The sequence below is a fragment of the bacterium genome (genome assembly GCA_039961635.1).
Taxonomy (GTDB): domain Bacteria; phylum 4484-113; class 4484-113; order JAGGVC01; family JAGGVC01; genus JABRWB01.
Window position 1 is genome coordinate 1 of the sequence record JABRWB010000027.1, and the last position, 45,000, is coordinate 45,000.

At 55.9% G+C, this 45,000-nt stretch carries 36 protein-coding genes, 2 tRNA genes and 1 rRNA gene (1 of these 39 only partly in view); 24 read left to right on the forward strand and 15 right to left on the reverse strand.

The features are described 5' to 3' along the window. Positions 1-138: 138 nt before the first annotated feature. Positions 139-1,533 carry a dihydroorotase gene (locus HRF49_04010; protein MEP0813816.1) on the reverse strand — a complete coding sequence of 465 codons (1,395 nt, stop codon included), beginning with the start codon at positions 1,531-1,533 and terminating at the stop codon, positions 139-141. A gap of 6 nt (positions 1,534-1,539) precedes the next feature. After that, positions 1,540-2,382: a hypothetical protein gene (locus HRF49_04015; protein ID MEP0813817.1), complete on the reverse strand. Its 843-nt coding sequence runs from the start codon at positions 2,380-2,382 to the stop codon at positions 1,540-1,542. Between the two features lie 38 nt (positions 2,383-2,420). On the opposite strand from HRF49_04015, the gene HRF49_04020 reads away from it, so the two are divergent. Then, on the forward strand, positions 2,421-4,280 hold the full coding sequence (locus HRF49_04020) for an NAD(P)H-hydrate dehydratase (protein MEP0813818.1): 1,860 nt from the start codon (positions 2,421-2,423) through the stop codon (positions 4,278-4,280). Continuing rightward, positions 4,277-5,401, forward strand: coding sequence for an alanine racemase (gene alr, locus HRF49_04025; protein MEP0813819.1), 1,125 nt, complete (start codon positions 4,277-4,279; stop codon positions 5,399-5,401). Before HRF49_04020 ends, alr begins: the two co-directional genes overlap by 4 nt. A 21-nt stretch (positions 5,402-5,422) precedes the next feature. Here the strand turns inward: alr and HRF49_04030 are convergent, their stop codons facing one another. From HRF49_04030 to HRF49_04040, 3 genes are all read right to left on the reverse strand, one after another. Next, entirely contained in the window at positions 5,423-6,052 is a 630-nt protein-coding gene (locus HRF49_04030) for a TlpA family protein disulfide reductase (protein ID MEP0813820.1), read from the reverse strand. A gap of 80 nt (positions 6,053-6,132) precedes the next feature. Beyond that, a complete protein-coding gene (locus HRF49_04035) occupies positions 6,133-7,056 on the reverse strand; it encodes a hypothetical protein (protein ID MEP0813821.1) in 924 nt (307 codons plus the stop codon). Positions 7,057-7,122: 66 nt separating this feature from the next. Then, positions 7,123-8,370, reverse strand: coding sequence for a hypothetical protein (locus HRF49_04040; protein ID MEP0813822.1), 1,248 nt, complete (start codon positions 8,368-8,370; stop codon positions 7,123-7,125). A 423-nt stretch (positions 8,371-8,793) separates the two neighbouring features. On the opposite strand from HRF49_04040, the gene HRF49_04045 reads away from it, so the two are divergent. The 13 genes from HRF49_04045 (at position 8,794) to HRF49_04105 (ending at position 23,489) form a co-directional block, all read left to right on the forward strand. After that, positions 8,794-9,405: a 4Fe-4S dicluster domain-containing protein gene (locus tag HRF49_04045; protein ID MEP0813823.1), complete on the forward strand. Its 612-nt coding sequence runs from the start codon at positions 8,794-8,796 to the stop codon at positions 9,403-9,405. Further along, positions 9,405-10,340: a CoB--CoM heterodisulfide reductase iron-sulfur subunit B family protein gene (locus tag HRF49_04050; protein MEP0813824.1), complete on the forward strand. Its 936-nt coding sequence runs from the start codon at positions 9,405-9,407 to the stop codon at positions 10,338-10,340. The genes HRF49_04045 and HRF49_04050 overlap by 1 nt, the downstream gene beginning before the upstream one ends. Beyond that, positions 10,337-11,263: an FAD-dependent oxidoreductase gene (locus HRF49_04055; GenBank protein ID MEP0813825.1), complete on the forward strand. Its 927-nt coding sequence runs from the start codon at positions 10,337-10,339 to the stop codon at positions 11,261-11,263. The genes HRF49_04050 and HRF49_04055 overlap by 4 nt, the downstream gene beginning before the upstream one ends. Further along, positions 11,256-11,771, forward strand: a complete 516-nt coding sequence (locus HRF49_04060; GenBank protein MEP0813826.1) for an NAD(P)H-dependent oxidoreductase subunit E — start codon at positions 11,256-11,258, stop codon at positions 11,769-11,771. The genes HRF49_04055 and HRF49_04060 overlap by 8 nt, the downstream gene beginning before the upstream one ends. Beyond that, positions 11,758-13,602: a 4Fe-4S binding protein gene (locus HRF49_04065; GenBank protein ID MEP0813827.1), complete on the forward strand. Its 1,845-nt coding sequence runs from the start codon at positions 11,758-11,760 to the stop codon at positions 13,600-13,602. The genes HRF49_04060 and HRF49_04065 overlap by 14 nt, the downstream gene beginning before the upstream one ends. 2 nt (positions 13,603-13,604) lie before the next feature. Then, positions 13,605-15,410 carry a 4Fe-4S binding protein gene (locus tag HRF49_04070; protein MEP0813828.1) on the forward strand — a complete coding sequence of 602 codons (1,806 nt, stop codon included), beginning with the start codon at positions 13,605-13,607 and terminating at the stop codon, positions 15,408-15,410. 36 nt (positions 15,411-15,446) lie between these two features. Continuing rightward, positions 15,447-15,905 (forward strand): hydrogenase iron-sulfur subunit, encoded by a 459-nt coding sequence (locus HRF49_04075; GenBank protein MEP0813829.1) that lies wholly within the window; start codon positions 15,447-15,449, stop codon positions 15,903-15,905. 9 nt (positions 15,906-15,914) lie between these two features. Next, positions 15,915-16,913, forward strand: a complete 999-nt coding sequence (locus tag HRF49_04080; GenBank protein MEP0813830.1) for an oxidoreductase — start codon at positions 15,915-15,917, stop codon at positions 16,911-16,913. Then, positions 16,910-18,391, forward strand: coding sequence for a Ni/Fe hydrogenase subunit alpha (locus HRF49_04085; GenBank protein MEP0813831.1), 1,482 nt, complete (start codon positions 16,910-16,912; stop codon positions 18,389-18,391). The genes HRF49_04080 and HRF49_04085 overlap by 4 nt, the downstream gene beginning before the upstream one ends. A gap of 25 nt (positions 18,392-18,416) precedes the next feature. After that, positions 18,417-18,902 (forward strand): hydrogenase maturation protease, encoded by a 486-nt coding sequence (locus HRF49_04090; protein MEP0813832.1) that lies wholly within the window; start codon positions 18,417-18,419, stop codon positions 18,900-18,902. A 72-nt stretch (positions 18,903-18,974) separates the two neighbouring features. Further along, a tRNA-Met gene (locus HRF49_04095) sits at positions 18,975-19,046 on the forward strand. A 40-nt stretch (positions 19,047-19,086) separates the two neighbouring features. Beyond that, positions 19,087-20,889 (forward strand): tRNA lysidine(34) synthetase TilS, encoded by a 1,803-nt coding sequence (tilS, locus tag HRF49_04100; protein MEP0813833.1) that lies wholly within the window; start codon positions 19,087-19,089, stop codon positions 20,887-20,889. 32 nt (positions 20,890-20,921) lie between these two features. Then, the gene (locus HRF49_04105; protein MEP0813834.1) at positions 20,922-23,489 is read left to right on the forward strand and encodes a prolyl oligopeptidase family serine peptidase; all 2,568 of its coding nucleotides are present in this window, start codon (positions 20,922-20,924) and stop codon (positions 23,487-23,489) included. On the opposite strand, the gene HRF49_04110 is transcribed toward HRF49_04105, so the two are convergent. From HRF49_04110 to HRF49_04125, 4 genes are all read right to left on the reverse strand, one after another. After that, positions 23,438-24,748 (reverse strand): glycosyltransferase family 4 protein, encoded by a 1,311-nt coding sequence (locus HRF49_04110; GenBank protein ID MEP0813835.1) that lies wholly within the window; start codon positions 24,746-24,748, stop codon positions 23,438-23,440. The genes HRF49_04105 and HRF49_04110 overlap by 52 nt on opposite strands. Further along, entirely contained in the window at positions 24,745-26,067 is a 1,323-nt protein-coding gene (locus HRF49_04115; protein ID MEP0813836.1) for an FAD-dependent oxidoreductase, read from the reverse strand. The genes HRF49_04110 and HRF49_04115 overlap by 4 nt, the downstream gene beginning before the upstream one ends. After that, complete coding sequence (locus tag HRF49_04120; protein ID MEP0813837.1) at positions 26,064-27,164, reverse strand: undecaprenyl/decaprenyl-phosphate alpha-N-acetylglucosaminyl 1-phosphate transferase; 1,101 nt, start codon at positions 27,162-27,164, stop codon at positions 26,064-26,066. The genes HRF49_04115 and HRF49_04120 overlap by 4 nt, the downstream gene beginning before the upstream one ends. Positions 27,165-27,329: 165 nt before the next feature. Next, the gene (locus HRF49_04125; protein MEP0813838.1) at positions 27,330-29,192 is read right to left on the reverse strand and encodes an MBL fold metallo-hydrolase; all 1,863 of its coding nucleotides are present in this window, start codon (positions 29,190-29,192) and stop codon (positions 27,330-27,332) included. 153 nt (positions 29,193-29,345) lie between these two features. Here HRF49_04125 and HRF49_04130 point away from each other — a divergent pair, with 153 nt between their 5' ends. From HRF49_04130 to HRF49_04145, 4 genes are read left to right on the forward strand one after another with little or no spacing between them, the layout of a single operon-like run. Then, entirely contained in the window at positions 29,346-29,600 is a 255-nt protein-coding gene (locus HRF49_04130; protein MEP0813839.1) for a hypothetical protein, read from the forward strand. Between the two features lie 23 nt (positions 29,601-29,623). After that, positions 29,624-30,283 carry a class I SAM-dependent methyltransferase gene (locus tag HRF49_04135; GenBank protein ID MEP0813840.1) on the forward strand — a complete coding sequence of 220 codons (660 nt, stop codon included), beginning with the start codon at positions 29,624-29,626 and terminating at the stop codon, positions 30,281-30,283. 41 nt (positions 30,284-30,324) lie between these two features. Then, positions 30,325-31,092 carry a ParA family protein gene (locus tag HRF49_04140; protein MEP0813841.1) on the forward strand — a complete coding sequence of 256 codons (768 nt, stop codon included), beginning with the start codon at positions 30,325-30,327 and terminating at the stop codon, positions 31,090-31,092. Then, positions 31,089-32,054 (forward strand): ParB/RepB/Spo0J family partition protein, encoded by a 966-nt coding sequence (locus tag HRF49_04145; GenBank protein ID MEP0813842.1) that lies wholly within the window; start codon positions 31,089-31,091, stop codon positions 32,052-32,054. Before HRF49_04140 ends, HRF49_04145 begins: the two co-directional genes overlap by 4 nt. 9 nt (positions 32,055-32,063) lie before the next feature. On the opposite strand, the gene HRF49_04150 is transcribed toward HRF49_04145, so the two are convergent. From HRF49_04150 to mutL, 3 genes are read right to left on the reverse strand one after another with little or no spacing between them, the layout of a single operon-like run. Next, positions 32,064-32,762, reverse strand: coding sequence for a redox-sensing transcriptional repressor Rex (locus HRF49_04150; GenBank protein ID MEP0813843.1), 699 nt, complete (start codon positions 32,760-32,762; stop codon positions 32,064-32,066). Between the two features lie 8 nt (positions 32,763-32,770). Further along, positions 32,771-33,526 (reverse strand): ubiquinone/menaquinone biosynthesis methyltransferase, encoded by a 756-nt coding sequence (locus tag HRF49_04155; protein MEP0813844.1) that lies wholly within the window; start codon positions 33,524-33,526, stop codon positions 32,771-32,773. Beyond that, entirely contained in the window at positions 33,526-35,487 is a 1,962-nt protein-coding gene (gene mutL, locus HRF49_04160) for a DNA mismatch repair endonuclease MutL (protein MEP0813845.1), read from the reverse strand. The genes HRF49_04155 and mutL overlap by 1 nt, the downstream gene beginning before the upstream one ends. A 90-nt stretch (positions 35,488-35,577) precedes the next feature. On the opposite strand from mutL, the gene HRF49_04165 reads away from it, so the two are divergent. Then, positions 35,578-36,126, forward strand: a complete 549-nt coding sequence (locus tag HRF49_04165) for a hypothetical protein (protein ID MEP0813846.1) — start codon at positions 35,578-35,580, stop codon at positions 36,124-36,126. A 27-nt stretch (positions 36,127-36,153) separates the two neighbouring features. Then, positions 36,154-36,555 (forward strand): OsmC family protein, encoded by a 402-nt coding sequence (locus HRF49_04170; protein MEP0813847.1) that lies wholly within the window; start codon positions 36,154-36,156, stop codon positions 36,553-36,555. Between the two features lie 57 nt (positions 36,556-36,612). Here the strand turns inward: HRF49_04170 and HRF49_04175 are convergent. After that, positions 36,613-36,687, reverse strand: a tRNA-Pro gene (locus HRF49_04175). A 389-nt stretch (positions 36,688-37,076) separates the two neighbouring features. Between HRF49_04175 and HRF49_04180 the strand changes: the two genes are divergently transcribed. Beyond that, positions 37,077-38,285 (forward strand): cyclic nucleotide-binding domain-containing protein, encoded by a 1,209-nt coding sequence (locus HRF49_04180; protein MEP0813848.1) that lies wholly within the window; start codon positions 37,077-37,079, stop codon positions 38,283-38,285. On the opposite strand, the gene HRF49_04185 is transcribed toward HRF49_04180, so the two are convergent. Beyond that, entirely contained in the window at positions 38,282-39,028 is a 747-nt protein-coding gene (locus HRF49_04185) for an SDR family oxidoreductase (protein MEP0813849.1), read from the reverse strand. The two genes, HRF49_04180 and HRF49_04185, sit on opposite strands and share 4 nt — an antisense overlap. 74 nt (positions 39,029-39,102) lie before the next feature. On the opposite strand from HRF49_04185, the gene HRF49_04190 reads away from it, so the two are divergent. Beyond that, entirely contained in the window at positions 39,103-41,154 is a 2,052-nt protein-coding gene (locus HRF49_04190; GenBank protein MEP0813850.1) for a thioredoxin domain-containing protein, read from the forward strand. Between the two features lie 125 nt (positions 41,155-41,279). Further along, positions 41,280-41,957 (forward strand): peroxiredoxin, encoded by a 678-nt coding sequence (locus tag HRF49_04195; protein ID MEP0813851.1) that lies wholly within the window; start codon positions 41,280-41,282, stop codon positions 41,955-41,957. A gap of 365 nt (positions 41,958-42,322) precedes the next feature. On the opposite strand, the gene HRF49_04200 is transcribed toward HRF49_04195, so the two are convergent. Beyond that, positions 42,323-45,000, reverse strand: a 23S ribosomal RNA gene (locus HRF49_04200) (it continues 276 nt past the right edge of the window).

A 45,000-nucleotide genomic window follows, 5' to 3' on the forward strand; every position in this document is an offset into this window, starting at 1 on the left:
TGATACAATATTCACAAGGCCGGCACTTCAATGGACTTGCGGCCTGAAGGCCGCTGCCTTTGTTGAGTTGCCGGACGGCCCGCGGCGTGAACGCCGCGCTCTTTGTTTGAAATAAATCCGCTTGCGGAAATGGTTGCGCTAGGCCAGGTGCCGGACTTCGCCCGCGACTATCGTCAGCGCCGCCCTGCCCTTCGCCTTCCATCCTGCGAACGGCGAAAACTTGCACTTGGACTCGAATTTATCCGGCCTGACCGTCCAATTCGGCCGCGGGTCGAAAACGGTAACGTCCGCCGGTGCGCCGTACGCAAGCGTTCCCCATCCGCTTTTTACGCAATCCCAAAACTTTTTGCCGCGCGCGGTCAGTCCCGGAACCGCGAGCTCCGGCTTTTTCCGGCTCGCGCGCGACGCGTCCGCGCGCAATATCCGGTACGGCGCCGCGGCAAGCGCGTCGAAAAACCTGGCTTCGCTTATCTCGCCCGTTTGAACTAGATGCTTCCACAAAAGCCCCGCGCAGGTTTCGAGCCCGACGATGCCGAAAGGCGCCAGCTCCATCACCTGCTCTTTCTCGTCGCGCGTGTGCGGCGCGTGGTCGGTCGCGATGCAGTCGATCGTTCCGTCGGCAAGCGCGGCTACGAGCGCGCGCCTGTCGCGCTCGCTCCGCAGCGGCGGATTTACCTTGGCGACGCTTCCCCACTCCGCGACCGCTTCTTCGGTCAATAACAGGTGCTGGGGCGTCACCTCGCAAGTCACGGGGAAGCCTTGCTTTTTGGCCCAGGCCACGATTTCCACGCTCCGCTTCGAGGAAAGGTGGCAGATGTGCACCGGCACTTTCGCGTGTTTTGCGAGCAAAATCGCCCTCGCGACGGCGACGGTTTCGGAAACCGCAGGGATTCCCAGATGGCCCAGCCGCGCCGCGACCGCGCCGTCGTGCATCACTCCGCCCGCGGAAAGAGTGCGGTCCTCCGCGTGGATGCACGCGGTCGCGGGATACGCGCGCAGCGACTGCAGCGCGGCAAGCATCACCCCGGAATCCGCCACGTCGCTTCCGTCGTCGCTGAAAAGCGTCACGCCGCGCGCGGCGAGCGCGGAAAACGCGGCGGGCTCGCGCCCTTCGCGGCCCGCGGTCAGCGCGGCGACGGGCATCACGCGGCAGCTTCCGGCCTCGTCCGCGCGCTCCTGAATGTAGCTCACAACCGACTTGTCCGCGATCGGCGGATTCGTGTTTGGCATGCAGCAAACGGTCGTGAATCCGCCCGCGGCCGCGGCGCGCGTGCCCGATTCGATGTCTTCTTTCGATTCCTGTCCCGGCTCGCGAAGATGCACGTGCAAATCCACCCATCCGGGAGTGACTATGCAGCCCGCGCAGTTGAAAGTCTTGACATCGCCCGAAGACCTACCGCGTCCGGATTTAATGGGAAGCGCGTCCCCTCCCGCGGATACGATGACGCCGTCCGCAATCAACACATCACCAGTTTCGTCCAGGCCGCGCGCAAAATCCAGAATCCGGCCGCCCTTCAGCAGGATTGCAGTCATATCTTTTCAGCCCACCGGCGCGCCGGCAGCGCTCATTGCGTCTTCAAGCGACATCTTGCCCTGCAAATCGGCCTGCGTGCCTGTGCTCGGCAAATCGAGATCGATGAATAGGTATCCGCCTCCGTCGAATTTGGCAATGCGGCTGCGGCCGTTCCAGATCGTCATCCAAACGTACTGGTCGCCGACGTCGCTCCTCATGGAAAGTTTTCTGCAGCGCCAGATGCGCTCCTTGTAACTAATCGTTTCCGGGCCTAGATCCTCAACCGTCACCCAGGACGTTGTTCTGCGAGACGCGATGAAAATGTAAAAATATACACTCGTCCTGCCGCTCCACTGGATCTGGGGCAGAATCGGCAGCAGCTGCTCGAAGTCGAATAGATTTGCGCTTGTGTCCGCAGGTATCGTCTCTTCCGAAATCGCACCGTTGTCACGGCGCTTCGAAACCTTGACGAAACCGGGACCGTAGCTCACGTTCGTGAAATAGTCCGAGCCTCCCTGCGAAAGCTTTCTGCTGCTCCTTACCGGGAGAAGGGATTTCTTGTCCACGATGCAGGTGGAAGCCTCCGCCATGTCCGCGCTTTTGGCGTTGTAACGGATCGTGTAATTCGTCGGCCCGGCCTCCGGATCCAAAACGACCTTGTAGGCGGCGGTTCCAATGCGGTTTAGAGCCTTGTCGTAGATGCCGAAGTTCCATACCGTGCCGTCTTCCCAGTTGGGCGGCTTGAACTCCGCGGGAACCATTTTGGGTTTGGACTGCGCGTAAACCGCGGTCGCGGCCGCCAACAGAAGTGATGCAAGGCCGGCAAGAACAGCCGGGATGCTTCCCCATTTGATGGAACGGCGCTTCATCGGTCGAGGCATTATAGCGCAGGACGCGCGATGCTAAAATGTCCACGATGAAGCCGCTTTTGACCTCGGAAGAGATGCGCGCTGTGGATGCGCGCGCGATTAACGTGCTGGGTATTCCCGCCGATCAACTGATGAACAACGCGGCTCTGCGCGTTTTCGACGCAATCAAAATCAGATTCCCGGAAATGCCTCCGGCGATGATCGTTTGCGGCCCGGGAAACAACGGCGGCGACGGAATCGCGCTCGCGACCTACATGCATCGCGCCGGATGGCCGGTGATCTGCAGGCTTTTCGCAAGAGAAAACCCAAAGCCGCCCTGCGATGTGTTCTGGGCACTGGCGGGAAGGCTGGGGGTTGATGCAAAGAGGATTGAGCCTAAGCCCGGTGTGGCGCTTAGAAAGGCCGCAATCCAAATCGCAAACTGGCGCGGAGGATTGATCGTCGACGCGCTTTTCGGAACCGGCCTTGCTCGCAAGCTTTCACCGGAGTACGCGATGTTGATCGAAGCGATCAATTTGCGCAAACGAGATGGTGATACGTGCGTGGTCGCGATTGATGCGCCGAGCGGACTGTGCACCACGACGGGCCATCTGATGGGTAACTCGGATTTGGACGATTCGACGTGCGCTTTCGGCCATTCCAGACCCAGCGCTACCGAATCGCGAGAAATACATTCGCTTCAAGGGGCTGTGGCCGCGTCGCTTACCTGCACAATCGGGCATCTTAAGCAGGGCTTTTTCAATTGGAACACCGCCGAGCTGTGCGGCGAACTCGAAGTTCTGGATATCGGATTTCCATTCGATTCGGCAAACGCAGCGCGCAGCTGGCTGCTGGAAATAGAAGACGTGCGGGAACTTCTTCCGAAACGCGGAACCGGCTCGCACAAAGGGGCATTCGGAAAAATCCTGGTGGTGGCCGGCGGCAAAGGGATGGCCGGCGCGGCGGCGCTCGCGGCAAAAGGCGCGCTGCGCGCGGGCGCGGGAATGGTCAAGCTCGCGGTGCCGGCGCAAATCGCGCGAAGTATCAAGCCCGGCCCGGAAGTTATGATGGAGGAAATTGAAGAATCAAAGGGAGGGTTCTTCACCGCGGATTGCACGGCGCGCGTGCTCAAGCTGTCAAAATGGGCAGATGTGATAGCAATCGGATGCGGCGTGGGCCGCGCACCGGACACGATGGAATTTGTCAGGCGCGTTGTGTTCGAATCCGGCAAGCCGGCAGTCGTCGACGCGGACGGAATTTACGCATTCGCGGATGCAAGAAAGTGCTCCAGGGTATGCGCAGCTGCGATCACGCCCCATCCGGGCGAATTCGCGGCCGTAAGCGGCTTAACACGGGAGGAAATCGAAACCGATCCATTTACCGCTGTGCGCGCGTTCGCGCGCGAGCGCGGCTTCGCGGTCGCGTTCAAGTGCGGAAGAAGCTTCGCCTGCCATCCTGACGGTACGATTTTCGTTTCTCCGACGGGCAATCCCGGAATGGCCACCGCGGGAAGCGGCGACGTGCTTACGGGAATAATCGCGGGGACGCTCGGCCCGATGGCGGTCGCTGCAAAAGACGCGCCCGCAAAGGAAATTACGGGGGCGGTATTTATGGCTTCCGCGATCGGTCAGTTCATACACGGAATGGCGGGCGACCTTGCTGCGCTGGGATACGGTGAAGATTCTCTTGTCGCCGACGACATAATCGAATTTCTTCCGGACGCGCTTTTGGAAATCCGCGCGGGCAGCGACTTTTCGCTCGGCGCGCGGTTGATTCGCGATTATAAAAGGGAGGATGAAAAACGAATGCGCAAAGCGATAGATGCAGCCAGGAAGGAAGGCAGACGATACGCCGAGCGCAGGCGCAAAAATCCGGAGATGCAGAAAATGTCGGAAAAGAACGAAGGAGCTGCGATTTGACATTCAATCCCGAGCACGCTACGACGACCGCGTACATAGATCTTACGCAGTTCGCTCACAACATACGAACGATCCTGGATTTTCTTGGAAGCACAAGGTTGCTTGCCGTAGTCAAAGCCAACGGGTACGGCCATGGAATAAACGGACTTATTCCTGTTTTCGCGCGCTTCCCCAAAGTTTGGCTGGGTGTGCCGACGTTGGACGAGGCGCTGGAACTTAGAAGCGGTGGCGCGCCGAATCCGATATTGATACTTTCGCATATAAGTCCCGTCCGCCTTCCGTTGGCTGCGGCCAATTCCTGCCGCCTTACGGTACATAATTTGGAACATATCAACTGGTACAAGCGCGCCGCACAGGCGCTTCCGGAGCCGGTTCGTCTGCACTTAAAGGTGGATACGGGAATGTCCAGGCTCGGTATAAAGCCCGACGAACTGGACAGGGCAATTGATGCAATCGCATCGGAGCCCATGTTCCAATTGGAAGGCTTTTGGAGCCACTTGGTCGAATCCAGCATTCCGGGGGACAAGCACAACGAACTTCAACAAAGCCGGTTTGAAGAACTGCTTGCCAAGGTAAAAAACAAATTTCCCTCGCTTTCTTGCGTGCATCTTGCCAACAGCGGCGGTACGCTGAACTTTCGCGATATGCATTACGACATGGTGCGCGCAGGAATCCTTTGCTACGGGCTGTATCCACCCGGATACCGCGGGCCGAAATTGGACATCGCGCCGATTTTGTCGCTCAAAGCGCAAATACACGACATCCGCGTAATTCCGCGCGGGATGGGCGTCTCGTACGGCCATGTCTGGCTAGCTCCGCGCGAAACAACCGTTATAACGGTTCCGATCGGATACGCCGACGGATGGCACCGCTCGATGACCGGAAGGGCGGAGCTGCTTTACAAGGGCACGCGCTGTCCGGTAATCGGCGCCATCACGATGGACTATTTGATGGCGGACGTCACCGGCTTGGAGCCGCCGTCGTTGGGCGAGGAAGTTACTTTAATCGGGCGCGACGGCGGCGAGGAGATAACCGCCGACGAGGTGGCTCAATGGGCGGGTACGATCGTGTACGAAATAACCTGCGGCTTGGGTAGGCGAATCAAGCGGGTTTATCAATAGGCCTTTGTGAATCCGGCCAAATCAAATCCCCATCGCTTTTTTGACCGCTTTGATTAAGCCTTCGCCTCGGAGGTTTTTCATAACAATCCGGCCCTCGGGATTAATCAGGAACGTGTAAGGTATCGCTTCCACTCCGTATATCTCTGTAATTCCCTGGGCCTGGTCATGGTCTATTATCAGCGTGTAGTCTATGCCGTTGTTCTGGGCGAATCGCTTTACCATTTCAGCGCTGCCGGGGCTGTCCCAGCTGATTCCGATGATGTTTAGTTCCGGTATTTCCTTGTGCATCTCCAGAACGTTGGGTAATTCGCCGATGCAGGGCCCGCACCAAGTGGCCCAGAAATCCACGTAGACCCATTTTCCTCGATAGTCCGCAAGATTCACCGGTTTTCCGTTCACGTCTATCGCTTCAAAATCGAACGCGTAAACGGTTTCCTCAACCTCGCTGTTGTGACTGACATTCAAATCGGCAAAACCCTTCGGAAGCGGATCCTTATGCAACTTGATGTCATCGCCAGCCGGTATTGCAGGCGGCGCGGAGGAGGTCGTTCCGGCTTGTGCTCCTTCGTCTTCGGCATCCTTCGAAGGATTGCAGGAAGTAAGAGAATGTAACGCGAAAACGAGCAAGGCAACCATACAAAAAGCTTTCACCATAAACCTCCTTAGGCCGAATGAACCGGCCGGTCAATTTCCGGACAAATACAGAACGAATGTGTTTAACAAACGTTCGGTCAGGATTTCTTCTTGGCCACCCGGACGGTTGCGCCTTCCCTTAGTGTACCTTTCTTTATCGAAACCTTGCATGTCGTTTCGTCTATCACTTTGGATACGACGCAAGAGCCGGTTTCCTTCCACTCGTAAATCACTTTCACGCCGAGATCGGTCTCCAAATATTCGCCCATTACCAAAATGTCTCCGACTTTAAGCCCCTGCGCGCTTCCCAAGTCAACGTAAGCCTCTTTCCCGTTGGCCTCTACTTTGAGTATTGTGCCTTCTATCGGAAACTTCTCGATGACGATGTCCACTATCGCGTTGGCAGCGTCTTCTAGCGCAAATCCGACGTCGCCCGCGCGCTCGCCCTGGCTTCCCGTCGCGCTCGCGCCCTCCTCGGTGGCGACAATCCATGTCTCGCGCTTTTTCTCGCCGTTGACCTGCTCGGAGAAAATTGTCTCGCCCGTCTCTTGATCGCGCATGTTGACCAGAACCTGGACGCTGACGATATCCGTGCCCTTGCCAACTCCGAGGGCCGCGGACAGTCCGCCGCCGCCCTTGGATATGACCGCCACGTTGGCTATCGTCCCCTCGATCACGTACTTTTGTATCTGCAGCCCGCTTTGGTCAAGCGCAGCACCCGGATTGACCTGCGCTGCGATCTGGTTCAACCTTTCGGTTTCTTCCGCCGTTTTCTCGAAATCAAACACGCGGAACTGACCGGTTTTAAGCAACCTGTTTTTAATGTAACTGCGGAAAACCTCTCCCACGTCCTGGATGCCCGCGTTGTACCACCACGAACGGCCGGTCTCGCCGGATGCATCCTCGAACTTGGCAACAAATATGACCTTCTTGCCTTCGTCACCTTCTTTGGTCCAGCCGCAAAACGCATACGCGGTGAGGACCATAGCCGCAAACGTAATGATGAAAACAACTCGCTTCATACCCTTACCTCCACAGTTGAAAAACCAAGAGCCGCAGAAATGCACGGCGCCGCCAAAACTCCAAGGTCAGACCACCCTGCGCATATTGATGGATTGGTTGTCCATCGAGATGAACTCAAGCTTCTGCGTGCCCAGCAAGGCGTTCTTGACATCCTGCATCGAACCCGAATATTCGAATGCAAACGTGCTTACGTTCGCCGAGAAATAATCCGCTTTGAATGCTGAAATGCCGAGAGCCTTGGAAAGCGCGCCCTTGATTGACAAATGATCTTGCTTGCTTGTTCCGGAAATCTTAACAGTCACCACTCGCGTGCCGGCCGAGCCGAAATCGCCGACGATTTTGTACAAATCCTTCGACACAAACAGGTCGTACGTTTTGGCCACGGCTTGGCTTATTGCTTGAGCATCCGAATAGCCCTTCCCGAAATCGCCGGTTTCGGTCACTCCATGCACAACTGCGCCGCCAAGCATCGGGAAATACGCTGCCCAGTACATTCTGGCCTTATATGCAATCCAACCGCCAGACTCCGGACCTTTAATCGGCTGAAAATTCACCAGCAAAAGGGGATTGTTCATGCCGGATGAATAACTCTTTATCCCGCTTTCTATCGCCAAATCGTCCTTGAATACCTGGGAGATCGATCCGGCCATCTGCTGGCCCGAAATATCGCGGCTCGCTACCGGCAATCCTGTAGCCTGTTCAATTCGTGACTTTAAATCCGCACGCGGATCCGATAAAAGTTCGCCGCCCGTCCACTCCACATTCATGACGAGTTCAAGCTTTCCGAACAATGCGTCGGGCGAGAGGCTTTTGCCCGCAATCCTGCCGGCGAACCGGTTGCTGGCGGACAGTATGCCGGCGAAATACTCGTCGCTGGGAGCGGTCGCGGTCGCGGTATCCTCGATTGAACCTGTCGTCACGCTGACGAGATTGATCGTCAGAACAAATACGTTTGAATCCCTGCTGAAACTCCCCGTCACGATATGGGTCGCGCCCACCAACTGCCCCACCTGGCAGAGCGAACCCAATTCGCTGCCGGACAGCGAATTCATATCCACGAATCCGCTGATGTTCAGACGTTGCTCTTTAAGCACATCGCCCAAATGCTGCCGGTCAACCACTGTTACTCCGGGAACGCTGGCAAGCGCACCCTGGATTATCTGCGACACCATCCGACCTGCTTCCTGGTCCGAGCCCGCGAACTCCGTGATGGCGACGTTGACGTTCTCGGCGTGCGCTGCACGGGCAAACTGCCCGCAAAATGCGATTGCGGCAGCTATACCAACCACCAAGAAAAGAAATCTGCGATTCATGGCTCCTCCGAACCCCGAAATTGAATTATAGCAGAATCCGTATATTGGCGCCGCTGTGGTTACAAAACGAATCTTTGCTCAGCATTTTCGTCCAGCGGCATGGAAAATCGCGTAGCGGCATGAAATATCGTTGCTGTTATACGATTGCACAAGCCAAGTAATCAATTTCACAAACAATCTTGAGTTGAATTCAACTTCCTGTAGAACTAACATCTTAATTGAACCACCTGCGGTTTCCCGAACCGATGATTCGCCCGACTTTACAGATTGAGCTTTCGGCCATTCTGCAAAAGGAGAGAGCGTTTTCAAATGCGCATTTCGGATATCCAATATATGAATACCTAAATATAGGATGCGCATATGTGATTCAATTCACAAATAAGCATCGATTCGGTCCTTCCAAAGGTTGTTCCGGAGGCAAAAATGAAGCGTAGTGAGTTGGCTGACGATCGGAGGCTTTCAACCGAAGATCAAAAGCGTCTTTCAAGGGAATTCCTTGAACACATTTACAGGCTGCCTGACGGCGAGCGAATCAAGCTATGCATCCAGTGCGGCACCTGCTCGGGTTCATGTCCGACCGCCGGAAGCATGGAGTTTTCTCCCAGGGAGATCATTGCCGCGTTGCGCGCGGGGATGCTCGACAGGGTGCTTCGCACGAACACCGTCTGGTACTGCACCAGCTGTTATTACTGCACGGTGCGTTGCCCGCAGAAGATCAAGTTCACCGACGTGATGTACGAGCTGAAGCGGCTGGGAATAATGTACGGGCTGTACCCCAAGGACTCCGGGGCGCCGATCTTGTCCCGGACGTTTGCAGAGCTAGTGGACCTTTACGGCCGCAATCCGGAAACGCTTTTGATGCAGAAATATTACTTCCGGGTTGGATTGCTTAAGGCGTTGGATAACGTTTCGATGGCGAAGGACTTGTACTGGAAGGGCAGGCTTGGACTGGCGCCGAAAAAGATCAAGGGAACGGCTCAAATCCAGAAAATTCTCGCCCACGTCCTTTCTTACGAGGCGGAAGGAGATGCGTGATGCGCGATAAAGGGAATGGCAAAATCCGGTTTCCGCGAAGCGAATACCTTTATTATCCCGGTTGCTCGCTTGAACACACCGGCCTGATGTACGACACGTCGGCGCGTGCCGTAATGAAAGCACTTGGCAGCAGCCTGAAGGAGCTGGATGACTGGAATTGTTGCGGCGCGACAAGCTATATGTCAATCCGCGAGCTCCGCGCCTTCGCCGTTTCGTCCAGGAACCTTGCCTTGGCCGAAATGTCCGGCGCGGACCAGCTTGTCACGGTTTGCAGCGCTTGCTTCACAACGCTGGGCAAGACGAACCGTTATTTCCGCGAGGACGCGACGCTTCGGGCGAGGATCAAGGATGCGCTTGCCGCAGCGGACCTCAAATACGACGGCAGCTTGGAAGTGCGGCACCTGCTTGACGTGATCGTCAACGACTTCGGCGTCGAAGAAGTCAAGAAGCGTGCAAAGCGCGGGCTGTCAGGAATGAAGGTCGCTCCGTACTACGGATGCCAGATATCGCGCCCTCACGGTACTTTCGATGATCCCGAAAACCCGTCCAGCTTCGATCCGATACTCTCCGCGCTGGGCGCGGACGTGCTGAGATTTCCGCTTCGCGCCAGGTGCTGCGGCGGCATGCAGATGATCACTTCTTCCGAAGCTGCCATTCCGCTCGTTCGAGATTTGCTTAAATGCGCCAAGGACGAAGGAGCGGAGTGCATAGTCTGCTTTTGCCCGCTCTGCCACGTCAACCTGGACTGCTACACCGGCGCGGTCGAAAGAAAGTTCGGTGAAAAATACGCAATACCGATCATCTACTTCACGCAGGTGCTGGGGCTCGCGCTGGGGCTGTCCGCGAAGCAGCTCGACATAGGGAGGGAGCTTGTGGACACCAGCGCCTTCGTCGAAAAATACGCGGCCGAGGCCGCGGCGGGAGCAAGCGCATGAGCGACGAAAAGTACAAGGGAAACGGAAGGAAGGGAAATGGAAAGGCTCTTCCCCGCGTTGGCGTTTTCGTCTGTCATTGCGGAACGAACATCGCGGGAACGGTGGACGTAGCGAAGGTCGTCGCTTACGCCGCCACTTTGCCCGGCGTCGTCGTGGCGAAAGAGCACAAGTACATGTGCAGCGATCCCGGCCAAAGCATGATCCAGCAGGATATCGAAGAGCACAAGCTTGATCGCGTGGTAGTCAGCTCCTGCTCGCCGCTGATGCATGAATCCACGTTCAGAGGCACGGTGGCGGATGCGGGGCTGAACCAGTTTCTGTTCCAAATGGCGAACATTCGCGAGCAATGCTCCTGGGTGCACGAAGACCGCCAGCTGGCCACGCAAAAAGCGATGAAGCTCGTGCGAGCGGCGGTCGCAAGGGTGATTCACCACACGCCGCTTGAAATCAAGACCGTTCCGGTCAATCCCGCAACGCTGATCGTCGGCGGAGGAATCGCAGGAATCGAAGCTGCGCTCGCGCTAGGCAAGGCCGGACACCCAGTTTATCTTGTCGAGCGGGAGGCAAGCATCGGCGGCAAAATGGCCCAGTTTGACAAAACGTTTCCAACACTCGACTGCTCGGCCTGCATTCTAACGCCAAAAATGGTTTCAACCGCGAAAAACAAAAATGTGACTTTGTTTACTTTCAGCGAGGTCGAGGAAGTATCCGGCTATGTGGGCAACTTCAAGGTGAAGATACGCAAGAAGCCGCGAATGGTGGACGTGGACGCGTGCATCAACTGCGGAAGCTGCTGGCAGAATTGCCCGGCAAGCATCGCGCCGACCTCGCGCAGGATAAAAATCGGCGACCGCGTGATTAAAGAAAGAGTCGGGCACATGCCCGTCACTCCGATTGCGGCAGGAGGCGGAAAGGATGGCTAGAGCGACTTACAATCCCGCAACGGTCAAGGACGAACTAGAGGAATTGTTGCGCGGTTACGAAGGCGACCAGTCCGAAGTGATTATGGTTCTTCAGGATATTCAGGACAAGTACAACTGGCTGCCCCGCGAAGCGCTTTCGTACGTCGCCCGCAAATGGGAAATACCGATGACCGAGCTTTTCCACATTGCGACGTTTTACAAGGCATTCAGCCTGAAACCGCGCGGCAAGCACATCTTGTACTTGTGCATGGGAACCGCCTGCCATGTAAGGGAAGCTCCGTTCATCCTTGATGCGCTGGAGCGCGACTTCGGAATCAGAAACCGCGAAACCACGCCGGACGGCTTGATCACGCTCGAAACCGTCAATTGCGTCGGAGCGTGCGCGCTGGGACCCATTCTCGTCGTCGACGGCGAGATGAAGGGAAACATGACCCAAGCGAAGGCGGGCGGAATAATCAAGAGGCTACGCAAGCAAAGCGCGGAGGAGGCCCAGGATGCCACGGCTTAACTCGATCGCGGAACTCGAAATCCATCGGGCGCAGGTAATCGAGCGGCAAAAGAAGCAGCACAAGGTAATCTCGCTATGCGCGGGAACCGGCTGCGAGGCCTGCGGATGCAAGGATGTACACATCAAGTTCGTGCAGGAATTGAACGCGCGCAATCTGAGCATCCCGGTCAAGCTAACCGGCTGCCACGGATTTTGCGAGCGCGGGCCGATAGTGATCATCCGACCGGCGAACACGATTTACTTCAAAGTTCGCCCACGCGACTGCGCGGAAATCATCGAAACCTCAATCGTCGGCAGCGGCGTAGTAGACAGACTTTGCTACACCGACGAAAACGGCAAGCCGCTTCCCGACGAGCACGATGTACCGTTTTACAAAGACCAGATGCGGATCGTGTTCGGTTTGAACGGTCTCGTCGACCCGATGGAGATAGACGATTACATCGCGCAGGGCGGATACTCCGCGCTCGCAAAAGTTCTTTCAGGAATGGCACCCAAAGAAGTAATCGAGGAAATCAAAACGAGCGGGCTGCGCGGACGCGGCGGCGGCGGTTTCCCCACCGGACGCAAGTGGGAAACGTGCGCAAACGCCAAGGGCGAAAAGCGTTTTGTAATCTGCAACGCGGACGAAGGCGATCCTGGTGCGTTCATGGACCGCTCGATATTGGAAGGCAATCCCCACAGCGTCCTTGAAGGGATGCTGATCGCGGCGTACGCGATCGGCAGCAGGGACGGATTCATTTACGTCCGGCACGAATACCCGAAGGCAGTTCGCACATTCGCCAATGCTTTGGCGCAGGCGGGAAAGTACGGACTTCTTGGAAACAACATCCTCGGCACCGACCTTTCGTTCGAAGTCGGAATCAACCGTGGGGGCGGAGCGTTCGTATGCGGTGAATCAACTGCGCTTATGGCCAGTCTTGAGGGCCGTGTCGGCGAGCCGCGGGCGAAGTACATACACACCGTTGAGCACGGGCTGTACAACCTTCCATCCAATTTGAACAACGTCGAAACATACGCGACGGTGCCGCACATAATCAACAACGGCGCCGATTGGTTTACGAAACTCGGTACGAAAGGCAGCCCGGGAACAAAGGTGTTTTCGCTTGTCGGCAAGGTCAACAACACCGGGCTGATCGAAGTGCCGATGGGAATCACGCTTCGGGAAATCATTTACGGAATCGGCGGCGGAATCCAGAAAAACAAGGCTTTCAAGGCGGTGCAGACGGGCGGGCCATCCGGCGGCCTGCTGCCGGAAGGAATGCTCGACCTGCCCGTGGATTTCGACAAGCTGTGGGATGCCGGCTCGATGATGGGTTCCGGCGGAATGATCGTCATCGACGAAAACAGCTGCGTAGTGAACATCGCGCGGTTTTTCCTTAACTTCCTTAAGGACGAAAGCTGCGGAAAGTGCATCCCGTGCCGCGAGGGCATCCGATACATGATGGATATTCTGGAGCGGATCGAGCGCGGCGAAGGAAAGATGGAAGATATCGACACGCTTGAGGAAATGGCGCATACCGTGGCCGACACTTCGCTGTGCGGCCTCGGAAGCAGCGCACCAAACCCCGTTCTCTCGTCGCTGACCTATTTCAAGGACGAGTATATTGCCCACATACAGGACAAAAAATGCCCTGCTGGTATCTGTAAGGAGCTGATCCAGTACCTGATCATCCCGGAATTGTGCAATGGGTGCGACGTTTGCGCTAAGCTTTGTCCCACAAAGGCGATCACGGGAAAGAAGGATGAAGTGCACGTTATCGACACCAAACTTTGCGAGAAGTGCGGTGCGTGTCTTGAATCCTGCCCCAGCGAAGCGATCGTGAGGAGATAACGATGAACGACACTCCAAACAACAAGAACGGCAAAGAAGAAAAACTGGTCACTTTCAGGATTGACGGGAAGGAGGTGACCGCGCCGGAGCGCAGCTTCCTTTTGAAGGCCGCCCGCGCGAACGGGATAGACATCCCGACGCTTTGCTATTACGAACACATCGAACCGTACAGCGTGTGCAGGATGTGCGTGGTGCAAGTCACGCGCAACGGCCGCCAGCGCATCGTGACCGCGTGCAATTTCCCGGTCCAGGAAGGAATTGTGGTCGAAACGCGCAACGAGAAAATTATCCAGCACCGCAAGTTGCTGATCGAAATGATGCTGGCGCGGCACAGCGAAGTGGAGGTCATAAAGAAGCTCGCGAAGGAATATGGAGTAACAAAAACGCGGTTCAAGTTGCAGCCGTCGGAGGAATGCATCCTTTGCGGGCTGTGCGTACGCGTTTGCAACGATCTCGTACAAGCTCACGCACTCTGCTTCGCGCAACGCGGCCCGGAGCGCTACGTGACGACGCCTTACGACGACTACGCGGACAATTGCATCGCTTGCGGCGCCTGCGTGCATGTATGCCCGACGAACCACATGAAACTGGAGCAGACGGATGGCATAGAAATCCTGTATCCCGAAGTCACGCTCGGCCCGAACAATCCGATACACATCGATTTCATGCAAGCCGTGCCCGCCTCGCCCTGGATAGACACGGCAAGCTGTATTCACTTTCAGACCGACGGTTGCGGCGTATGCAGCGAAGTATGCCCGACGGATTGCATCCACTACGACATGCAGGACACCATCGAAGAAGTGGAAGTGGGCAACATCGTGGTCGCGTCCGGATTCAAGGGATTCGACCCGAAGCAGATGTACCAGTTCGGCTACGGGAAGCTTCCCCAAGTAATGACGTCGCTCGAATTCGAGCGCGTTTCCAACGCGGGCGGCTCGACGGGAGGAAGGATTCTCACGCCGGACGGACGAAATCCGGAATCCGTTGCGATTTTGCACTGCATCGGAAGCCGCGACAAGCATTACAACGAGTATTGCAGCCGCATCTGCTGCATGCAGTCGCTCAAGTTCGCGCATCTGATTCGCGAAAAGACCGGCGCCGAGGTTTACCAGTGCTACATCGACATGCGCTGCTTCGGAAAGGGATACGAAGAATTCTACAACCGGCTGCTTCACGAGGATGTTCACTTTATCCGCGGCAAGGCCGTGGAAGTAACCGATTATTCTCCGGACGGCCTGCCGCCCGGAAAGGTAATGGTGCGCGTCGAGGACACGCTCCTTGGAATCGTGCGCAAAATCCCGGTGGATATCGTAATTTTGTCCATCGGCCTGGAGCCCGCGGTCGGCGTGGATGTTTTGAAGCAAACGCTTAGAATTTCGCGCAGCCCTGACGGGTTCTATCTGGAGCGTCATCCCAAGCTCGCGCCGGTCTCGACCGCGACGGACGGAATCTATATCGCCGGATGCGCGCAGGGGCCGAAGGACATCCCCGACACCGTCGCGCAGGCGAACGCGGCGGCCGCGGCGGTGCTTCAGGTCATTTCTCAAGGCCAAGTGACGCTCGAACCGACGACCGCGGAAGTGATGGAAGAACTTTGCACGGGATGCCAAACCTGCTTGAGCGTATGTCCATACGATGCGATCCGCCGTGACGAGCAAAAAGAAAAAGCGGTCATCAATGACGCTCTTTGCAAGGGATGCGGAACGTGCGTCGCCGCCTGCCCGAGCGGCGCGATCAAGCAGTGGGGATTCGACCGCGAACAGATAATGGCCGAAATCGACGCCGTGCTTGCCGAAGTGGCCGTGTAGCGAAAGGAGATATGAAAAATGCCGACTCTTGAAGTGATGAATGCCGAGCCGAAAAACGCAAGCGACATTACGGGCCGGTTCGAGCCGAAAATAGTCGCGTTTCTCTGTCTTTGGTGCAGCTACACTGGCGCGGATCTGGCCGGCACCGCGCGCATGAAGTACCCGCCCAACGTTGTGCCGATTCGCGTGATGTGCAGCGGGCGGATCGATCCGGAGTTCATCTTTAAGGCGTTCGCCGAAGGCGCGGACGGCGTTGCCGTGTGCGGATGCCATCCCGGCGACTGCCACTATATCGAAGGCAATTTCAAAACCATGGCGCGCATGCCCATAGTAAGCAAGTATCTGCAGCAGATGGGCATCGAACCGGAGCGCTTCCGCCTTGAATGGATCAGCGCCGCCGAAGGCGAGAAGTTCATGAATTTCGCAACCGAAATGACGGATGAGGTGCGCAGGCTGGGGCCGCTCAACTGGAAGGCCACGGTAAACGCGAAGTAGGAGATCGATATGGCAAAGCTCAAACTTGGACTTTACTGGGCTGCAAGCTGCGGAGGATGCGAAATCGCGGTTCTTGAAATCGGCGATCGGATACTCACCCTTTTGGAGCATGCGGACGTCGTTTTCTGGCCGTGCGTGGCGGATTTCAAGTACAAGGACGTACAGGCCTACGACGACGGATACATGGACGTCTGCCTGTTCAACGGAGCCATTAGGAACTCCGAAGGAGAAGAAGTCGCGCAACTGCTGCGCAAAAAATCCAAGGTGCTTGTCGCATTCGGAAGCTGCGCCACGAAAGGGTGCATCCCGGCGCTTGCCAATCTTTATGGCAGGCAGGAGCTTTTGGACCGCGCATATCTGGAGTGCGAAAGCGTGGATAATCCCCAGAAGATTTTTCCCCAGACCGAAACCGCGGTTGCTGAAGGTAAATTGCACTTGCCCGAGTTCTACACGACGGTGCGGACGTTGGCCGACGTCGTGCCGGTTGATTATTTCCTTCCTGGTTGCCCGCCGGTCGCCGACAGAATCTGGGACGTCGTGCTGGCGATCGTCGGGGGCAATCTCCCTTCAGCCGGCAGCGTTGTAGGCGTAGGGGACAAGGCGGTGTGCGACGAGTGCAAGCGGGAAAAACGCCAAGTCAAGATTACCAAATTTCACCGCCCGCACGAAATAATACCCGAGCCGGACTGGTGTTTGCTTGAGCAAGGCATTTTGTGCATGGGGCCGGCGACGCGCAGCGGATGCGGGGCATTGTGCCTGAACGCCGACATGCCCTGCCGCGGCTGTTACGGCCCGACAGCGAACGAAGAAGATCAAGGCGCGGCGATGATGGGAGCCATCGGTTCGATTATCGACGCGAAGGATGACGACGCGGCGAAAGCGATAATCGACGGCCTGCCCGATCCCGCGGGATACTTTTACAGGTTCGGCATGTCCAAAAGTACGCTGCTACGCAGAAAATTGCGCAACAACGGCAAGCGGGAGGTTAAGATCGAGGTGCTAAAGTGAAAAAAGTCAGCATCGATCCCGTGACCAGGCTTGAAGGCCACGGCAAAATAGAGATTTTCCTCAACGACGACGGCAGCGTTGCGAACGCGTACCTGCAAATTCCGGAGTTGCGCGGCTTCGAGAAATTCGCCGAGGGCAGGCCGGTCGAGGAACTTCCCCGCATCACTCCGCGTATTTGCGGCGTATGCCCGGAAGCGCATATGATGGCTTCCGCGAAGGCGTGCGACGCGGTGTATCACGTCGAGCTGCCGTCCACCGCAAAGAAGCTGCGCGAGCTTCAATATTCCGCTTTTTATATTGGCGATCACACAACGCACTTTTACGCGCTGGGAGGCCCGGACTTCGTAATGGGGCCGGATGCGGACCCTGCCGTGCGGAACATCATCGGCGTCATCGGCAAGGTCGGAGTCGAAATCGGCAAGCAGGTCATCCAATGCCGAATCTGGTGCCACGAAGTTGCAAAAATCCTGGGCGGCAAGCCGGTCACTCCGATAAACGCAATCCCCGGCGGAATGAGCAAGGGGTTGAACGCGGAAGAAGCCGCGCGCGTCCGCGAAATCGCGGACTTTTGCGTGGGTTTCGCGGAATTCACGCTCAAGATCGTCCACGACGTCGTCCTTGCGAATAAAGCGTATGTGGATTTGATTCTATCCGATCCTTACACGCACGCAACGTACAACATGGGTCTGGTGGACGAAAACAACCACACGAATTTCTACGACGGCAAGGTGCGCGTAGTCGGGCCGGACGGCAAGGAGCACTGCAAATACGAGCCGAAGGATTACCTCAATTGGGTGGCGGAGCACGTCGAGCCGTGGAGCTATCTAAAGTTTCCGTTCCTCAAACAGATCGGCTGGAAGGGATTCACGGACGGGCTTGACAGCGGAGTATACAAGGCGACACCGCTTTCGCGAATCAACACGAGCGACGGGATGGCCACGCCCAAAGCGCAGGAGGCGTACGAGGAGTTTTACGATGTACTTACGGGCGACCGGTCCGGCAAGAAAAAGGTCAACCAGACGCTTGCAACCCACTGGGCGCGCGTCGTCGAGATAATGTACGCTGCGGAAAGGTTCCGAGAGCTCGCATACGACGAGGAGATTACTGGCCCGAATTTCCGCGTCATTCCCACCGAGAAACCTGACGAAGGCGTCGGCATAGTCGAGGCGCCGCGCGGCACCCTGACTCACCACTATTGGACGGACGAGCGCGGCATCGTGAAAAAAGCCAACCTGATCGTGGGTACGACGAACAACAACGCACCCATTGCGATGAGCATCAAGAAGGCCGCGCAAGGTTTGATTCGGGCGGGCAGGGAAATAACCGAGCCGATGCTGAATATGATCGAAATGGCTTTCCGTGCGTATGATCCCTGCTTCGGGTGCGCTACTCACAGCCTGCCGGGGAAAATGCCGCTTGTGGTAACGCTGCGCGACCAGTCCACGGGCGAAGTAATCCGGCGGATCGAGAGGCTATAGCAGCGCGTCGTGATAACCTGAGCTGATGGCGCGCACAATAATCGTCGGACTCGGCAACGACATTCTCTCGGACGATGCTGCGGGCATCCACGTCGCGCGAAGGCTCGCGCCATTACTTAAGGAAACGCGTGGTGTAGCGGTCGTCGAAGCTACGGTCGGCGGAATCAGGCTGATCGAGCTTCTTTCGGGATTCGACCATGCGGTCATCGTGGACGCCATTGTCCGTGAAAACGAGGCGCCGGGAACGATCCTGCGGTTTACCATGTGCGATTTTTCGCCGACTACGCGAACCGGCGCGTTGCACGACATTGACCTGCCTACCGCACTGGAGATGGCAATGCGCATCGGCATGTCAATTCCTCACGAAATTGAGTTGATCGCGATTGTTGCGTCGGACGTTTTGACAGTCAGCGAGGAAATGTGCCCCGAGGTCGAGGCCGCGGTAAATAAGGTTGTATCGGGATTGGCGGACAGATTCGCCTCCTGGTCGGCTGGTAACCGGCTGAAGTAAATTTCCGCACTATCCCCAGCCAGGCACCGGATATTGCCGCAACAGCCGCGAACGAGTAAAATCTTTGTCCCCGGCGGGATAGCTCAGTGGTAGAGCAAACGGCTCATAATCGTTAGGTCACGGGTTCGAATCCCGTTCCCGCTAGTTTTTGCCCATCCAATTAATTTGAATGTAAAATTGCCGCGTGCCAAAACCCACTATCGATTTTGAGTTTCTTGCCAGATTAGTATTCGACTCGCTTCCAAATAACCCGCCTGGATTGATAATCATCGGCTATAGCGGCGGCCCGGATTCAACAGCTTTGCTGTACGCCTGCGCACGACTGCGTGACAAATGGGAAAAATTCACCGACCGAGGAATGCCCAAGCCCGATTTCGTCGCGGCGCATCTAGACCACGGATTGAGACCTGAATCAGGTGCGGATGCACAGCACTGCAAAAAAGCGGCGGAAGCGCTCGGATTCGAATTCGAACTGGGAAAAACCGACTTGAAGCTTTACCACCGGCCGTCGAAAGGCGGCAAGGAAACGGACGCAAGAAACGCGAGGCGTGTCTTTTGGCTGGATGTAATTCGGCGGCGAACCGCCGTCGCAGAAGGAGGGTTTCATCTCGATACCGACGAAAACGAATTAAAAGAACTCCTTGAAGATTTCGACGAGGACGAAATAGGCGGCGAAGGCTGCGTCGCAGTTCTGCTTGCGCATACCTTAAACGATCAGGCCGAAACGGTTTTAATGAACATTGCGCGCGGCGCGGGATACAGGGGCGCTTCGGGAATGCGCAAATGCAGTTTCCTAGCGCAATTCACTAAATCAGCCGGCTGCCACGCGGTGGATACGGTTACGGCGCATATCGTGCGCCCGTTTCTGGAATTGCGGCGCGAGCAAATCGAATCCCTGCTACGCAACGACGGAATTGAATATTTGGTAGATAGCACAAATGACGATCCGGAATACGGCCCGCGGAACAAAATCAGGCTGAATGTTCTCCCCGCGCTTGAATCCGCTTATCCGCAAATTTACGAATCGCTGGGCGGATTTGCCGAATCCATGCGCGAAAAACTTGAGGAAATCGAAGAGCGGGCGGCGGATTTCGTGGAGCGACACGCAAAGGAGTTTATGTATTATTACCCGGAGTTTTTCATACCGGGAAAGAGGTTCATTAAAGGCAAATTAATTGAAAAGGAGTTCTTGAAAAGCCTTCCCGCTCCGGTCAGGGCGGAGGTTTTTTATCGAATTTTCAAATCGGAAAAACTGAAATTCGGATACCGGAAAATGGCGGAAATAAACGCGTTGCTGTCCGCGCCCGCGGGTCGATTTGGCCCGGAGCGGATTGAATCCACAAAATCGCATTTATTTATCCCTTTCCTCGGCGCCGAGTTGGATTGGATTGAAATCCGCAATCCGAGGGACAGCTTCTTTTTCAACGGCGGGGATGTTTTTTCACTGCTCAAACCCGGGAAGCCGAAATTGCTTGAATCCGCTTCGGGCACTGTTCTGGCAGATATAATCCGGAAAAATAAAAGCGACCACTTTCAAGCACCGAATTACAAATTCATTCACGGCAAGTCCGGAAATGAAGAAGGGCCGATGGGGGTTGTCAGGACTTATGAGGGGGACGACTACAAACGGAAAATCAGGGCGCTGTTTGAATTCGAAAAGTTCAATCGCAACCCCGTACTCGTCGCTCCCGTCGGGGAGGCCGTTCCGCCCTTAAGATTCGTACCCGTAGGCGGACTTACAATTCCATTGCAGGGAAAAGGGCGCGGACACAAGGATCTCCGCCAACATTACATCGAGGCAGGTGTTCCACCGAGCGTGATTGACGAGATAAGAGTTCTCGCCGATTCACAGGGGCAGCTTTTGTGGTGTCCGGCGGCGGGTTCGTACCGAAAAAGCGTTGACTGGAGATGCGCGGCGAACGCCTCCAAGCTCGTGCTGCTTTTGGTGTTCCTTGATCAGAGATTCCCAAAGCCAGACAGCCTCTAGAGCTATAATCACTCCCCCTTCACGGAGGCATTATGAAACGTCGTCTGCGCTTCGCCTTGATTCATTTCCGCCGCCCATCGGCCGCCGTAATGCGGCTTGTGGTTATTTCGTTTGCGGCATGCTTTCTGGCCGCCTTGCCCGCTTACGCCGATCCCGCGCCTTCAGCCGAGCACAAGCGCCCGTTGACGCTGGATGCCGCGTTCGGCAAGCCGTACATCAACGGGCAGCTTCCCGGCACAATTCACATATCGCCAGACGACAAGTGGATCGCATGCACCTGGGCGGACGACGCGCGCGGCTACACCGAAATATGGCTGTTCTCCCCCGGAGGCGAAACCAGGCGAAAGCTGACCGAAACCAAGGAAAAGCGCCGGGCCGAGCTTATCAAGGAAAACGAAGAGATCGAAGACGAAGACGACAGGCTGACTGACGATGAAATAACCGAAAAGCTTGAACGCGAAAGAAATTTCGGCCAGCTTGAATGGGACCCCGATGGAAGAGGACTTTGGTTCGTCTATCGAGGCGACCTGATGCGAATAGACGCATTCCCGGAAGGCGGCGCGATACCGCCTATGGAAAAAATATTGCACACCGGAAGCTGGGTGGGAGCGATAAAATTCAGCGAGGATGGCCGGTATCTGGGCATCGGCCTCGCTGGCGAAATCTGGATTCGAAACCAAAAAACCGGCGCGCTTTGGCAGCTCACCACCGACGCGGCGGGCACCAAAACCAACGACGGGCTGTATTGGAGCAAGTCCGGGCGCTATCTGGCATTTACACAAAGCGACTGGAGCAATACCCGTACTACGTACATGGCGGACTTCATCGCTGAAAACGTAAATCCAATCCCGCTGGTGAGGCCGCGGCCGGGGGATTACATCGGCACGACGAAATTTGGAATAATAGATTTGGAAACCGAGGAGAAAGGCCAGCCCAAGGTCAAACTAATCGAAACCGACGGCCAGGACGAAAGTTACTCGCACGATATGGCCTGGGCGCCGGACGAGGATAGGCTGCTTTTGTGCAAAATTGACAAGTCGGTGCAGACCTGGTCGGTTTGGGAATTGATCGACTTCGCGGAGGGCAAGGCCGTCAAGGTGTTTTCATACACCGACAAGCCGTGGTTCAACGACGCGTATCACGCGCTTTTTTGGGGACCCGGCAGGAATAGTTTCGTGACCCTGTTGGAGCGCACGGGCTGGTCGCACGCGTACTACGTCGATTTCGGCAAAAAACTGGAGGACGAACGTTCGAAATACGAGGCCGAAAAAAAGAAGAAAGAAGAGGAAAAGGCAAAAAAGAATAAGGGACAGCTTGATGCTCTCAAAAATCCATTCCCAGGTCAAAACGGCGAATCGGACGATGGCAAAGACTTCGGCGCGGGCGGTGAATCCGAACCGCCATCCGGCGAGAATGAAGTCGAAACGGAAGAGTGGTTTCCGGAACCCGTTCAACTCACGTTCGGCGAATACGAGGTTACATGGCTGGAAGTGCTTGACGACCGCACGACCGCTTACATACTGACAAGCGTTGACGGCCCTGCGCGCCGCTCTATTGAAAAGCTCGATATACTTTCGGGAGGCCGCAGGCGCATTTCAACAAAGCAGGGGTTCTGGAGTTTTGGAGGGGCTTGGGGCGAGGGAATCCGTATTTCCGATTCGGGTAAAACCGCGGTCGCATACGGAAGCGAAGCCGGACGTCCGGCATCTCTGTATTACGTTAATCTGGAATCGGCTCACTTTTCGCTTGTGCATGACCCCCGCCCCCCGGAGTGGGGACAATGGAACTGGATACTCCCGGAGCCCGTAGAATACACTAACACAGAATTTCCCGGAAAGGTTCACGCGTATTTGTACCTGCCGCCGTATCACAAGGCCGGCGACAAGCGCCCCGTGGTGATATACATTCATGGTGCGGGCTATGCGCAGGATTGCATCGAGCGTCTGTCGTGGCTGGACGCGATGCACATTTACATGGCTGACACTCTTGGATACGCCGTGCTGGTCGTGGACTACCGAGGTTCAAGCGGGTACGGCAGGAAATGGCGCGTCGACGTGGCTGGAAGGCTTGGCGAACTCGAGGATTCGGACGCGCGCGCGGGTCTAGCTTATTTGGAACGAAGCGGAATTCTTGATACAGAAAAAGCCGGCATTTGGGGCTGGAGCTATGGCGGCTTCCAAACCAACATGAGCATGCTGCGCTCGCCGGGTGTGTGGAAAGCCGGCGTGGCAATGGCCGCGGTCAACGACTGGGCAAATTACAACCACTGGTACAGCACCCAGCGGCTAGGCGATCCCAAAGACAACAAAGAAGCGTATAAAAAAAGCGCTACGATCACGTACGCGGACGGCCTTGCGGGCAATCTGCTGATGGTTCACGGAATGATGGACGACAACGTGATGGTGCAGGATTTCATGCTGCTCGCAGACGAGTTGATAAACAAGGGGAAAAACTTCGACATGTTCGTTTTCCCCGAAGACAGCCACGGAATAAACACGACGCAGCGGATGATTTACTTTGCAAAGCTAACTGCGGGTTACTTCGAAGATCATTTCGGAAGGGGACCCGGCGCGCCCGCGGCGGCGCATTTCGCGGATTGAATCGCTCCATTTAGAAGCCCTTTTTCGAGCAGCAACTCGAAATAAACCGACTCGATCCGCTCGACCATTTTCATCGCATCCCATTCCGGATAGACCATCGCGCGTCCCTGTTCCCCCAATTTCGCGCGAAGAACGGGATCGCCCGCAAGAAGGCAAAGTTTTTTTGCGAAGTCGTCTGTGTTGCCCGGAAGCACAAGGAAACCCGTCTGGCCGTTGATGCACGCTTCGGGGATGCCGTCCACCGCGTTCATCACCATCGGTTTGCGGCACCACATGGCCTGCGCGCAAACTTGTGGAAGCCCCTCGTGGAAAGTCGTGAGCGTCACCACATCCGCCGCCGAAATGTACGGCTCGATGTCCTTTTGCCAACCGGTCAAGATGAAATTCTTCTCGAGATTAAGCTCTCTTATTTTAGCCTCGACAAGCGGGCGCTGCACCCCGTCGCCAACAATTACGAATTTGGCATTCGGCACAACAGGAACTACCTTTGCGGCGACTTCGACCAGTCCGAGATTGTTTTTCCCCGGCTTGAAGCTGTTGACCTGGCTGACCACGAAATCATCGGGCGAAATGCCAAGCTTTTCGCGCATTGCGGGTCCGCTCGAGCACCCTCCCCCGGCCTCGAAAAGATTGAAGTCGATTCCGCTGCGGATTGTCGTGTACTGATTGCGCTTGCCGATGCCCGCTCGCAATCCTTTTTCGATGTCGGCCTTGGATACCGTGATTATTTTGTCTGTGAAATGCGCGCAAATCCGCTCCGGAACCGTGTATATAAAGTTCTTTGTTGCGCTTTGAAATCTATGAAAAGGCCAGCCATGAACGGTGTGTATGATTATCGGGACGCGCGCGTTGCGTGCCGCCCACCTGCCCGCGATGCCGGCTTTTGAGGAATGAGTGTGCACGATGTCCGGCTTGATTCGGGAAAGCATCGAGGTCAATTGCCGCACGGTGGCCAAGTCAGCAATCGGTCTTATTTCCCGCCCCATTTGAGGAACGATCAGCAGTTCCATATCGGGGATGGCCTGGGCTTCTCCGTTGAGCATCCCGAGATTGTTGGTGATCAGGAAAACTTCGTATCGCTCGCGGTCATGATTCTTCACCGTAAACAAGGTATTGCGCTGGGCGCCTCCAAGCTCAAGCTGCGTGATTATGTGCACAACCTTGAACTTGCGCTTGAGTTTCAGTTTGCCGTTGCGCGCGACAACCTGCCCGGGCTCATCCCGGGACTTTTCGAGTAACGATGCCGTGTCACCGCTCAAGATTCCTTGCTCCCCGCGATCCGGCAAGCCGCATCGCGTCCGTCCAGGATCGCCTGCTCCATTGTGGAGTAAGACCAAGTCCCGTACCGGCCGATGCTCATTATACCGCTTTCGTTCAGAAACCGGAACACGGAATCGAGTGCGCTCGCTCTGTTTCTATCAAAAATCACATAAGCGTACGGAAGGTCGAGAACCCTTTCCACCAGTATTTCGTCATCGGCAGTGAGCAATCCTATGCGCCGCAAACCATCCAGCGTTTGCTCCGCAACAGTTGCTTGTGAAATTGGCTTATATTCGCTATAGCTTATCTCGGCGCAAAGGCTGAAATGTCCTTTGGCTGGAGTCATTGAATCAGCCAGATTCGAAGGCAATCCGACGCGATGGAATACCAGATCCTCGCCGGGAGTGTAATACCAATGCGTGCCTTCCCGCAGGCCATCGGGCTCACCTCGCACTCCGTAGTTGATGCTGTAAATCCCTGCAACTTTGAGTTTAGAGGCCGCCAACCGCACTTCAGGCGGCGCGCCTTCGCCCATCATCTCGACGAGCACGGTCACCGGCAATGTGGAAATCAGCGTTCCGTAATCAATCCAATCTCCGCCCGCATAAACGCGCTTGCCAACGATGTCGATTTTTTCAATCCGCGTGTTCAACTTCGGTGGCGCTATATGAGGAAGGAATCCCCGCGCGAGCACTTCGATCCCGCCCGATTTCGAATACCAAAACTGCGCGTTGTATCCGATTTTCGCCGATGGGGGACGGATGGCTCCGTCAATCGCCGCCTCGACAGAAGGTTCCGGCACGAATCCGCCCATCCAATCGCAAGTCATCTCCCGCGGATGTACGGTCCACATTTTTTCGTTGTAAGGATACATAAACCATTTGGCTACGCCCTCACCGCAGCTTTTCAGTATCCAATCCTCGAACGATTCGATTCTATCGATGCCGCTTTCGTATTTCGCCTTGATAATCCCAAGCAGGCATTCCTTGATCACGTCCGGCGGCAGGCCGAAAGTGTTCACTTGAATCGGATAGTCCGTCACGGCATCTCCGATTATTATTTTGCTTGACCTGTCCTGCAAAAACATCTCGTCGCCGCAAAGCTTTTGCATGAGCTTAAGCATGTAATCGCTTTTGATATGCAGAAGGTGGCCGGTGTAATCGAACGTGAATCCCGCGATTCGCTCGCTTCTTACGAGTCCGCCAGGACGCGACTCCGCTTCCAGAAGCAAATAATCGCCTTTGCCCGCTTGCTCCAAGTGATATGCGGCAGATAACCCAGCCAGGCCGGCGCCCGCGATTAAAACCGGACCGCTCAACACCTGTCTCCGGAAACGCCGCCGTTTTTCTCTACGTATTCAACGGGCACCGGCACGTCCACGGCTACGCAAAGCGCGTGCCCGAATCCGACAAATGACAATGCGATCGCGGCGAAAACTAACAAAAAGTAAATCGGTTCAAGTTCCTGCATCACTATTGCGAATACCGAAAGCGCGGCGGCCATAGCGTAAATATAGTCAACGGTCAGTCTACGGTCTATTCCGAGCGCAATCATCCTGAGAGCGAAATGATCCTTGCTTCCCGCTAGGGGGCTCATCCCCTTTTTCCGGCGAAGGTACATAACATAAAGCGTGTCGAATATGGGAATCGCCAGCACTACAAGCGGTGTGAAAACCGCAACCGGATTGGTTGCGCCTTGCGTGTAAAGCATACCCAGTCCGGCCAGCATGAATCCCAAAAACGTGCTTCCCGCATCCCCCATGAAAATTTTGGCGGGGTGATAATTGTAACGGAGAAAACCCAGCGCGGCGCCTGCGACCGCAAGCCCGCCCAGAACTACCAGCCCGCCCTGCCCTGAAAGCGAAGACATAATGCTTAAGGTAACGGCGGCGAATACTGCCACCCCTGCAGCGAATCCGTCGAGGATATCTATTATGTTGAACGCGTTGATAATCCCCACAAAGGTGAATACGCTAAGAAAGTACGTCAAAGCGTAATAAGGCCAGCCTTCCAATCCAAATGAATGCAGAAACGGAAGCTCCATTCTAAGCCCCGTCGCGGCGGCCAATATCGAAATCCCAATTTGGAAGAACAGCCGGTGCGATACTTCCGCGGTCTTGATATCGTCAATGAGTCCCGCGACTAAGACCGAAGTACCGCACACGACCAATCCAAGAAACGACGGCGAGGGCAGAATGATACCAAGCGCTGCGAGCAGAGCGAGCGGCAAGATCGCGCCAAGAAATATGGGGATTCCGCCGAGATAGGGAACTATCCGCGAGTGGGTCTTAATCGAGGAATTCGGTTTGTCAACTATCTTCAGCTTCCGAGCGATTTTCGCGGCAAGAGGTGTAGCGGCTAGCGCCACAGCGAGACCCAAAGACAACGCCAGCACGGATGCCGGATCAAAAAGCACGATTGGAAGACTCCTTACTCCCTTTCGGAAATCAAGAAATAAAGAACCTGCGCGGCGGTTCCGACGCCTTGTTCTCCGACCGGGAGTGCCTATTATACCCATCGAAAAGCATGATGGGTTTATCCAATCAAAAGGAAATTTCCGGGTACCAGTTACGCTTGCCGGCTAATCCAATTCGGACAACACTTTGCGCCTGTACTTTCGAGCCAATTCCTCGAGCGCGATTCCAAATTCCACAAGATCCCCCGATGCCGACTCGCCCTTGACAGCGTCGGTAGAGACGTTAGAAGCCGTCGCTTCGTATCCCTGCACGATTGCGTAAACCAGCGGCAAAACTTTGTCAAGGGCGTCATCCCAAACAACCGCCGCGCTTTGCTCCGGCGGCAGCGGAAGCGATGGATCCGCAAGCCAAGAAGGAAGTTCCGCACCGATTTCGCTAATGACGAACTTCGCATCGTTAACCTCCTTGTCGAGCCAACGAAGATATCGAGAAATCCTGTTTTGCGCGCTGTCACCCGGATGCGCGGGGCCAGCGAGCGCGAACGCGGGCGCGGCCCGCGGCGCGGGCGCGGGCTCTGCCGCCGGCTCTTTCGCCGCGGGAGCCACCCGAACCGACCTGGTGAACGGAAGCGTAACGGTCTCGTCCTCTTCGGCGACATGGCATGAAATCCCAAGTCCCTCGACCTTTGTTTTCAGCACGGCCGCGGCATCCGGCTCGCCATGAACCAGGTAGACGTTGCGCGGCGGCTCTTCCATCGCTTCGAGCCAACCCAGCAGGCCCGCCTGATCCGCGTGCGCGGAAAAACCGCCGATTTCCGCGATCCTCGCCTTGACTTTCACCACTTCGCCGAAAAGCGTTACTTCCTTCGCCCCTTCCTTCAACATCCTCCCTAGCGTTCCGTGAGCCTGGTAGCCGACGAAAAGCACTGACGCTTTTTTATCCGCCAGGTGATTCGCCAGATGGTGCCTGATACGGCCGGCGGTGCACATGCCCGACGCCGCGATGATAATCCGCGGCTCGCGCATGAAGTTAAGCTCTTTGGATTCATCCACGCCTTCGGTGAACCGCAGCCATGGCGCGTGGAACGGATTGACGCCGCGGCCAAGCATGGCGGCCATTTCGCGGTCGAAACACTCGGGGTGCGATTCGAGGATAGCCGTCGCCTTTGATGCGAGCGGCGAATCTACGAAAACAGGAAACTCCGGCCATCGCGGATTTTCCTTGCGCAACTCCGCGAGCATGTACAGAAGCTGCTGCGTTCTCCCGACGGCGAAAGCGGGGATTATCAGCGGACCGCCGGAGTCCAAAATCCGCTCGATTTCGTCCGCCAAAAGCCTTTTTCTGTCATCCAAATTTTCATGCAGCCTGTCGCCGTACGTACTTTCCATAAGCAGGTAATCAGCACGTTCGAACGGCTTCGGATCTTTCAAAATCACGCTGCCCGGTTGGCCTATGTCCCCGGACGCGACGATGCGCGCCCCGCCGTGAGCAGTTCTAACCGTCAGTTCCACCGATGAACTTCCGAGAATATGTCCCGCGTCGCGGAACCGCGCGCATATGTGCCGCGACAGCTCAAACGGCTCCTCGTATTCGGCGGTTTTAAACAACCGCATCGCCCGCATCACGTCATCCGCGGTATACAGAGCGGCGCTCTGCACGCGATCGCGCTCGACGTTCCTCTTCCGTGAATACTCTGCGTCGCGCTCCTGAATGTGCGCGGAGTCAAGCAGCAAAATTTCGGCAAGCTCACGCGTCGCGGGAGTACAGAGAATGGTGCCGTTGAAACCGAGCCTGACAAAACGCGGAACTAGGCCGATGTGGTCTATGTGCGCGTGCGTAAGCACTAGAAAATCCACATCGGAAGGGGCGACGCCGAAACCCAGGAAATTGCGCTGTTCTATTTCGCGCGGCCCCTGGAACATCCCGCAATCCACCATCACCTTGCCGACGCCCGTGTTGAACAGGTGCGAGCTGCCGGTGACCGTCCCAGCCGCACCCATAAACGATAGCCTGATTGAGCTTGACATAGCGCCGGATTGTACCAAGGATTTTCCCGGCCGATTCGCCTATGGCAACAAAATGGGACAACGTGTGTCCTAAGTTTCATCAAGAATCTTTTTAAATGACGGTGCATAGTTATTGTACAATTGCTGCTCCCGATATTCGCGGAGGATTGCTTCATGTCCAGGCTGGTAGATAAATACAGAAGCGACGGTACGCTTCTCAATATTACCGGAAACGGCGGCACGCATTACAACGGCGTGACCATCGTGGAATGCTACGACGATTTCATTGTTGTCGAGGGTGAGGCCGCAAGCGAGCGCAGCGGCGGCAACTGGCGCGGCGGCCGGGTAAATATCAACATTGTCTCGATCACGCGCCTCGAGCCGGTCGCGACCGAGCAACAGGTGCGCCTGAGGCTTAAAGGTCTGTAACCTTGGCTTGCTAAAATCGCGTCGTGGAAAAGCTCCCGATTTCAGGTTCTTCCCCCACAGACTATTCGGCCGTTCGGGACAGGCTCGATGAGCTCGGATGGCGGGGTAACTGGCCGCAAGGCGAGGTCAAATCTCTTGTGTGCGAATTGCTCCGGTATAACGATATGCTGGGTCTATCCAACATCACTCTTTCTTCTGAGATTTGCGCAAAGCACGTTTGGGAATCCGTGCTGCTCGGATTCATGGTCGGGGCGGAATTCGAAGGCGAGGCGGCCGACCTGGGCGCCGGCAACGGATTTCCAGGCCTCGTCGTGGCGGCAATGTGCCCGAAAGGCAGGTTCACTCTTTTCGAATCAAGCGATAATCGAGCCGCTTATCTTCAAAACTGCATTCTTGCTATGGAGCTTCAAAACGCATTTGTGGAAAACAGGCATTTGAAGCGCGTGCCGGACAACTTCCGCGGCGCATTTGACTTAGTATTTCACAGGGCGTTTGCACATCTGGAGCGCGCCGCCGGCCTCGCGTTGGAGCTCGGCTGCGCGGGACACGTTTTTGCAGGGTTTTTGCCGGAGGAGCCGAAACCGCAAGACTTCTCGGCATGCCGGTACACGCTTCAAAAGTCTATCGAATTCAAGGATTACAAAGGCAAAAACTCCTTTATTTATGCGGCAAAACCGTCATGAACAACACCATTCGGGCAATACTTCCGTGATATAATCCGGCCGTGCGCGTCATCGCCCTCGCAAACCAGAAAGGCGGAGTAGGCAAAACCACAACCGCCGTCAATCTCGCGGCCGGACTGGCCCAGCTTGGGCATGACACGATACTGATCGATTGCGATCCCCAGGCAAACGCCACCACCGGGGTAGGTTACTACGAAGCGGATATGACCGACCCGCTCCGCGAATCCAGTTACAAGCTGTTCACCGAAAAGGCTCGGTTGGAAGACGTCTCAGTGGATACACAATTTCCAAATCTCAAGCTTGTCCGTGCTACAAAACATCTTTCCGGCCTCGAAGTCGAATTGGTAGACGTTGATTCGCGCGAGCAAAGGTTGAAGATCAGCATCGATTCTTCGAAAATGCGGCCGGAATTTGCGATTTTGGACACGCCGCCGTCCCTCGGATTGATAACAATCAACTGTCTGGTCGCGGCAGACGAGGTGGTAATCCCTGTGCAGTGCGAGTTCCTGAGTCTCGCGGGAATTGCAAGACTCACCGAAACCGTCAAAACCATTCAATCCGGGCCGAATCCGATGCTGCGCGTTACCGGCGTAGTCGCCACCATGTTCGACGGCCGGACAAACCTGGCCAGGGAAGTTCTGGACGAGCTTGGCCATCATTTCCCAGGACTGCTTTTCAAAACGCCGATCCCGCGATCGGTTCGCCTGGCGGAAGCCCCAAGCTACGGTGTTCCCGTCGTGGAATACGCGCCGGACAATCCGGGAGCTCAGGCGTATATCGATCTATGCAAAGAGGTTCTTGCCAGATGACCGAAACCGGAAAGCCGGGAGGTGACTCGCTCCGCAAACGCAAGGCGCTTGGCCGCGGCCTGGAAGCTTTGCTTCCTTCCGCGCCATCCGCTCCTACAAGCACCGTGGAATCTCCGGCATCGGCCGCTCCGATCTCCGCAAATCGAGGCGAAGGATCCATTTCATATATCGACGTTGAAAAAATAAAACCGAATCCCCACCAGCCGCGGGCCAGGTTCGAAGAGGAATCACTCCTCAGGCTTGCACAGTCCATAAAAAGCCGCGGCCTTCTGCAACCGCTGCTTGTCACGCGCGATTCGGACGGATACACCCTTGTCGCGGGCGAGCGCAGGCTGCGCGCCGCAAAGCTTGCCGGGCTTTCGGAAGTGCCATGCATAGTTTCCGAAGTTCCGGAAGGCGACAGACTGACGCTTGCACTGATCGAAAACGTCCAGCGCGAAGATTTGAATCCGATGGACCTGGCGGAAGGACTCAAGGCGCTTAGGGATACGAACCTGACCCAGCAGGAAACCGCAGACAAGATAGGGCTTTCCAGATCCGCCGTCGCCAACACGCTGCGACTACTGGAGCTTCCCAGGCAGGTTCAGGATTTCGTGCGAAGCGGCGAGCTATCCTCCGGAGCCGCGCGCGCCCTCCTTGCGCTTCCTGAAGCAGCGGCGGTTGAGCTGGCGCAAAAAGCGGTGGATTACGAGCTATCCGTGCGCCAAGTGGAAAACGCCGTGCGAGCAATGCAAGCAACGGAAGCGGCGGGAAAAAAACTCCGTGAAACGGCATTCGGCGAAACAGGCGGCGCCTTCGAAAAGCGGATGCGTCCAATGCTGGACAGCCTTGAAAAAAGGCTTGGCACGAAAGTCACGCTGAAGCCATTGAAGGAAGGCGGGACCATCACCGTACGTTATTACTCGGATGACGATTTAAACCGGCTGTTGGATCTGTTCGGAGTTTCGGACAACCCCATTTAGGCCGGATATTTACTCAAGCTTTGACGGCCTGTATGCGCCCGGATGAGTGATGTAAAAGCTGATGACTTCCAAGTGAGTGGTCAAGTCCACGGGCACATAGACCACATCCGGCGGAATTTCCAGCGCGACCGGCGCGAAATTCAAAATTCCCTGTATTCCGTTGGCGACGAGAAGGTTCGCGATGAACTGCGCGGACGTCAACGGAACGGCGATTATTCCGATCGCTATTTCCTGGTGACTTTGAAGATACTCCTCAAGATTGAACACGCTCTGTATGTAAAACTCCTCCAGCTGCCTGCCGATCTTGTCCGGATCGCTGTCGAAAACCGCGCAAATTTCGAATCCCTTGTCCAGGAATCCCCGATAATGCACAAGCGCTCTCCCCAGGTTGCCGGCCCCAACCACGATGGTTTTGTGTTTTCTGTTAAGCCCGAGTATGTGCCTGATTTCGCGGCGGAGTATCGGAATTTCGTATCCAACGCCGCGGGTTCCAAATTCGCCGAAATAAGACAGATCCTTTCTGACCAGGAAGCTGTTTATTTTGGTTTCTTCGGACAACTCGGCGCTGGAAATGTTGCTGACGCCAAGCTCGTCCAGCTTTTCGACAACGCGCAAATATTGCGTAAGCCTGGTAATCGTGCTGTACGGAATCTGGTCAAGATCCACGTTCCGCTTGCGCTTTACCGGAGTAGTTTCTTTGGACGACATATTCCCCCTTACGCCTCCTTCTCCACTGTGCGCCTTTTTCGTGCGATATGAAGCGATACCGCTCCAGGGAAGAATCTCCGAACTTCAACCTCGCCGAAACCGGAGCCTATCAGCTCCGCGGCAAGCTCCCTTTCGCGCGGAAACCTCTTTAGCGACTTGATCAGCCACAGGTACTTTTTCGGATCGCCGGTGAAAAAGAACGAAAAGATGGGCATCACAATCCAAAAATAAAACGCGAACAGAGGAGAAAGCCATGGCGACACCGGCCTGCCGAGATCCAGCACTACGAACGCACCGTCCTGCCTCAGAACCCTGGCGACTTCGCGCTCGGCCTTTTGCCGCTCGGGAATGTTCCTTAGCCCGAACGCGACTGTGACAAGATCCACGCTCGAATCCGGAATCCCGGTTAAGTCTGTCGCGTCGCCGAAAACGAATCCCGGGCGGAATTCCGCACTGCTCTTGGCCACCCGCTTTCTTGCCACAGCAAGCATGGATTCCGAAAAATCCAGGCCTGTTACGTCCGCACCCGGGCACATTCTTTTTGCCAAAAACGCAAGATCGCCCGTTCCAGTGCAGATGTCAAGCATCCAGGCACCGGGTACAAGCTTGCCAGAAGCCGCGATCGCGCTGCGCTTCCAAGTTCTGTGAAGGCCGAAACTTATGAGGTCGTTGCCTAGATCGTAAACAGGCGCGAGTTTGGAAAACAACTCGTGAACCTGCGCCCGGATTTTCGAAGTGTCGAATGCGATGCTGCCAGATTCCATTACGTGCGGCGGAACATCCGCCCGATCTCCTTGACATCTAGCCGAATCACGGTCGGACGTCCGTGAGGACAGCTGAATGTGTCCTCGGCGTTCGTTAAACTTTTCACTAGCGAGGACATTTCTTCACTGCCAAGCGGATCGCCGGCCTTAACGGCCGCCTTGCAAGCAGCCGTCGCTGCGGCATGCTTGACCATTTCATTATAACTTCGCTCCACGCCGCCAACAAGCAATTCGTCCACAATAAGGCGAAAAATATCGGGGCTTATTCTGTCAGCCAGCAGAGCGGGAACCTCCCTCAACAAAAGCGTATCCTCGCCGAAGACCTCAGCGCCGAAACCCAGTCGGTTAAGCACCGTCAAATATCCTTCGGCGGCCTTTGCCTGGTCGGGCCTGATCGAAAGCAGCATCGGAAAAACGAGCGTCTGGCGGTCCACGCCCTCGGACCGGGCGGTCATCTGGCGGTAAATCCCCTCGAAAATAATGCGCTCGTGAGCCGAATGCTGGTCTATAAGGTAAACGGCATCTTCTCCCAGCAGCACTATATATGTATTTGCCACTTGACCTACAATAATTGCTTTTTTTATATCCAGTTCCATTTCCGCAAAAGAGGCGGCAGACCCCGTCGAGGCGATCGCAAAGCTACGCGATGGTACATCGCTTGTGTTTTCTTCAATTTCCGGTTCTTTCTCGGCCGAAAGAGTGTAAAGCGGCACCGCTCGCATGCGCGACCCCGCAGTTTCGAAATCGGGAAGTCGCGAATATTCGCCGTCCTTTTGAATCGACTTTCCGGCAGCAAAGTCGATAATCGCGCCTTCAACAAAATCCGCTGCCAACTCCACAGATTCGGGCACGTCAAGCGGCGAATGCTCGACCGGCGCCGGTATCTCGTCGAACCGGAAAATCTTTGCAAGCTTTGCTTTCCGGTCCGCAGCTCCTTCAGCAAGCGCGCGTTTTATTCCTGCAGTCATCAGCCCGTAAATCTGCTGGGTATTGCTGAAGTCCACTTCGTACTTGGACGGATGGATGTTTACGTCGATTTCCGAAGGAGGCACGTCTAATAAAAGCACGCATAGCCCGTGCTTGCCGGGACTCATATGCTCGCGGAAACCATCGTCAACGGCGCGAAAAAACAGCTTGTTGCGCACAGGCCGCCTGTTCACGAAAAAGTGCTGGCCGCTTCGGGTGCTCCTGTGAAATTGCGGCTTCGCGATGACGCCTTTGATACCGAGCGAGATAGCCTTGCCTTCGATTGTATCCTCTGCGCGAATTCCGGGCGTGTGGGCATAATTCACTTCAAGCACCTCGCGCGCCGCCTCCGCATCGAAGAGTTTCACAAGCACTTCTGCAATCGAGCCGTCGCCGCGCGTGGCAAAAACCTCGCGTCCTTCCGAAGCGAACCGCCACGCAACCTCCGGATATGCTAGAGCATATTCAAGCAACAGCTGCGTAATGAAATTCACCTCGGTGCTTTTCGCTTTTAGGAATTTCCGCCGGACGGGCGTGTTGAAAAAAAGGTCGGTCACTTCGACCGAAGTCCCGGGATTGTAGGCCAGTTTGCCCGAATCCACGGTTTCTCCCGCCTCCGCGTAAACAAATGAACCGGTGGAATCGTGTTGGCGCCTGGATGTCAATTTCAGCTTGGAAATGGCGGCAATGCTGTAAAGCGCCTCGCCGCGAAAGCCCAAGGTGTGCTTTCGCGTGAGGTCGGCTGCGCGCTCGATTTTGCTTGTGCAATGCTGGGATAATGCCGCCGGTATTTCGTCCTCGGCGATTCCGCTTCCATCGTCGGTTACAACTATTTTGCCTTTCCCTCCGTCCTCGATTTCGATTTCAATGCGACGCGCGCCCGCGTCCAGAGCGTTCTCCACAAGCTCTTTCACGACGCTCGCGGGACGTTCGACAACCTCGCCGGCGCATATTTTGTCTATTTCGCTTTGGGGCAGTTTGAGGATTTTTGCCACGGAAGAATGGTAACGGCGGCAGGCGCGTCCGTCAAGGCTGAAATCGCCCCCAATCAGGCAGTTGGGCTATAATTCAGTCGAGGTGTCAGGATGGATTGCCCGATTTGCTTCGCGCCGATGGAGTTTTACGAGTCGCTGTCCGATTGGACCGCTCGCGGAATCCGCGAGATCTGGTCGGACCACTACGAGTATCCAAACTTCAGCGCGATCCAGCTGATTCGCGAATTCGGCGGGCTTTGGCATTGCTCGGCGGATTTCGCTGTTATAAGCGCTGCCGATCCGAGCGTCAACAATTTCGATCGGCTACTTAGAAAATACACTGACCAAATAGAGCAGGCAAGGGAAAAGATCAAGGCGCTTATCAAGCAGAGCGACTCGACCAAGTCCGCGATTATGCGCATAGATTTTGCCAAAAATCCAAATCTCGAAATGGTGACCATCGAAGGCAAGCTGAAGGATCTTATCGAGATAAGCATAATAAACGCTGTCGAGTACAAGAACACGCGCAAGAAATACCTTCGCCGCGATCTGCTCAACCAGATGCTCGGAATCACCGATGACACGCCCCTGAAGCGCGGTGCCGTATACTTGCTGGAAAAGCGAGAGGACGGCACAAGCGAGGTGTCGAAGGTGATTTAGTCTTCAGTTCCAGTAAGGATACTGCATATGTCGAAGAAAATCGAAATATCACGCGTGGGCAAGCTCACTTTCAAGGCCGTCGTCCCGGGCCACACGTTTCTCGCGAGCGAACCGGAGCATGTCGGCGGACCGGACGCCGCGCCCACTCCGGGGCAATATCTCGTGGCTTCGATAGGCTTGTGCAAGAGCATGTACGCGGAGCTTTTTTGCGCGCGCCACGAGATTCCCATGGACGGATTCAGGATTAGCCTTGAGTACGACCAGGATCCGCGCACGACCCAGGTACAGAGCCTCTCCATCCACGTCAGGTATCCAACGATGCTTCCCGAAGGCCAGCGGGAGAAGTTCATCGCGTTTTTGGAAAAATGCGCCGTGCAGAAGGCGATAACCGAGGGATTCCCGATCACGCTGACCCACGGAATCGAATAGCGCGAAACGCGCTCCTACCGAAGCATAAAGGAATTAATCAATGGAAGGATGAACAAATCGGGCGGGGGAGATTTGAACTCCCGACCTCAGCGTCCCGAACGCTGCGCTCTAACCGGGCTGAGCCACCGCCCGACGGCGGGGCAGAAATTTTATCACACAGCCGCCCGCCACGCAAAATCGGTAACGGCTTCAAGCAATCACATTCCAACCGCCCGCGCCGGGAGTGAGATGCTCGCGCCGGTTTTCGCTCCGCCATTGAGAGGTTAAAAGTGCAAGCTGGTGTCAGCCCAAAAATGGCTCTTAACTGCCTGGCCAGCCCATCTCAATATGTTTGCAATCCAGCGGGATGGCAATTCGGCATTTTGGAGATAGTAATTTCGTTTGCCCTCATCGAGGAAAAACGTCAAGAAGCATAATAAGTCGGATAGGTGCAAACTAAACGGCGCTGAAACTTTCCGCTTGCCCCGCAGCCCGGCCGCGCGTATAATCTAACCCGCCGCCGCGAACCGTGAGGTGACGCATTGCAGAAGAAAATTGCCGAGCTAACGCCCCGGGAAATCGCCCGCGAGCTTTTGTCGTTCGATATCTTCGCGGACTTGACCGGCGAAGACCTGCGCGACCTCGTTTCAAAGGTTAAGGTGGTCGCCCCGCCGGACGGAGAGTACATCCTCCACGAAGGCCAGCCATCCACGAAAATCCATTTCATTTACCACGGGCGCGCGGACGTGTTCAAATCCATCGGTCCGAGGCGCCTCAAGATCGCATCCCTCGGCCGGGGCGAGTTCTTCGGCGAGATCGGCATAATCCTGCAGTGCCCAGCGACTGCGACCGTCCGCGCGAAAAGCGATTTGATCCTGTTCACCGTTGAAGGCGATGTGCTTTTGGACTTTATGGATCGCTACACGAGCATATTCTTTCGTCTCTTCCGGATAAGCTCGGAGCGCTTGTCCAACAACAACCTGTTCCAGATTCGGAACCTTGTCGAGGAGCTGGATTTTTATCTGAAAAGGTTCATGAATGTTCAGGACATCTGGCACTTTCTCCCAAGCGATCTGGTGGTGCGCGCCTTGCAAGGCGACATGTCCGAGGCGATGAAGGCGCGGCAGGAATTTTTGACGGTTCTGTTTCTGGACATCCGCCACTACACGATTTTCGCGGAATCGCACAATCCCGATGAAGTATTGGCCGAGCTGAACAAGCTGATGGGAAGGTTCGCGCGCGTGATAAACCGGCATCGCGGGCAAGTTGACAAGTTCCTTGGCGACGGGCTAATGGCGGTATTCAAGCGCGAGAGCGGCAAGCGGGCGAACGCCGCCAACGCGGTGCGCGCGTCGATCGACATAATGAAAGAGCTGCGCGAGCACAACAGGGAGCGCGCAAGGTGGCTGGAAGAGGAATTCTACGTGGGGATCGGCCTGGACAGCGGGATAGTGACATTCGGCAACGTGGGGGTGCAGAGCCAGGTAATGAACTCGACAGTGATAGGCGACACCGTTAACGTAGCGTCCAGGCTGGCTTCTTTCGAACGAAACAACCGTGTGATTCTTACCGAGGCGACGTGGAAGCTGGCCAAGCCGGAGCTGAAAGGCGTCAAGTTCACGCCGAAGGAGGAGGTGACCCTGGCGGGACGGCTGCGAACCGTAAACGTCGTGCGAATCGACACTTCCGCCACGTGGGAGGGAGAGTACAAGCGCGAGAGGGCCGCGGCGCTAAAGGAAGAGCAGGCCTAAAGCAGCGTGCCGCCGTCCACCGGAAGGACGGCGCCTGTAACGAACGACGACTCGGGCGAGAGCAGAAACCAGACCGCCGAAGCGATTTCATCCGGTCGGCCGAGCCTGCCGAGCGGGATTTTGGAAGCGGCGCGGGCGGCGGTATCGCTCCACCTTTCACCGGCGTACTCGATCACGGCTTCGGTTTCGGTATAGCCGGGGGCGACTGCGTTGACGCGTACTCCGTGCGGTGCGAGTTCGAGCGCGTACGAACGCGCCAGGTGGGAAACGCCCGCTTTCATCGCTGCGTAAGCGTGGGACGAGCTCGGTTTCAGTCCGCTTACGCTGGAAACCACGACCGCGCTGCCGCGCGCGGCCTTGAGAAAGGGCGCGGCGTGCTTCAATGTAAGGAACGAAGAGCGAAGATTGTCGCGGTACATCCGGTCCAGCTCGTCCGCCGGAGTCGATTCAAGCGAGCCGGAAGCGTATTTCCCCGCGTTGGCGACCAGATAATCCAAGCGGCCTTTATTGCCGCAGACAGCTGCGAAAAAGGATTCGACGGCGGCCTCGTCGTTAAGGTCGAGAGCGAATGTGCTCGCTTCGAATCCAAGTGCGAGGAGCCGCGTGCGGGCTTCTTCGGCCGCGTTTTCGGTACGCGCGGTAATCACGACGTCGGAATATTCCGCGGCAATCCGCCGCGCTATCGCGAATCCGATGCCGCGCGACGCTCCGGTGACAATTGCAAGCTTGCGATCCGTTGGCATAAGGAAAGTGTAGCAGTCACGTACGTAAATCGTACCCGGCGATATACGCGGAGCCGTCCGGGTATTAATGCTAAGTGACCGTAAATCTTACGCAAACAAATCCTGGACACTCCAGCAGGAAGAAGCTGGCCGCGTTCTCGCTGGCCGCGGCAATACTCGTTCTTGCGGGAATGTGGTACGCCGGAAGGCGGGGGATTATCGCGCTCGATTTCGGCGGGCGAAACAAAGGCGGTGCGAAAGTGTCGGTAGAAAACAAGGTATCGGGGCCTGGCGCGGGCTACTTGGAAGGTCTGGCGGCAAGTCCGGTGCGAAACAAGCGGGATCATGAAATCAATTGGATGGATTGGGGAGAAGAAGCGTTTGAGCGGGCGAAGCAAGAAGGCAAGCTGCTGCTGCTTGACTTGACCGCGCCGTGGTGTCACTGGTGCCATGTGATGGACGAGACCACCTATTCCACGCCGGAAGTGATCGACTTTATTAACAAGCACTTTGTTGCGATTAGGGTGGACGCGGACAGGCATCCGGAGGTTGAAAAAGCGTACATCAGCGGCGGATGGCCGACAACAGCGATACTTCTTCAAAGCGGCGAGACGTTGGCAAGCCTGACCTACGTTCCGCCGGATCGCATGATGGACTGGATGCAGCAGGTTTTGGAAGCCTACGAGGAACAAAAGGACGATATCGCCGGCAAGGTGGCGGCGCAGCGCGCGGGATTTCTGGCACAGGCGGAAACCGCGGCCGCTTCGGGCAATCTTCCGGATGCACACGCCGTATCGCTCCGCCTTACCGGCGCGATCCTCGACAGCTTCGACGAGCAGTACGGCGGATTCGGCGCAGAGGAAAACGGTTTCAAACCGAAGTTCCCACAGCCCGCGGTTGCGGAAACGTTGATGGCGATTTTGTCGGATAGAGAAGACAAGATTATCCGCGACACGCTTTCACTAACGTTGGAAAAGCAGCGCGGAATAATCGATCCGGTCTGGGGCGGATTTTTCCGGTACAGCGTGGACCGACAATGGAAAACGCCGCACTACGAGAAAATGCTGGGTGATCAGGCGAACTTGCTATTGAATTACTTGCATTACTGGCAGTTAACGGATGACGCGTGGGCAAAGGATGTATGTCTCGACATCGTACGGTATGTCGAAAACTGGCTTTCCGGACCGGAATGGGAGCTTTGGGCAAGCCAGGACGCCGATCTTGGCAGCCACGACGCAAGCGCGCTGTTTATGCCGGGCGAGGAGTACTTTCCGAAAGGAGACGCGGAGAGGCGTAAGTTGGGCATTCCGCATATAGACAAGGATGTGCTGGCCACCTGGTCGGCGAAAATGGCCGCGGCACTAATCGAATACGGGGCGGCGACAGAAAACTGGGACTACGTCATTAAAGGCGAGCGGACGCTGTCCGGCATAGCGGATAAAATGAAATCCGCGGATGGATGGATCAGGCACAGTCTGAAAAGAGATGACCAGGAAAAACCAACGCTTTCCGATCAGACGGCGTATGGGATTGCTGCTTTAAAGGCCCACGCATTCACGGGAAAACTCGAATGGCTGGATTCTGCGATCGAGATGGGGAATACTGTGATTTCGCTATTTGAAGACACACAATCCGGGGGATACTATTTCCAGCCGTTCGATCCGAAAGCGAAGGGCAATTTGCTGTTCCTCGGCAAACCGTTCGAGGAAAACTGCGAAGCCGCGCGGTTCCTTTCGGATCTAGCGCGCGTTACCGGAGATTCCAAATACGCGGAATCGGCAAAGCGGGCTCTGGAGTTTGCCAGCGCGGGATATGCGAAGTACGGCCACATGGCCGCGCCGTTCTATCTCGCTCTGCGCTCTTTAGAGGAAATCGATCCAAAGCTCGTGGTGGTTTTGGCTGACGGAAAGCAGCCCGACGAAAAGGAGCTTGTGGAGCTGGCACGATTTGGAACACGCGGAACAGTTGTTAGATTCCTGAACACCGACTCCGGCAAATCTGAAATAAAGCTGGGTGACCTTGTCTTTCCGGCGGCTGACGAGTCAAAGGTTTATCTTTGCGTGGGTACAACCTGCTTCAGCCCGGTTTCGCTTGGCGAAAAGGGGCTGGCCGGCAAATTAAATAAGTTGGCAGATAGGAAACGATAGTCTAGTCCGCATGCCGGTATCAGCAATTGCCGAAACCGGTTCCGAAGAATTTTTGGCTGGAACCGGATTCGAATAAATCTATGGCGGTGAGGTTGTTGAATCGCTTTTCTCAAAAAGTGCCCCGCATGGCATCGGTAAGCATCGTAGGCGGTTTCATACTGCTGTTGTTAATCGCGTTTTTCCTTATATCGCAAGATCTTGCGGCCGAAGACAAGCTTCCGTTTAATAAAGGAGACGCCGCGCCGTCGTTCGCGGTGAAGGATTCCGAAGGCAAAACATACAAAAGCGAGGAGCTGTACAAAACGGGGCCGGTGCTTTTAATCTTTTATCCCGGCGACGAGACTCCTGGATGCACCAAACAGCTATGTGCGGTGCGTGACGACTATGCAATGTTTGCAGAACACGGGATTCTTCCGTTCGGCGTGAACAACGCGGATGCCGAATCGCACAACCGGTTTATCGAGAAACAGGATTTTCAATTCCCGATTTTCGTGGATGAAGGATTCAAAGTCTCGAAAGCAATCGGCGCGTACAAGAACGGCGATCCGCATATCACGCGCACGGTCGTGCTGGTAGGCAAAGGCGGCAAAATCCTATTCTACGAGCGCGGAATGCCGGAGCATTCGGCGATCATGAATGCGTTTCATGAATCCATGGGCGGCGAATGTCCGGTCTGCGCCGCTGCGGCGGAAAGCGCGCAAGGCGCGGCTTCGACTGCCGGTTCCGGAAGCGCGAATGAAACAGGGTGCTCCTGCGGCGCGGGATGCGGATGCGGCGGCAATCCCTGCAAGTGCCACGGCTAGGCGGCATTTTGCGAAAAAAAAAGTTTCCATCTCCCGGCCCGCCGAAAGGCGGGCCGCGTTGCTATTGTTTCTTGTGATTCCGACTTTGATCGGTGCGATAAAGGACGAATAGTCCCGGATCAGGCTTCAGACATAATACCGAACTGTCCCTGAAAAACAAAAAACCCGGAGGAACCGAACGGTCTCCGGGCTTCTTTATGTTGATGATAAAGACCTTGCGGTCTTACCAACATAAGAACCATCCCGATGCGGCCACCCGCACCGAGGACATTTTACCCAAAACAGGGCGTTTCGCCGCAGGCGGCGAAAAAAAGCTGCGATGTGGAATCTGCAGTGCAGATTCGAATAAAAATGAAGCAGGCAGAGTGGTCAAGACCTCGGCCGATTAGTACGGTTCGGCTTTGACATTGCTGCCTTTATACCTACCGCCTATTACCTGGTTATCTTCCAGGGGCCTTACCTGGTTACCCAGTGGGAGATCTCATCTTAGGGGGGGCTTCGAACTTAGATGCTTTCAGCTCTTATCCCTGCCCAGCACAGCTACCCTGCGATGCCGCTGGAGCGACAACAGGTACACCGTCGGCTGGTCCACCCCGGTCTTCTCATACTAGGGGCAGCTCCCTTCAAATCTCCTACGCCCACAGTGGATAGAGACCGAACTGTCTCACGACGTTCTGAACCCAGCTCGCGTACCGCTTTAATGGGCGAACAGCCCAACCCTTGGGACCTTCTCCAGCCCCAGGATGCGACGAGCCGACATCGAGGTGCCGAGCGAGATCGTCGATGTGAACTCTTGGATCTCACTAGCCTGTTATCCCCGGGGTAACTTTTATCCGTTGAGCTTCGGCCCTACCATACGGAACCGTCGGATCACTAAGACCTGGTTTCCCATCTGCTCGACTTGTAGGTCTCACAGTTAAGCTCCCTTATGCCTTTACACTCTGCGCACGGTTTCCATTCGTGCTGAGGGAACCTTTGTGCGCCTCCGTTACATTTTAGGAGGCGACCGCCCCAGTCAAACTACCCACCAGGCCCTGTCCTGTAACCGGATAACGGCATACAGTTAGGTTTCCGATTTACCAAGAGTGGTATCTCAACGACGGCTCTGGCACGGCTGGCGCCGCACCTTCACAGCCTCCCACCTATCCTGCACAAGGCAAACCAAAAACCAAGGCCAAGTTGTAGTAAAGCTCCACGGGGTCTTTTCGTCCTACTGTGGGTATCCGGCATCTTCACCGGAATTGCAGCTTCGCCGAGTCCCCTGCTGAGACAGCGCCCAGATCGTTACGCGATTCGTGCGGGTCGGAACTTACCCGACAAGGAATTTCGCTACCTTAGGACCGTTATAGTTACGGCCGCCGTTCACTGGGGCTTCGGTCGGGTGCTTCACCTTGCGGCTAACACCCTTCCTTAACCTTCCAGCACCGGGCACGCGTCAGACCCTATACGTCAGCTTGCGCTTTTGCAGAGTCCTGTGTTTTTGGTAAACAGTCGCCTGGGCCATTTCACTGCGGCCGCTTCGAGCTCCGGGGGAAACCCCTTCACCCTACATGCGGCGCCCCTTATCCCGAAGTTACGGGGCTAAATTGCCGAGTTCCTTAGCAAGGGTTATCTCGCACGCCTTAGGATTCTCTCCTCGCTCACCTGTGTCGGATTGGGGTACGGTCACGCTCAGACCTCGTACGCGGGCTTTTCTCGCCCCTCGGGTTCAACCAGTTGGCTCCCGTAGGAGTTCCCCCGGTTCCCTTCAGACGACCGCTACGGGCCGTCCTATAGTCCCGGCCGGGCATTACCCATGTTCCCGTAGACCTACCCGAAGGTGTCCCCCGCGTAGTCACAGGACTGAACGTGGTGCAGGAATATTAACCTGCTGGCCATCGCCTACGCCTTTCGGCCTCGGCTTAGGGCCGACTAACCCTGGGAAGACGAGCTTGACCCAGGAAACCTTGAGCTTTTGGCGGATGGGATTCTCACCCATCTTATCGCTACTTGTGCCGGCATTCGCACTTCCGGAAGCCAGAACCCGTCCTTGCGGTCGGGCTTGTATCTCTTTCCGGAACGCTCCCCTACCCCTGGAAGCTAAAGCTTCCAAGTCAAAGCTTCGGTGCCGTGCTTAGCCCCGTTGAATTTTCGGCGCAGGATCTCTTGACCAGTGAGCTGTTACGCTATCTTTGAAGGATGGCTGCCTCTAAGCCAACCTCCTGGTTGTCCAAGAAACCCTACTTCCTTTCCCACTTAGCACGACTTAGGGACCTTAGCTGTTGATCTGGGCTGTTTCCCTTTCGACCACGGGGCTTATCCCTCGTAGTCTCACTCCCGCGGTACCACGTACGGTATTCGGAGTTTGATTGAGTTTGGTAATCGGTTAAGACCCCTAGCTCATTCAGTGCTCTACCCCCGTACGCTATTACGCGAGGCTTTCCTTAAAGAAATTTCGGGGAGAACCAGATATCTCCAGGTTCGCTAGGCTTTTCACCGCTACCCACAGGTCATCCAATAACTTTTAAACGTTAGAAGGTTCGGCCCTCCACGAGGTCTTACCCTCGCTTCAGCCTGCCCATGGGTAGCTCACCTGGTTTCGGGTCTACGACCAGCAACTGATCGCCCTGTTAAGACTCGCTTTCGCTGCGGCTCCGGGTATCACCCCTTAACCTTGCTGCTGACCGTAACTCGCCGGCTCATTAAACAAAAGGCACGCGGTCAGGCAACTTCCCGTCCGAAGACGGGCATAGCCCTCCCGCAGTTTGTAGGCATGCGGTTTCAGGTTCTATTTCACTCCCCTTCGGGGGTTCTTTTCACCTTTCCCTCACGGTACTTGTTCACTATCGGTCGCCAGAAAGTATTTAGCCTTGCGAGATGGACCTCGCGGATTCCCACAGGATTGCACGTGCCCCGTGGTACTCAGGTGCCACCCGGGAGTCGCTTCGATTTCGCCTACGGGGCCGTCACCCTCTATGGCACGGCTTTCCAGCCGTTTCGGCTATCAAAACGAATACTTGCTCCCTATGGATGGTCCTACAACCCCCAGGATCTCGCGACCCTG

Coding starts and splice junctions, on each gene's coding strand:
- HRF49_04010 (MEP0813816.1), bottom strand. CDS start 1,533: ATGACTGCAATCCTGCTGAAGGGCGGCCGGATTCTGGATTTTGCGCGC.
- HRF49_04015 (MEP0813817.1), bottom strand. CDS start 2,382: ATGAAGCGCCGTTCCATCAAATGGGGAAGCATCCCGGCTGTTCTTGCC.
- HRF49_04020 (MEP0813818.1), top strand. CDS start 2,421: ATGTCCACGATGAAGCCGCTTTTGACCTCGGAAGAGATGCGCGCTGTG.
- HRF49_04035 (MEP0813821.1), bottom strand. CDS start 7,056: ATGAAGCGAGTTGTTTTCATCATTACGTTTGCGGCTATGGTCCTCACC.
- HRF49_04040 (MEP0813822.1), bottom strand. CDS start 8,370: ATGAATCGCAGATTTCTTTTCTTGGTGGTTGGTATAGCTGCCGCAATC.
- HRF49_04045 (MEP0813823.1), top strand. CDS start 8,794: ATGAAGCGTAGTGAGTTGGCTGACGATCGGAGGCTTTCAACCGAAGAT.
- HRF49_04050 (MEP0813824.1), top strand. CDS start 9,405: ATGCGCGATAAAGGGAATGGCAAAATCCGGTTTCCGCGAAGCGAATAC.
- HRF49_04055 (MEP0813825.1), top strand. CDS start 10,337: ATGAGCGACGAAAAGTACAAGGGAAACGGAAGGAAGGGAAATGGAAAG.
- HRF49_04060 (MEP0813826.1), top strand. CDS start 11,256: ATGGCTAGAGCGACTTACAATCCCGCAACGGTCAAGGACGAACTAGAG.
- HRF49_04065 (MEP0813827.1), top strand. CDS start 11,758: ATGCCACGGCTTAACTCGATCGCGGAACTCGAAATCCATCGGGCGCAG.
- HRF49_04070 (MEP0813828.1), top strand. CDS start 13,605: ATGAACGACACTCCAAACAACAAGAACGGCAAAGAAGAAAAACTGGTC.
- HRF49_04075 (MEP0813829.1), top strand. CDS start 15,447: ATGAATGCCGAGCCGAAAAACGCAAGCGACATTACGGGCCGGTTCGAG.
- HRF49_04080 (MEP0813830.1), top strand. CDS start 15,915: ATGGCAAAGCTCAAACTTGGACTTTACTGGGCTGCAAGCTGCGGAGGA.
- HRF49_04090 (MEP0813832.1), top strand. CDS start 18,417: ATGGCGCGCACAATAATCGTCGGACTCGGCAACGACATTCTCTCGGAC.
- HRF49_04105 (MEP0813834.1), top strand. CDS start 20,922: ATGAAACGTCGTCTGCGCTTCGCCTTGATTCATTTCCGCCGCCCATCG.
- HRF49_04125 (MEP0813838.1), bottom strand. CDS start 29,192: ATGTCAAGCTCAATCAGGCTATCGTTTATGGGTGCGGCTGGGACGGTC.
- HRF49_04130 (MEP0813839.1), top strand. CDS start 29,346: ATGTCCAGGCTGGTAGATAAATACAGAAGCGACGGTACGCTTCTCAAT.
- HRF49_04145 (MEP0813842.1), top strand. CDS start 31,089: ATGACCGAAACCGGAAAGCCGGGAGGTGACTCGCTCCGCAAACGCAAG.
- HRF49_04150 (MEP0813843.1), bottom strand. CDS start 32,762: ATGTCGTCCAAAGAAACTACTCCGGTAAAGCGCAAGCGGAACGTGGAT.
- HRF49_04155 (MEP0813844.1), bottom strand. CDS start 33,526: ATGGAATCTGGCAGCATCGCATTCGACACTTCGAAAATCCGGGCGCAG.
- HRF49_04165 (MEP0813846.1), top strand. CDS start 35,578: ATGGATTGCCCGATTTGCTTCGCGCCGATGGAGTTTTACGAGTCGCTG.
- HRF49_04170 (MEP0813847.1), top strand. CDS start 36,154: ATGTCGAAGAAAATCGAAATATCACGCGTGGGCAAGCTCACTTTCAAG.
- HRF49_04185 (MEP0813849.1), bottom strand. CDS start 39,028: ATGCCAACGGATCGCAAGCTTGCAATTGTCACCGGAGCGTCGCGCGGC.
- HRF49_04195 (MEP0813851.1), top strand. CDS start 41,280: ATGGCATCGGTAAGCATCGTAGGCGGTTTCATACTGCTGTTGTTAATC.